Source organism: Nocardia sp. NPDC051756, from assembly GCF_040681495.1.
GTDB lineage: Bacteria > Actinomycetota > Actinomycetes > Mycobacteriales > Mycobacteriaceae > Nocardia.
The window spans coordinates 285,519-336,442 of record NZ_JBFAYV010000009.1 but is presented as its reverse complement, the minus strand read 5'-3'; the positions used below and the strand labels follow the sequence as shown (position 1 = coordinate 336,442).

Annotated in this window: 45 protein-coding genes (1 of these 45 only partly in view); 27 read left to right on the top strand and 18 right to left on the bottom strand. The window is 67.7% G+C overall.

Going from position 1 to position 50,924, the window contains the following annotated elements; genetic code table 11:
* Positions 1–100: 100 nt before the first annotated feature.
* Positions 101–745, bottom strand: coding sequence for an MBL fold metallo-hydrolase (locus AB0M22_RS36385; RefSeq protein WP_364736616.1), 645 nt, complete (start codon positions 743–745; stop codon positions 101–103).
* A gap of 95 nt (positions 746–840) precedes the next feature.
* Here AB0M22_RS36385 and purS point away from each other — a divergent pair, with 95 nt between their 5' ends.
* Entirely contained in the window at positions 841–1,077 is a 237-nt protein-coding gene (gene purS, locus AB0M22_RS36380; RefSeq protein WP_150403849.1) for a phosphoribosylformylglycinamidine synthase subunit PurS, read from the top strand.
* Positions 1,074–1,751, top strand: coding sequence for a phosphoribosylformylglycinamidine synthase subunit PurQ (purQ, locus tag AB0M22_RS36375; RefSeq protein WP_364736613.1), 678 nt, complete (start codon positions 1,074–1,076; stop codon positions 1,749–1,751). The genes purS and purQ overlap by 4 nt, the downstream gene beginning before the upstream one ends.
* Before the next feature lie 174 nt (positions 1,752–1,925).
* On the opposite strand, the gene AB0M22_RS36370 is transcribed toward purQ, so the two are convergent.
* Positions 1,926–3,002: a substrate-binding domain-containing protein gene (locus AB0M22_RS36370; protein ID WP_364736611.1), complete on the bottom strand. Its 1,077-nt coding sequence runs from the start codon at positions 3,000–3,002 to the stop codon at positions 1,926–1,928.
* Between the two features lie 51 nt (positions 3,003–3,053).
* Between AB0M22_RS36370 and AB0M22_RS36365 the strand changes: the two genes are divergently transcribed.
* Both AB0M22_RS36365 and AB0M22_RS36360 read left to right on the top strand, forming a co-directional pair.
* Positions 3,054–3,485: a MarR family transcriptional regulator gene (locus tag AB0M22_RS36365; protein ID WP_150403852.1), complete on the top strand. Its 432-nt coding sequence runs from the start codon at positions 3,054–3,056 to the stop codon at positions 3,483–3,485.
* A 964-nt stretch (positions 3,486–4,449) separates the two neighbouring features.
* Positions 4,450–4,590, top strand: coding sequence for a hypothetical protein (locus tag AB0M22_RS36360; protein ID WP_364736608.1), 141 nt, complete (start codon positions 4,450–4,452; stop codon positions 4,588–4,590).
* 788 nt (positions 4,591–5,378) lie between these two features.
* On the opposite strand, the gene AB0M22_RS36355 is transcribed toward AB0M22_RS36360, so the two are convergent.
* The gene (locus AB0M22_RS36355) at positions 5,379–6,374 is read right to left on the bottom strand and encodes an alpha/beta hydrolase family protein (RefSeq protein WP_364736606.1); all 996 of its coding nucleotides are present in this window, start codon (positions 6,372–6,374) and stop codon (positions 5,379–5,381) included.
* Between the two features lie 430 nt (positions 6,375–6,804).
* Between AB0M22_RS36355 and AB0M22_RS36350 the strand changes: the two genes are divergently transcribed.
* Together AB0M22_RS36350 and AB0M22_RS36345 are read left to right on the top strand one after the other, a co-directional pair.
* A complete protein-coding gene (locus tag AB0M22_RS36350; RefSeq protein WP_364736604.1) occupies positions 6,805–7,194 on the top strand; it encodes a hemophore-related protein in 390 nt (129 codons plus the stop codon).
* Positions 7,195–7,372: 178 nt separating this feature from the next.
* Positions 7,373–8,668: a M18 family aminopeptidase gene (locus tag AB0M22_RS36345; protein ID WP_364736602.1), complete on the top strand. Its 1,296-nt coding sequence runs from the start codon at positions 7,373–7,375 to the stop codon at positions 8,666–8,668.
* Here the strand turns inward: AB0M22_RS36345 and AB0M22_RS36340 are convergent.
* Complete coding sequence (locus AB0M22_RS36340) at positions 8,620–9,924, bottom strand: glycosyltransferase 87 family protein (protein ID WP_364736600.1); 1,305 nt, start codon at positions 9,922–9,924, stop codon at positions 8,620–8,622. The genes AB0M22_RS36345 and AB0M22_RS36340 overlap by 49 nt on opposite strands.
* Positions 9,925–10,198: 274 nt before the next feature.
* Here AB0M22_RS36340 and purL point away from each other — a divergent pair, with 274 nt between their 5' ends.
* Both purL and AB0M22_RS36330 read left to right on the top strand, forming a co-directional pair.
* Positions 10,199–12,493, top strand: a complete 2,295-nt coding sequence (purL, locus tag AB0M22_RS36335) for a phosphoribosylformylglycinamidine synthase subunit PurL (protein ID WP_364736598.1) — start codon at positions 10,199–10,201, stop codon at positions 12,491–12,493.
* Positions 12,493–14,247, top strand: coding sequence for an alpha/beta hydrolase (locus AB0M22_RS36330; protein ID WP_364736596.1), 1,755 nt, complete (start codon positions 12,493–12,495; stop codon positions 14,245–14,247). Before purL ends, AB0M22_RS36330 begins: the two co-directional genes overlap by 1 nt.
* A gap of 62 nt (positions 14,248–14,309) precedes the next feature.
* Here AB0M22_RS36330 and AB0M22_RS36325 read toward each other — a convergent pair whose 3' ends face one another.
* Positions 14,310–14,600 (bottom strand): YiaA/YiaB family inner membrane protein, encoded by a 291-nt coding sequence (locus AB0M22_RS36325; protein WP_364736594.1) that lies wholly within the window; start codon positions 14,598–14,600, stop codon positions 14,310–14,312.
* A 156-nt stretch (positions 14,601–14,756) separates the two neighbouring features.
* Here AB0M22_RS36325 and AB0M22_RS36320 point away from each other — a divergent pair, with 156 nt between their 5' ends.
* From AB0M22_RS36320 to AB0M22_RS36310, 3 genes are all read left to right on the top strand, one after another.
* Positions 14,757–16,493, top strand: coding sequence for an alpha/beta-hydrolase family protein (locus tag AB0M22_RS36320; RefSeq protein WP_364736592.1), 1,737 nt, complete (start codon positions 14,757–14,759; stop codon positions 16,491–16,493).
* The gene (locus tag AB0M22_RS36315; protein WP_364736590.1) at positions 16,490–17,128 is read left to right on the top strand and encodes a type II CAAX endopeptidase family protein; all 639 of its coding nucleotides are present in this window, start codon (positions 16,490–16,492) and stop codon (positions 17,126–17,128) included. Before AB0M22_RS36320 ends, AB0M22_RS36315 begins: the two co-directional genes overlap by 4 nt.
* Before the next feature lie 212 nt (positions 17,129–17,340).
* Positions 17,341–18,810 carry a serine hydrolase domain-containing protein gene (locus tag AB0M22_RS36310; RefSeq protein ID WP_364736588.1) on the top strand — a complete coding sequence of 490 codons (1,470 nt, stop codon included), beginning with the start codon at positions 17,341–17,343 and terminating at the stop codon, positions 18,808–18,810.
* Positions 18,811–18,865: 55 nt separating this feature from the next.
* Here AB0M22_RS36310 and AB0M22_RS36305 read toward each other — a convergent pair whose 3' ends face one another.
* Positions 18,866–20,023: an NAD(P)-binding protein gene (locus AB0M22_RS36305; RefSeq protein WP_364736586.1), complete on the bottom strand. Its 1,158-nt coding sequence runs from the start codon at positions 20,021–20,023 to the stop codon at positions 18,866–18,868.
* Positions 20,024–20,038: 15 nt separating this feature from the next.
* Positions 20,039–20,671 carry a helix-turn-helix domain-containing protein gene (locus AB0M22_RS36300; protein WP_364736584.1) on the bottom strand — a complete coding sequence of 211 codons (633 nt, stop codon included), beginning with the start codon at positions 20,669–20,671 and terminating at the stop codon, positions 20,039–20,041.
* Positions 20,672–20,795: 124 nt separating this feature from the next.
* Between AB0M22_RS36300 and AB0M22_RS36295 the strand changes: the two genes are divergently transcribed.
* Positions 20,796–21,185: a sterol carrier family protein gene (locus tag AB0M22_RS36295; protein ID WP_364736582.1), complete on the top strand. Its 390-nt coding sequence runs from the start codon at positions 20,796–20,798 to the stop codon at positions 21,183–21,185.
* A gap of 12 nt (positions 21,186–21,197) precedes the next feature.
* Here AB0M22_RS36295 and AB0M22_RS36290 read toward each other — a convergent pair whose 3' ends face one another.
* Positions 21,198–22,469 (bottom strand): ABC transporter permease, encoded by a 1,272-nt coding sequence (locus AB0M22_RS36290; RefSeq protein ID WP_364736647.1) that lies wholly within the window; start codon positions 22,467–22,469, stop codon positions 21,198–21,200.
* Positions 22,470–22,703: 234 nt separating this feature from the next.
* On the opposite strand from AB0M22_RS36290, the gene purF reads away from it, so the two are divergent.
* The 6 genes from purF to purM all read left to right on the top strand — a co-directional run bounded on the left by purF (position 22,704) and on the right by purM (position 31,478).
* The gene (gene purF, locus AB0M22_RS36285; RefSeq protein WP_364736580.1) at positions 22,704–24,284 is read left to right on the top strand and encodes an amidophosphoribosyltransferase; all 1,581 of its coding nucleotides are present in this window, start codon (positions 22,704–22,706) and stop codon (positions 24,282–24,284) included.
* A gap of 486 nt (positions 24,285–24,770) precedes the next feature.
* Complete coding sequence (locus tag AB0M22_RS36280) at positions 24,771–26,387, top strand: ABC transporter substrate-binding protein (RefSeq protein WP_364736578.1); 1,617 nt, start codon at positions 24,771–24,773, stop codon at positions 26,385–26,387.
* Positions 26,388–26,509: 122 nt separating this feature from the next.
* The gene (locus AB0M22_RS36275; RefSeq protein ID WP_364736645.1) at positions 26,510–27,520 is read left to right on the top strand and encodes an ABC transporter permease; all 1,011 of its coding nucleotides are present in this window, start codon (positions 26,510–26,512) and stop codon (positions 27,518–27,520) included.
* A 92-nt stretch (positions 27,521–27,612) separates the two neighbouring features.
* The gene (locus AB0M22_RS36270) at positions 27,613–28,581 is read left to right on the top strand and encodes an ABC transporter permease (protein ID WP_364736643.1); all 969 of its coding nucleotides are present in this window, start codon (positions 27,613–27,615) and stop codon (positions 28,579–28,581) included.
* Complete coding sequence (locus tag AB0M22_RS36265) at positions 28,578–30,272, top strand: ABC transporter ATP-binding protein (protein WP_364736576.1); 1,695 nt, start codon at positions 28,578–28,580, stop codon at positions 30,270–30,272. Before AB0M22_RS36270 ends, AB0M22_RS36265 begins: the two co-directional genes overlap by 4 nt.
* A 129-nt stretch (positions 30,273–30,401) precedes the next feature.
* The gene (purM, locus tag AB0M22_RS36260; protein WP_150403869.1) at positions 30,402–31,478 is read left to right on the top strand and encodes a phosphoribosylformylglycinamidine cyclo-ligase; all 1,077 of its coding nucleotides are present in this window, start codon (positions 30,402–30,404) and stop codon (positions 31,476–31,478) included.
* 148 nt (positions 31,479–31,626) lie between these two features.
* Here the strand turns inward: purM and AB0M22_RS36255 are convergent, their stop codons facing one another.
* The 4 genes from AB0M22_RS36255 to AB0M22_RS36240 all read right to left on the bottom strand — a co-directional run bounded on the left by AB0M22_RS36255 (position 31,627) and on the right by AB0M22_RS36240 (position 34,917).
* On the bottom strand, positions 31,627–31,833 hold the full coding sequence (locus AB0M22_RS36255) for a DUF3073 domain-containing protein (protein WP_150403870.1): 207 nt from the start codon (positions 31,831–31,833) through the stop codon (positions 31,627–31,629).
* A 176-nt stretch (positions 31,834–32,009) separates the two neighbouring features.
* Positions 32,010–32,963, bottom strand: a complete 954-nt coding sequence (locus AB0M22_RS36250) for an asparaginase (RefSeq protein WP_364736575.1) — start codon at positions 32,961–32,963, stop codon at positions 32,010–32,012.
* A complete protein-coding gene (locus AB0M22_RS36245) occupies positions 32,960–33,694 on the bottom strand; it encodes an MOSC domain-containing protein (protein WP_364736574.1) in 735 nt (244 codons plus the stop codon). The genes AB0M22_RS36250 and AB0M22_RS36245 overlap by 4 nt, the downstream gene beginning before the upstream one ends.
* A gap of 110 nt (positions 33,695–33,804) precedes the next feature.
* Entirely contained in the window at positions 33,805–34,917 is a 1,113-nt protein-coding gene (locus tag AB0M22_RS36240; protein WP_364736572.1) for a folate-binding protein, read from the bottom strand.
* A gap of 172 nt (positions 34,918–35,089) precedes the next feature.
* On the opposite strand from AB0M22_RS36240, the gene AB0M22_RS36235 reads away from it, so the two are divergent.
* From AB0M22_RS36235 to cydC, 5 genes are all read left to right on the top strand, one after another.
* Positions 35,090–36,010, top strand: a complete 921-nt coding sequence (locus tag AB0M22_RS36235; protein ID WP_150403874.1) for an aminodeoxychorismate lyase — start codon at positions 35,090–35,092, stop codon at positions 36,008–36,010.
* A 291-nt stretch (positions 36,011–36,301) separates the two neighbouring features.
* Complete coding sequence (locus AB0M22_RS36230; RefSeq protein ID WP_364736569.1) at positions 36,302–37,792, top strand: cytochrome ubiquinol oxidase subunit I; 1,491 nt, start codon at positions 36,302–36,304, stop codon at positions 37,790–37,792.
* 9 nt (positions 37,793–37,801) lie between these two features.
* Entirely contained in the window at positions 37,802–38,833 is a 1,032-nt protein-coding gene (gene cydB / locus AB0M22_RS36225) for a cytochrome d ubiquinol oxidase subunit II (protein ID WP_364736567.1), read from the top strand.
* A 3-nt stretch (positions 38,834–38,836) separates the two neighbouring features.
* Entirely contained in the window at positions 38,837–40,615 is a 1,779-nt protein-coding gene (locus tag AB0M22_RS36220; protein WP_364736565.1) for an ABC transporter ATP-binding protein/permease, read from the top strand.
* A 113-nt stretch (positions 40,616–40,728) separates the two neighbouring features.
* Positions 40,729–42,423, top strand: a complete 1,695-nt coding sequence (gene cydC / locus AB0M22_RS36215; protein WP_364736563.1) for a thiol reductant ABC exporter subunit CydC — start codon at positions 40,729–40,731, stop codon at positions 42,421–42,423.
* A 254-nt stretch (positions 42,424–42,677) separates the two neighbouring features.
* On the opposite strand, the gene AB0M22_RS36210 is transcribed toward cydC, so the two are convergent.
* From AB0M22_RS36210 to AB0M22_RS36185, 6 genes are all read right to left on the bottom strand, one after another.
* Positions 42,678–43,385 (bottom strand): FABP family protein, encoded by a 708-nt coding sequence (locus AB0M22_RS36210; protein ID WP_364736561.1) that lies wholly within the window; start codon positions 43,383–43,385, stop codon positions 42,678–42,680.
* 192 nt (positions 43,386–43,577) lie between these two features.
* Positions 43,578–43,883, bottom strand: a complete 306-nt coding sequence (locus AB0M22_RS36205) for a DUF1416 domain-containing protein (protein WP_040730884.1) — start codon at positions 43,881–43,883, stop codon at positions 43,578–43,580.
* Between the two features lie 5 nt (positions 43,884–43,888).
* The gene (locus AB0M22_RS36200) at positions 43,889–44,722 is read right to left on the bottom strand and encodes a sulfurtransferase (RefSeq protein ID WP_364736559.1); all 834 of its coding nucleotides are present in this window, start codon (positions 44,720–44,722) and stop codon (positions 43,889–43,891) included.
* 28 nt (positions 44,723–44,750) lie between these two features.
* Positions 44,751–45,248, bottom strand: a complete 498-nt coding sequence (locus tag AB0M22_RS36195; RefSeq protein ID WP_364736557.1) for a DUF4395 domain-containing protein — start codon at positions 45,246–45,248, stop codon at positions 44,751–44,753.
* 287 nt (positions 45,249–45,535) lie between these two features.
* Complete coding sequence (locus tag AB0M22_RS36190; protein WP_364736555.1) at positions 45,536–45,976, bottom strand: thioredoxin family protein; 441 nt, start codon at positions 45,974–45,976, stop codon at positions 45,536–45,538.
* Positions 45,973–46,782 carry a DUF2993 domain-containing protein gene (locus tag AB0M22_RS36185; RefSeq protein ID WP_364736553.1) on the bottom strand — a complete coding sequence of 270 codons (810 nt, stop codon included), beginning with the start codon at positions 46,780–46,782 and terminating at the stop codon, positions 45,973–45,975. The genes AB0M22_RS36190 and AB0M22_RS36185 overlap by 4 nt, the downstream gene beginning before the upstream one ends.
* 159 nt (positions 46,783–46,941) lie before the next feature.
* Between AB0M22_RS36185 and AB0M22_RS36180 the strand changes: the two genes are divergently transcribed.
* The 4 genes from AB0M22_RS36180 to pstC all read left to right on the top strand — a co-directional run.
* The gene (locus tag AB0M22_RS36180) at positions 46,942–47,706 is read left to right on the top strand and encodes a response regulator transcription factor (protein WP_364736641.1); all 765 of its coding nucleotides are present in this window, start codon (positions 46,942–46,944) and stop codon (positions 47,704–47,706) included.
* A 205-nt stretch (positions 47,707–47,911) separates the two neighbouring features.
* Positions 47,912–48,832 (top strand): mycothiol synthase, encoded by a 921-nt coding sequence (mshD, locus tag AB0M22_RS36175; RefSeq protein ID WP_364736551.1) that lies wholly within the window; start codon positions 47,912–47,914, stop codon positions 48,830–48,832.
* Between the two features lie 243 nt (positions 48,833–49,075).
* Positions 49,076–50,191, top strand: coding sequence for a phosphate ABC transporter substrate-binding protein PstS (pstS, locus tag AB0M22_RS36170; protein ID WP_364736549.1), 1,116 nt, complete (start codon positions 49,076–49,078; stop codon positions 50,189–50,191).
* A gap of 94 nt (positions 50,192–50,285) precedes the next feature.
* On the top strand, positions 50,286–50,924 hold the 5' portion of the coding sequence (gene pstC / locus AB0M22_RS36165; protein WP_364736639.1) for a phosphate ABC transporter permease subunit PstC. It continues 333 nt past the right edge of the window; only the first 639 of its 972 coding nucleotides appear in the window; it begins with the start codon at positions 50,286–50,288; the stop codon falls past the right edge of the window.

Below are 50,924 nucleotides of genomic sequence, written 5' to 3'. Positions count from 1 at the left end.
GAGCGTGGATCCGTCCGAGATCGAGCACATGGCCCTGGCCGAAGCGCTGTTCCTGCTGAACTACGCCGACCAAGCCGGCTAGCGGACCGAGCCGGGAGACCTAGAACTCGCGCTGGTCTTCCGGCTCCACCACGGTGAATTCCGTACCAGCCGGACCCATTTCGGCGAACCGGCCGAAGTAGATGCCCTGCGCCGCCTGCTCGATGATGCCGTAGTGGATGGGCAGCGCGGTGCGCGGTGCGACCGCGCGCAGGTAGTCCACCGCCTCGCTGAGCTTCATCCACGGCGCGGCGGCCGGCAGCGCGAGCACGCCGACCGGCACCGGCGGCACCCACAGCGAGTCGCCGGGATGCACCAGCTCCGCCGGGTCGTCGGCGGTGCCCAGCTGGAAAACTGTGTTGTCGATGACCGGAATCTCCGGGTGGATCACCGCGTGCCTGCCGCCGCCTCCGGTGATCTGGAGCTCGCCGAGGGCGAGCACGTTGCCCGCGTGCACCGCCTCCCACTTCTCCCCGCGCTGCTGCGCGGTCTGCGGGTCGGACAGCAGGCGGGCACCGGGATTCGCGTCGACCAGCGCCTCGATCCGGTTCGGATCGATGTGGTCCGGATGCTGGTGGGTGATCGCGATGGCGTCCAGATCGGTGAGCCCCTCGAAGCCGTGCGAGAAGGTGCCCGGATCGAAGAGCACCTTCTTGCCGTGTAGCTCGACGAGCAGACAGGAGTGGCCGAAGTGAGCTATGCGCATTCCGCCATGCTATTGCGCCACCCGGAGTCGGGCACGTCCGCCGAAACAACTACGCTGCTCAGGTAACCCCCCCACCACCACATGAGGAGCAACGCGTGGCACGAGTCGTGGTCGAGGTGATGCCGAAGGCCGAGATCCTGGACCCCCAGGGACAGGCCATCGTCGGTGCGCTCCCGCGCCTGGGATTCGAGGGCATCTCGGATGTACGGCAGGGCAAGCGATTCGAACTCGATGTCGACGACAGTGTCGGTGACGCCGAGCTCGAGCAGATCGCGGAGGCACTGCTGTGCAACACCGTGATCGAAGAGTGGAAAGTCACGCGGCTGTCATGAGCGCCCGCATCGGAGTCATTACTTTTCCGGGGACGCTCGATGATGTCGACGCGGCCCGCGCGGTGCGCCTGGCCGGCGCCGAGGCGGTCAGCCTGTGGCACGCGGACGCCGATCTGAAGAACGTCGACGCGGTGATCGTGCCGGGCGGCTTCTCCTACGGCGACTACCTGCGCGCGGGCGCCATCGCCCGGTTCGCGCCGGTGATGGGCGAGGTCGTGCGCGCCGCCAAGACCGGCCTGCCGGTGCTCGGCATCTGCAACGGTTTCCAGGTGCTATGCGAAGCGGGGCTGCTGCCCGGCGCACTGACCCGCAACGAGGGCCTGCACTTCATCTGCCGGGACGAATGGCTGCGGGTGGAATCGGCGTCGACGCTGTGGACCTCGCGCTACGAGGCCGGTGCGCAGATCCTGGTCCCGCTGAAGTCCGGTGAGGGCCGCTTCCAGGCCTCGACCGCCGTGCTGGACGAGCTGGAGGGCGAGGGCCGGGTGGTCTTCCGCTACGCCGGCGACAACCCGAACGGTTCGCAGCGCGGCATCGCGGGCATCGCGTCCGCCGACGGCCGCATCGTCGGCCTGATGCCGCACCCCGAACACGCCACCGAAGCACTGACCGGCCCGAGCGACGACGGCCTCGGCCTGTTCCTCTCGGTGCTGGACACTTTGGTCTCCGCGTAACCACCACGGGCCGCACACTTTTCGATCCACCGCGCCATTACCTGCGCGGGAGGTCGGAAAGGGTGCGGCCTCGCGCATTCGCGCTCGCAAGCGCTCCTTGCGGCCTCGCGCATTCGCGCTCGCAAGCGCTCCTTGCGGCCTCGCGCATTCGCGCTCGCAAGCGCTCCTTGCGACTCAGGTAATTCTGGCGACGATGTCGAACCGGACGCCGTTCGCGCGTGCGATGTAGCCGTGCTGAATCGCCTGGTTGCCCTGGAACGCGCGCTGCCCGCCGGGGGTCTCCAGCAGCACGCCGTGGTCGATCGCGCCCAGCACATCGGGCACCCGCAGCGAACCCACCGCGTGCGCCAGTCCGGCCAGCGTGTGGATCGCCTCGTAGGTCATATTGCTGAAACTGGTCAGCGCGGGCGCGAATTCGCCGTGCAGCTTGCGATAGCGGTCGACCCGGTCCCGGCCGTCCGAGGTGTGCTCGTCGATGAAGAAACTCGACGCGACATAGAAGTTGTGATTGGCGCTCGCGCCGCCGGCCAGTAACACGTTCTCGTCGGCCGCGGGGCTGATCCGCAGCTGACTGGCCGCCCGTCCGGTCGCCGCGAACTGCCGGTTGAACCGGGACACGTCCGCGCCGACCATCAGGATCACCACGCCGTCGGCCTTGTCCAGCGCCGGGTGGGACAGGAAGTCGCCGAAATCGGGGGCGCCGAGCGGCACGAACCGCTCCAGCACCACGTCAGCGGCGTCGGCCAGGCTGTTGCGGATCGCCTTGGCGGACTCGCGCGGCCAGATGTAGTCGTTGCCGATGACGGCCCAGCGGCGGATGCCGTGCTCGCGGGCCAGCCAGTGCAGCGCGGGCAGGGTCTGCCCCGCCGGGTGCTCGCCGAGCATCAGGACGCCGGGTAGTTCGTCCGGCAGACCCTCGTGTCCGGTGGCGAATAAATAGGGCACCCGGCTGGCCGTCGCCTTGGCCACCACTCGGCGCACCGCGGAGGTGTGCCAACCGGTGATCGCGTCCACCATGCCGGTGGCAAGCAGCGCGGAAACCTCGCTCGCCACCTCGTGCGGCGGGCGGCCGCCATCAATATTCGTAGTACGAATTTCGCGACCGAGAATTCCTGTGCCCCGGTTGATTTCGTCGACGGCAAGCGAAATCGCCGCGTCGCAGGAGGGGGCCACGATACCGCCAGGTCCCTGCATCGGGACTATGTTCAGGATCTCGATAGTGCCCTCTGGGCTCTCGCCGAACGCCGGCATTCGGTACTCTTCTTCTCGTTAGAGCGAAATTCATGGCAGGCAGGAATAACAATGACGACCATTGTAAGCGGATATTCGACGCTGCATGGTGCGCTGCGTGCCGCGGAACGCGGTTGGCTGCGTCACTTGGACGCCGCACTGTGTGCCAGGCAGCTAACACCCGACCAGTGGTCGATGTTGTCGAATCTCTCCAGTGAGACCGGCATCACCATGAGCGAGCTGGCGGCCAGGTCGCAGCTAGCCCCGTCCTCGGCCACCAGGCACGCGGACTACCTGGCCGAGCGCGGTTTGATCTTCCGATTGGCGGCGCAGGACGACCGCAGGCGGATTCTGATCGGGCTGAGCCGGCTCGGCGCCGAACTGGTTGCTTCGGTGCGCGCCGAGGAGGCGCGGGCGGAGCAGGAACTGCGGTCCCGGATCGGCGCGCGCCGGTACGCGGAACTGATGCGTTTACTGGAACTTGTTTCCACGAACCCGGAGTAGTACGGATTCACCGGACGAATGTCCCGAAAGTCCGATCTGTCGGTGATCGACGGATCGGACTGTTCGTTCTTTAATTCTGCGCGGAATTGATTGATCATGAACTGCGCGACGTATCAGAAGCGTAAACCTTTCTGATTGTGCGCGATGATCGCCGAAGTTGCCCGCGCGGCGCGGTCCGCGCCGCCGATCCGGCCGGCTGTTCCGGCGTCCCGTAGTGCGTTCTGGCGCTCATTGTCGGCCGCCGGACAAATCCGTTCACTCCTGCGCTTTTGCGTAATGCGCGGGATGGATGGTATGGGGGTTGTCCGGTGGGGCCGCGTTCGATGGATTTGCTTGCGCCGGTTGAGCATTCGGCTGGTCGGTCGATCGTCCAATTCGATTATCGAGGATTGGCGTCCAATTAAATTCGCCGCCCACAACGGGGGTGTCCCGGTGAATTTCCCGACACGCCGGGTCGGATTGCCCTTTGTTCCTTGACAGTTGGCATGATCACCAACGCTAAGTCATCCATGGATCGACCTACTATCAGGAGGAACAATGCTGCTGCCCGTGGTTGGAAGTATGGCCGGTGCCGCTGTTGCCGCGCTGACCGTGATTCTCGGCATCATCATCGCGGTCATCTAAGTTTCCAGCTGACCGAGTTCGTCAAAAGCCTCCGATGTGAGGCAACGTCGGCTACTTTCTGATATGTCGAGGAAGTCGACAGTCTGAAATCGACAGTGGCAAGCCGTCACTGGTCGATCAAATGGTTCGACCTACTATCAGGAGGAACAATGCTGCTCCCCGTTGTTGGAAGTATGGCCGGTGCCGCTGTTGCCGCTCTGACCGTGATTCTCGGCATCATCATCGCGGTCATCTAGCTCCCCGAGCTGATCGATCGAGATCACGAAGCCGCCTCCGCAGTGAGGCGGCCTCGGCCGATTTTCTTATCGGCCGCGAATGTTCTACAGTCTCCACTCGGCAGTTGGCGTCCTCGCTACTGCACGATCAATTGATCCACCGACAAACAGGAGAAAAAATGCTGCTCCCCGGTGTTGGTAGTTTCCTCGGTGCTGCTGTTGCGGCCCTCGGCGTGATTCTGGCGATCATCATCGCCGTCGTCTAAATCGGTCGGCTTCGGCCAACTGAGTTCTGCATGCCTCCACGGTGAGGCGAAACCTCGGCCGAGTTACCGAGGTCGAGGCAGTTAGACAGTCTGATCACCAAGCTCGACCGACAAACAGGAGGAACTGTGCTTCTGCCCGGTGTTGGTAGTTTTCTGGGTGCTGCCGTTGCGGCCCTCGGCGTGATTCTCGCAATCATCATCGCCGTCGTCTAGCTAGAAACCCTCTCCGGCCTGCTGCGATCGAGATCGTGTCGGATGCTCCGCAGAATCGAGCGTCCAACTGGCAGTCTCCGAGCCGGCCATTCACAAGCCACACATTGGCAATGATCGCCACTGCTCGTTGCAGTGGATCAATCCATAAACAGGAGGAAGAATGCTGCTCCCCGGTGTTGGTAGTTTTCTCGGTGCTGCTGTCGCGGCCCTCGGTGTGATTCTGGCGATCATCATCGCGGTCGTCTAGTTTGCACCCGCCCGGCTGGGCCCCTGCCTAGCTGGACAGATCGAGATCGTGCCGGACGCACTGCAGGCGTCCGGCACGATCTCGTTTTTGTGTGTATGCCCCCTGAGGAACGGTCGCGAATCTGGCTAGCGCGCCTCTCGCCCATTTCGAAAAAGCTTGCCGCCCTGTCGGACAACTCCGTCCACCCCCTGCCGCGCATCCCCGCCGTCCGCGTACCTGCCTGCCCCGCACAGCAACTCGCACCCCGCAACGCAAAGGAGGACCGGGCGGCCGCGGTGCGGGCCTTACCCGGTCCTCCAGGACCGTTCAGCAGCTGGTGGGTAGCGGTTTAGGCAGGCAAGCCCATGCCGCGCGCGAGCACCGGCCAGGACGCCTTCAGCTCGTCCTGCCAGTAGCCCCACGAGTGCGTGCCGGAATCGCGCAGCGCGTAGGTCGCCGGGATGCCGAGTTCGTTCAGCCGCGTCCGCAGGTTCTGCGCGCAGTTGTTGGTGGCCGCCTCGATCATGCCGCCGATGATGATCTGATTCGCCAGCCCGCTCACGCCCGGCTGGGTATGCGGGCCGTCCAGGGTGTCGTAACGACCCGGCAGGCCATTGCCCGAGGAGATGTAGAGATCCGTGCCGCGCAGACCCTCGGCGTTGATATAGGGATCATTGGCGAGCCATTCCGGTGATCCGGTCGGCCCCCACATGTTCTCGTGGTTCGCATTGCCGTATCCGTCGACCACGAATTTCACGAACCGGGAACCGAGCGGATCGCTGGTCTGGGCGCAACCGCTGTAGGCGGCGGCGGCTTTGTAGAGACCCGGCTTGGCGATCGGCAGGGCGAGCACGGTGGTGGCCGAGGTGGAGATGCCTGCGATGGAATTCACGCCATTGGTGCCGAGGGCCGCGTCGATCAGCGGGGGCAGTTCCTCGGTCAGGTAGGTCTTCCACTTGTTGCGCCCGAGTACCGGGTCATCCTTGATCCAGTCGGTGTAATAACTGAACATGCCGCCGATCGGCAACACCAGGTTCACGTTTTTGTCCGCCATGAACTCGCGGGCGTCGCTTTGCGCCTGCCAGGAGGCGATGTCGATCCCGCCGCCCGCGCCGCTCAGCAGATACAGCGCGGGGCGCGGCACCGAAGTATCGGCGGGCAGTTGGACCTCGACCGGAAATGTCTTGTCCATTGCCGCGGAGTAAACCTGAAGTCGGATATTGCGATCGTCCATGGACTCTGTGCCGGTTATCCGGGAACCGTCCGGAGAACTGACCGTGGTGTTCACGAGTTTCGCATCGGCGCTCGGATCGGCCGCGGCCGTCGATACACCCAGTGTGGTCATAGCGCAGGCGATCAGTCCGGACGCCGCGATGGTGGCTACGGAACGTGATCTGCGGGAGTTGTGCGCTTCTGCGTTTACGCTCCAATTCATAGGACAAGCTTTTAGCACGTCGCAAGTACGGTTCGTGCGGCGACACGATGTAATGTCCGAATTACGTAGAATTGCTTACGAACTGGTCAGTTGGCATGCGCCGGTATCGGTTGCCGCCATGCGGCACAACGATGTTCGACGCGCCAACGAACCCGGACCCGTCCGTACGGAAACAATTCGAGCGATTCGCCCATGTCCGGCAGGCAAATGGACCTCGGCGAATCCGGTATGAACGTGCGCTTACCGGACGTGGCCGGAGGTCCGGGTAATTGCTTGGGTACCATCACCGCCGGGGTATTCAGCCCCGAACATCCGATCGAGCTCTCCGAAGGGTGAATTCATGAAGATGCTCAACCCGCGTTACGCCTTCGCCTCCCTCGCCATCAGCGGGATGGCCGCAGGTGCTTCGTTGTTCGGAACGGGAATTGCGTCCGCGGATATGATCGGCGATCTCGCGCCGCTGCTCACCTCGCAGTGCTCCTTCACGCAAATCGACGGTGCGATCCACGCGGAACTGCCGGACATGGCCGCGCGCCTGGATGCCTCGCCGATGCAGAAGGGCATGCTGAAGATGGCCTACGAGGTCGCGCCGGAGATGCGCGCGAACACGCTGCAGCAGCTGGTCGGCCAGAAGATGACCAACGGTCTGGACCAGGCGCTGGGCGAGAGCCCGGACCTCGGCGCCAAGATGGGCCGGGTCGGCGCGACCTGCGACACGTACGCCAAGTAGTACGGCTCCACCAGTAGTACCGAGCAGCAGCCGGATGACTTAGCAACCGGATGACTTAGCGGATGACTTAGCAGGTAGTAGGTGGGCAGGTCGGCGTTCGCGCCTGGCGGGAACGCCACCGGCCCTGCCCTGATCAGCACCTTCCGTGCACAAGATCACCGGACCCTAGGATCGCAGCATGCCCGTTTCCACCACTGCTGCCACGGCCACCGGGTTGTGCGCGTTCATCGATGAGTCGCCCTCGCCCTTCCACGTCTGCCGCACGCTGGCCGCCGAACTGGATGCCAACGGCTTCACCCGGCTCGACGAGTCGGCGCCGTGGCCTGCGGACGGCCCGAGCAAGCACTACGTGGTGCGCGGCGCCTCGCTGATCGCGTGGGCGACGGCGGACGCCGCGGGGGTGACCCCGTTCCGGGTGGTCGGCGCGCACACCGACAGCCCGAACCTGCGGGTCAAGCAGCATCCGGATCTGACCTCGGCCGGCTGGCAACTGGTCGGCCTGGAGCCCTACGGCGGCGCGTGGCTCAATTCCTGGCTCGATCGCGAGCTCGGCCTCTCCGGGCGGCTCAGCGTGCGGGACGGAAACACGGTGCGGGAGCAGCTGGTTCGCATCGACGAGCCGATCCTGCGGGTGCCGCAGCTGGCCATTCACCTGTCCGACGACCGCAAGGGCGTCACGCTGGATCCGCAGCGGCACGTCAACGCGGTGTGGGGCGTGGGCCGCGAGCCGCGCTCGTTCCTCGCCTTCGTCGCCGAGCACGCGGAGGTCGACCCGGCCACCCTGCTCGGCTGGGAACTGATGACGCACGACCTGGCGCCGAGCCGGATCATCGGCCGCGACCAGGACCTGGTCAGCGCGCCCCGGCTGGACAACCAGGGCACCTGCTACGCGGGCCTGCACGCCTTCCTCGCCGCGAGCGCGGAACCGGGCGCGGCCATTCCGGTGTTCGCCACGTTCGACCACGAAGAGGTCGGCAGCCAGTCCGATCGCGGCGCCCAGTCCGATCTGCTGCCGACCGTGCTGGAGCGGATCGTGCTCGCCCGCGGCGGCGACCGCTCCGAATATTTTGCGGCGCTTGCCGGTTCGGTCTGCGCGTCCGGCGACATGGCGCACGCGACGCACCCCAACTACGCCGAGCGGCACGAGCCCGCGCACCGGATCCAGGTGAACGGCGGTCCGGTGCTCAAGGTGAACCAGAACCTGCGTTACGCCACCGACGCGGTCGGTGCGGGCGCGTTCGCGCTGGCCTGCGCGCAGGCGGGAGTTCCGTTGCAGCGCTACGTGCATCGCGCCGATCTGCCGTGCGGGTCGACCATCGGGCCGATGACGGCCGCCGGCACCGGCATGACCACGGTCGACGTGGGCGCGGCCCAGCTGGCCATGCATTCGGCGCGCGAGATGATGGGCGCCGCAGACGTTGCCGCCTATGCCGCGGCGCTGGCCGCTTTCCTCACGCCCGCCGTCACCGGGTGATAGGTCGCCACCGCGATGACGAACACCGCGAGCGTGGCGATCACATAGCTGCTGCCGATGAGCTGCTGCCACCAGGCCCAGCCGAGTTCCTTGTCCTCGGAGTGCGGCAGCAGCCATTGCGGCCCGACGATGAACATGACGGTCAGCAGGCCGACCGAGCCGAGGAACAGTGGGCTGCGCCGGCCGCGCACGATCGCGTCCGCGGTCACCACCAGCGCGGGCGCGATCCACACCCAGTGGTGCGACCAGGACACCGGCGAAACCAGCAGCACCGCCGCGGCATTCACCATCAGCGCGGCCACGTTCGCGCCCGCCTCGATCAGCCTGCGCATCCAGATCGCGGCCAGCCCGATCGCCACCAGCGACAGCGCGATCCACAGCACGGTGGCCACCGAGTCGGCGACGCCGAGCCGGAAGGTCAGGCCCTTGATCGACTGGTTGCCGGCGAAGTACGGCGGGCCGATCCGGCCGGTGTCGGCCAGGGTGTGGAACCAGTATTCGGCCGAATCACTCGGGAACAGCAGGAAACCCAGACCCACCGCGCCGATCGCGGAGACGACCAGCGTGCCCGCCGCCTTCCAGTCCTTGCGCAGCAGGAAGTACAGCAGGTACCCGCCGGGGATCAGCTTCACCGACACGGCGATGCCGATCAGCATGCCGCGCGGCCAGAACGGCTTGCGCACCAGGCAATCCAGCGTGATGGCGGCCATCAGCACCAGGTTGATCTGGCCGAAACCGAAGGTCTGGCGCAGCGGTTCGAACGTCTGCAACAGCGCGACCGCACCGATCACGATGGTCACGGCGGTGACCCGGGGCAGCTCGGGCCGGATCCGCGCGAGCACCACCCACAGCGTCGCGCCGAGGCTGGCCAGCGAGGTCACCAGGACCAGCACCTCGGCCACCGGCAGCGGGATCAGCGCGAGCGGCGCGAAGAACAGCGCGGCCAGTGGGGGATAGGTGAACGGCAGTCCGATGCCCGCGACCGGCGGCATCGGACCGTACAGCTCGCCGTCGTCCAGCCAGACCCGGGCGCCGTTGCGGTACACCTGTAGATCGATGTAGCCGGACCACCAGTGGACCAGGAGCGAGAGCACCGCCGACGCGGCGAACAGGCCGATCGCGGCCAGCAGCCAGCGCAACTGCGCGCGCGAGAGCGGAACGCGTCCGGACGCGGTCGCTTCGGCGGACACACCGCCGGTCAGGTTCTTCGAGGCAACCGGCTCAGCGGAATCCGCAACCCCCGATCGTTCGTTCACGGGCCCAGAGTATCTGTGACCGGTGGTGTGACCGGCGTCGGCGCGCGCGTCCCGCGGTGCGGCCTGTGACCTGGCGCACAGGAATCCGGCGAACCGGGCGGGATGCCGATGCGCCACGGTGCCCACCAAAGGTCACAGCTAAACTTCCAGGCGAATCCCCAGCTTCGCGCTCCCGGCCCGAAAGGACCTCTGACGTGATCGGGTCAAGCGCGGAGGAGGCAGCGCAGCGTAACCACGTAGCGCGCCCGATCATGTCGAAAGGACGCTGTATCCCGTGACTTCGCAGGTCGACACCGTCAGCGCAGCCGCAGCAACTCCCGACGTGCCGCAACCCTATAAAGAGCTGGGTCTGAAGGACGACGAGTACGCCCGCATCAAGGAAATTCTCGGCCGCAGGCCGACCGACGCCGAACTGGCGATGTACTCGGTGATGTGGAGCGAGCACTGCTCCTACAAGTCGTCGAAGGTGCACCTGCGTTACTTCGGCCAGACCACCACCGAGGAGATGCGCTCCTCGATGCTCGCCGGCATCGGCGAGAACGCGGGCGTCGTCGACATCGGCGACGGCTGGGCGGTCACCTTCAAGGTGGAAAGCCACAACCACCCGTCCTATGTCGAGCCGTATCAGGGCGCGGCCACCGGTGTCGGCGGCATCGTGCGCGACATCATGGCGATGGGTGCCCGGCCGATCGCGGTGATGGATCAGCTGCGCTTCGGCGCGGCGGACGCGGCCGACACCCGGCGCGTGGTCGACGGCGTGGTGCGCGGCGTGGGCGGTTACGGCAACTCGCTCGGCCTGCCGAACATCGGCGGCGAGACCGTGTTCGACCCGTCCTACCAAGGCAATCCGCTGGTGAACGCGCTGTGCGCGGGCGTGATGCGGGTCGAGGACCTGCACCTGGCCTTCGCCTCCGGCACCGGCAACAAGATCATTCTGTTCGGCGCGCGGACCGGCCTGGACGGCATCGGCGGCGTCTCCGTGCTGGCCTCGGACACCTTCTCCGGTGACGAGTCCGGCACCGGCCGCAAGAAGCTGCCCAGTGTGCAGGTCGGCGACCCGTTCACCGAGAAGGTGCTCATCGAGTGCTGTCTCGAGCTGTACGCGGCCAAGCTGGTGGTCGGCATCCAGGACCTCGGCGGCGCCGGGTTGTCCTGTGCCACTTCCGAACTCGCGGCGGCCGGCGACGGCGGCATGCACATCGACCTGGAAAAGGTGCCGATGCGCGCCACCGGGATGAACCCGGCCGAGGTGCTCTCCAGCGAATCGCAGGAGCGCATGTGCGCGGTGGTCACCCCGGAGAACGTGGACGCGTTCATGGCGGTGTGCCGCAAGTGGGACACCCTGGCCACGGTGATCGGCGAGGTCACCGACGGTGACCGCCTGGTCATCACCTGGCACGGCGAGACCGTGGTCGACGTGCCGCCGCGCACCGTCGCGCACGAGGGCCCGGTGTACGAGCGCCCGGTGCAGCGTCCGGACGAGCAGGACGCGCTGATCGCGGACAGCACCGACAAGCTGACCCGCCCGAAGACCGGCGACGAACTGCGCGCGACGCTGTTGCGGATGCTGGCCAGCCCGCAGCTGTGCAGCCGCAAGTGGATCACCGAGCAGTACGACCGCTACGTGCGCGGCAACACCGTGCTCGCCGAGCACGCGGACGCGGGCGTCATCCGGATCGACGAGGAGACCGGGCTCGGCATCGCGCTGGCCACCGACGCGTCCGGCCGCTACACCAAGCTGGACCCGTACACCGGCGCGCAGCTCGCGCTGGCCGAGGCCTTCCGCAATGTCGCCACCACCGGCGCCACCCCGAAGGCGGTCACCAACTGCCTGAACTTCGGTTCGCCGGAGGATCCGGGCGTGATGTGGCAGTTCCAGCAGGCCGTGCGCGGTCTCGCGGACGGCTGCGTGGCGCTGGGCATTCCGGTCACCGGCGGCAACGTCAGCTTCTACAACCAGACCGGACAGACCGCCATCCTGCCGACCCCGGTGGTCGGCGTGCTCGGCGTGATCGACGACGTGCACCGGCGCATCCCGACCGGGCTCGGCCTGGAGCCGGGCGAGACGCTGATCCTGCTCGGCGACACCCGCGACGAATTCGGCGGATCCATCTGGTCGCAGGTCGTGCACGATCACCTCGGCGGCGTGCCGCCGGTGGTCGACTTCGCCCGCGAGCAGTTGCTGGCCGAGGTGCTCACCGCGGGTTCGCGCGACGGCATGATCAGTGCCGCGCACGACCTTTCGGAGGGCGGACTGATCCAGACCGTCGTCGAGGCCGCGCTGGCCGGCGAAACCGGCTGCCGGGTCCTGCTGCCCGAGGATGCCGATCCGTTCGTCACGCTGTTCTCCGAGTCGGCGGGGCGCGTGCTGGTCGCGGTGCCGCGGTCGGAGGAGACCCGGTTCACCAAGATGTGCACCGCCCGCGGCCTGCCGTGGACGCGCATCGGCGTGGTGGACCAGGGCACGGACTCGATCGAGGTGCAAGGACAGTTCTCCGTCCCCATGGACGAGCTGCGGGCCGCGCACGAGGGCACGCTGCCGAAGTTGTTCGGGGCAAGCGCAGTCTGATGACGCCTGAGGCTGAAGCGGTCTCACTGCGTCTGGCCGGTGGTGCCGGCGAAATCGTCGGCACCGTCGAGCGTTTCTTCCGCCCGAACTATGTCGGGCTGGTCGTTGCCACGCTGTTCTTCTCGTTGTCGCTGACGCCGTCGCTGCTGCCCCGGGATTGGCTGTTCGAGGGGCTCATCGGCGGGGTCAACGCGGCCATCGGATACGGCGTGGGCTGCCTGCTGGAGTGGGCCTTCCGCAGCTGGGTCCGGCCGCGCGTACCCGCCTCCGTGACAAAGGTTTTCGCCGATCTGCCCACCTGGGTGCCCGGTGTGTTCAAAGCGGTCGTGGTGGTCGCCTGCGTGGTGGTCGCGATCGTGATGCTGATCCAGTCGGCGCGCTGGCAGCGCGAGATCACCGAGCTGATGGGCATGGACGACACCACGACCACCGGCTTCCTGCGCACCGGTGCGCTGAGCGCCGCGGTGATCGCGCTGGTGATCGGGGTGTTCCGCGCCGTGCGGTGGCTGGTGCGCTGGGTGGCCGGCGAGCTGACCGAGTGGGTGCACATCCCGCGAAAGTTCGCGCTGCCCATCGGGTTTCTGATCGTCACCATCCTCGCGGTCACGGTGTTCAACGGCGTGCTCGCCAAAGGCTTTTTCGCGGTGGCGAATTCGGCGTTCAGCGTGCGCAACAGCCACACCTCGCCCAATGCGGTCCAACCGCAGCTGCCGGAACGCTCCGGCAGCCCGAACTCGCCGGCCAAGTGGGAGACGCTCGGCTCGGAGGGCCGCTGGTTCGTCTCCTACGTGCCGACCGCGGACGACATCGCCAGGGTCACCGGCAAACCCGCGCGCGAACCGATCCGGGTCTACACCGGACTGGAATCGGCGAACGGCCCGGAGGCGCAGGCCGAACTGGCCGTCGCCGAACTCGAGCGCACCGGCGCGTTCGACCGGAAGGCGTTGGTGGTGGTTACCACGACCGGCACCGGCTGGGTCGACTCGACCAGCGCCGAATCCGTCGAGATGATGTACGGCGGCGACACCGCGATCGTCGCCACCCAGTACTCGTATCTGCCCAGCGTGCTGTCGTTCCTCTCGGACAAGGCCAAGGCGACGCGCATGGGAAAGCTGGTGTTCGACAAGGTCTATGAGCACTGGTCGGCGCGCCCGGCCCAGTCCAGGCCGAAGCTGCTGGTCTACGGGGAGAGCCTCGGCTCGCAGGGCTCGGAGGGCGCGTTCAACGGCCTGGCGGACCTGCGCACCAAGGCCGACGGGGTGCTGTGGGTCGGGCCGCCCAACTCGAACCGGCTGTGGGGCGAGTTCGTCGCCCGCCGCGATCCCGGCTCACCCGAGGTATTGCCGACTTACGCGGACGGCTTGGTGGTGCGCTTCGCCGACGGCCGCGGCGACCTGTGGCAGCCGTCGAGCACCTGGCTCACGCCGCGCATCGCCTATCTGCAACACGCGTCCGATCCGGTGGTCTGGTGGTCGCCGGATCTGCTGTTCAACGAGCCGGATTGGCTGCGCGAGCCGCGCGGCTCGGACGTGTCGCCGACCATGGCGTGGTATCCGATCGTCACGTTCTGGCAGGTCGCCGCGGACCTGCCGAACGCGCAGGGCGTCACCGACGGGCACGGCCATCGCTACGGCACGCTGGTGCTCGACGCCTGGGCCGCGCTGGCCGAACCGCCGGACTGGTCCGCGGACCTGTCCGACCGGATCCGAAACTACTTGGAGCAGTCCGCGGTTCGGGAACGCTCGCTCAAATGAGTTGGTAGGACGCGGTCCTGGGCGGACCTGGACCCCTCGTGCACCGGGCCCGCCCAGGCGCGTCAGGCCACGGTGTTGAACGGATCGTGCTCTGCGAGCAGCTTTTCCAGCCGTGCCTGATCGATGCGACCGTGCACGGTCGCGGCCTCGTGCTGGTCACGCACCACCTTCGCCAGGCTGAAGGTGCTGGTCACCAGGAACAGCAGCGACATCGCGAGAAACCCGCGCTGCCACATGTCCAGTGGGAGATAGCAGATGCCGACGCCGACCCCGAAGAAGCTGACGCCGAACGCGATCGCGGCTTGCGCGATGAAGGCCGAAGTGGTTTTCGACTGGGCGTTGGGAGTGCTCATGGAAAGAAAGTCTGCCGACCCGGGCCGGTCGGCAACCGTGTACAACTACTCGAGCGGCCTGGGTAGTTGCCGGTCGGAGAGTGATCTGCGTCGGCGCCACCGCGTGGCGGCCTGGGCATCGCCGCGCCGACGGTACGGCAACGCCATACTGTTCGGGTGCTCGAGTCCGCCTCCACCCTGACGAAGCTGCGTGCGCGCGGCGTCGTCATCGTGCGTCGCGCGGAGGACATCATCGATCTGAACTACGTCGGGCTGGTCTTCGCGACGGTGTTCTTCGTCCTGTCGGTGACGCCGTCGCTGCTGCCGCGCGACTGGCTGTTCCAGGGGTTGATCAGCGGGATCAATGCCGCGCTCGGCTACGGCGTCGGCTGCGTGCTGGAGTGGTTGTTCCGGCTGTGGGTGCGCCCGCGGCTGACCAAGATCCCGCCGCCGCCGACCTGGGTGCGCTACGCGGTGAAGTCCGCGATCCTGATCACCGCCGCGCTCAGTGCGGCGCTGATGCTGGTCCAGTCGGCGCGCTGGCAGCGCGAGATCACCGCGCTGATGGGCATGGAGGGCACCACCACGCCGGCCTATCTGCGCACCGGACTGCTGAGCCTGTCCGTCGGCATGGCGGTCGTCGCGGTGTATCGGACGGTGCGCGAGATCATCCGGTTCCTGGCCCGCCTGCTCAACCAGTGGGTGCGGGTGCCGCGCGAATTGGCCCCGGCCGCCGGGTTCCTGGTGCTGGTCGTGCTGGCCGTGACCATCTTCAACGGTGTCGCCTCGCGGGCCTTCTTCGCGGTGGCGAACTCGGCGTTCAGCGTGCGCAACGACCACACCTCGGCGAACGCGATCCAGCCGGTGCAGCCCGAACGTTCCGGCAGCCCGGCCTCGCTGGCGAAGTGGGAGACCCTCGGTTACGAAGGGCGCTGGTTCGTTTCGCACGGGCCGACCGCGAGCAAGATCAGCGAGGTGACCGGCAAGCCGGCCCGCGAACCGATCCGCGCCTACGTCGGGCTGGAATCCGCCGAGGCCGACCAGGAACCGGCGGAACTGGCCGCCGCCGAACTCGAGCGCACCGGCGCGTTCGACCGGAAGGTGCTGGTCGTGGTCACTACCACCGGCACCGGCTGGGTGAACGGCATGGCGGCCGCCGCGGTCGAGTACATGTACGGCGGCGACAGCGCGATCGTCGCCTCGCAGTATTCGTATCTGCCCAGCGTGCTGTCGTTCCTCGCGGACCGCAGCAAGGCCGCGACCGCGGGCCGGGCGATGTTCGACGCGATTTATGCGCACTGGAGCGCGCGGCCGCCGCAGCAGCGGCCGAAGCTGCTGGTGTACGGGGAAAGCCTGGGCTCGCAGGGTTCCGAGGCCGCCTTCGACGGGCTCGCCGACCTACGGACCAAGGTGGACGGCGCGCTGTGGGTGGGGCCGCCGAACTCGAATCGACTATGGGAGCAGTTCGTTTCGCGGCGCGACCCCGGCTCGCGCGAGGTCGAGCCGGTGTACGCGGACGGTCTGGTGGTGCGATTCGCCTCGGACAGTGCCGATCTCGCGCGACCGTCCACCGAGTGGCGGCCGCCGCGGATCGCCTATCTCCAGCACGCGTCCGACCCGATCGTCTGGTGGTCGACGGATCTCATTTTCTCCCAACCGGATTGGCTGTCCGAGCCGCGCGGCGCGGATGTGTCCTCGCAGATGCGCTGGTGGCCGTTCGTCACCTTCTGGCAGGTCGCCGCCGATCTCACCAATGCCCAGGGCGTCACCGACGGACACGGGCACCGCTATGGCAGCCTGGTGCTCGACGGGTGGGCCGCGATCGCCGCGCCGCCGGATTGGACCGCGGCGATGTCCGACCGGATCCGGGCGGAGATCGAGGCGGCCGAGGACTTCGAGCGGAAGACCAAATGAGCAGAGTTCCGGAAACTGTTGCGGCCGTGGTTATTCCGTTGACCTGGAGCAACTGGGTGTTGCCGCGGCTCGGGCTCGGTGTTCGCGGCCGGACGGCGGCCAATGCCGCGTTCGCCACCGGTTATGGCGCGGCTTTTCATGGATCGCCGAATTGGTTCTCGGCGAAGGGATTTCGGTACGGCGCGGTTGCTGCCTCGCTGGTCGCCGCCGGTTACGGTGTGGCACTGGCGATTCCGTCGGTGCGGAGCAAGTTGCACGAGTTCGAGGATCGTGGGCCGGAGGTGTCGCCGGTCGAATGGATCGCGGTGCACATCCCGATCGGCACGGTCTACAGCGAAGAGCTGGTTTTCCGGGCCACCCTGGATCCGTTGTTGGACAGCACATTCGGGACCCGTGCCGGATCGGTTCTCGGCGCGTTGACCTTCGGTCTCTGGCATGTGTACCCGGCGCGGGCCGCGGGCGACAGCGTCCCGGTCACGGTCGCCGCGACGGCCGCGGGTGGGGTCGCGCTGGGCTGGCTGCGCCGGTGCACCGAAAGCGCCACCGCTCCGGCTTTGCTCCATCTGGCCGTCAACGCCGGTGGTGCCGTAGCGCCTCGCATCGCCCGGCTCTTGGGCACGTCCGCGAAGTCGTAATCCCCGCAGGGATCGTGCTGACGTCTGTCGGCACGATTTTTCGCGCCTGAATTTGTCGACCCGCCGCTCTGAAGCACGGTCGATATCCCAGTTGATCAGCCAAAACATAGAAATACGCCATACGCACTTGCGCACAACGTTCCGTCATGCGTACAGTGTTCGCAACGGGAGAACAACGTACCCGCCGATCAGATCCAGAGCAGGAGAAGAACATGTCGAGCAACGTGAACTGGAGCGCCGAGGGCGACTGGAACGTGCAGGGCGAGTGGGGCGGCGCCGACTCGGCCGGGCGTGAGTTCGCCGTCGCGCGGTGGCAGCAGCGCCTCGACGAACTCCGGATCGCCAACCACGTGCCCGGCGCGGCGCTGGCCATCCTGGTCGACGGCAAGGTCTACGAGATCGCCAGCGGAGTCCTGCACCGGGGCACCGAAGTTCCGGTCAGCACCGACTCGGTGTTCCTGTGCGGCTCGGTCGCCAAGGTCTACACCGCCACGATGATCATGCGCCTGGTCGACCAGGGCAAGCTCGATCTGGACGCGCCCGTGGTCGACGTGCTGCCCGAGTTCGGCACGCCGGACGAGGAGGCCACCGGGGTGATCACCATCCGGCAGTTGCTCAACCACACCGGCGGGGTGACCAACGACTTCGCCTTCGACGGCGGCCGCGGCGACGACTGCCTGGCCGAATACGTCCGGGCCGCACGGGAAGTCGCGCTGGACTGCAAGCCGGGCACGGCGATGTCCTACGGCAGCCTCGGTTACGTGGTGCTCGGCCGGGTCATCGAGGTGGTGACCGGCACGACCTTCGACCAGGCCGTGCAGGACCTGCTCGCCGCGCCGCTCGGCCTCGGCCACCTGGTGACGCTGCCGGAGCAGGCGCTGAAGTTCCGCACCGCGATGAGCCACCTCGGCGAACCGGGGCAGTACCCCGATCCGGCGCCGGAGTGGGACATCATGCCGCGCTCGTTCGCGCCGGCCGGCCGGGTGATCAGCTCGGCGGGGGACATGGTGCGGTTCGCGCGCCTGCACCTCGACGGCGGTCGCGCCGCCGACGGAACGGCGTTGCTGACCCCGGAAAGCGTTGCGGCGATGCAGAACCTGGAGATCGAGGTGCCGGACAAGTGGACCGTCAGCGCGGACGGCTGGGGTCTGGGCTGGACCCTCTACGACTGGAACGGCATCAAGGGCTTCGGCCACGACGGGGCCGCGATCGGCCAGTACGCCTACCTGCGGGCCGTCCCCGCGGCCGGGGTCGCCGTCGCGCTGCTCACCAATGGCGGCGGCGCGCGCCAGCTCTACGCGGCGCTGTTCCGCGAACTGCTGGCCGAGCTGGCCGGGGTCCAGATGCCCGAGCCGTTCGCCCCGGCCGACCCGCCGGTCCCGGTGTCCATCGACCCGTTCGTCGGCACCTATCTGCGTGCGGGCGTGGTCATCACGGTCAGCAAGCAGGACGACGGCACCGCGCACATGCTCTACGAATTCGTCGACGGCATGAAGGACATGTCGCTGCCGCTGAGCATGGACCTCACGCCGGTCTCGGCGACGGTCTTCGCGGCCTCGGGCGCGGGGCCCTCCTTCAGCGAGGACTACATGCCGGTGGTCTTCGAGACCCTCGCCGATGGCACCGAAGCCTGCTTCGTCGGCATGCGGGTCACCCCGAAGCAGCCGGCGAGCGTCCACTGATCATTCGCGAAAACCGAAGGGCCGGGCGATGACCCGGCTCTTCGGCATGGGCGGGTCAGGCGCCGGTCTTCGCGGTCGAGGTCGCGGCGCGGGCGGCGAGCAGGGCGCTGTTGATGGCGATCTCGCCGCGCATTCCGGGCGCGGCGACCTGGTCACCGATCAGGTAGACGTCGTTGCCGCGATCGATGGCGGGCCGGTCGCGCCAGGTCTGGCCGGGCAGGTCGAGCGCGCCGGTGCGGCCCTTCGCCGTCGCGGAGCGCTGGAAGGTGGTGCGGTCGCGCCAGCCGGGCACGACGGTGTCGGCGAACAGTTCCAGCCGGGTTAGCGTCAGAGTGGTGGATTCGCCGGTGCGCGTGGGCATTTGGAGCTGGAACAGTGATTCGCCCGGCGGCGCGATGGTGTCGTCCTGCATGGTGTAGCTCTCGTGGAAGCCGCCTTCGTCGAGATCGAACACCAGGGTGCGGTCGCCGCGTGACCTGGTGACCGCGATATCGAGGAGGACGCAGTGACCGCTGGCCCAGTGCAGGCTGTCGTCGCCGAGCAGCGTTCTGGCCGCGTTGAGATCGGTGGCGACGATCGCCGGTCCGTCGGTGGGCAACTGGTTCATCCGTGCGCCGGTTTCGATGGCGACACCGAGTTCGGTTGCGCGAGCGGCCATCCGATCGATGACCCGCTGCCAGCCACCGCGTACCCAGCGCACGGCTGGAACGTTCGGACCGAAGACCCGCTGGAACAGTTCCCACACGAAGGCGGCGGAGAGCCGGCCGGTGTCGGCGTCATAGGTCACCACGCTGATCGCGTTGGCCAGCTGCGCGGCGGTGGCCTCGCCCCAGCGGCCCGAGGCCCAGCTGTGGAAATCCCGATCGACCGGCGCGGTCAGCCGGCCGCGTGCCTGCGCCCGCAGCATCCGAACCGGCGGCACCGAGCGCACGCGCCCCCCGACCCGGAAACCCGCTCGCGCCCAGTCGCCGATCCGCGGCCAGCCCAGATCATCGACGAACCCGCGCTGCTTCAACCAGGCGTAATGCGGTCCGTCCGCATAGAACACGTGCGCACCGTCGTGCGCGACATACGGTGGGGCAGTGGCGCGTCCGCGTCCGCCCAAGGTTTGATGCGCCTCGTACAGTCGGACCGGGGCGCCGGTCTCGGCGACCGCGATGGCCGCCGTCAAACCGGCCAGACCCCCGCCGATCACCGTGACATGTGTGTTCATGGTGTTCCCTCTCCCTTATTGATCCGTCCAATGCAGCCGGGCGACAACCATTTCGGCGATGGAGCGCAGATAGCGATCCGGATCCACCGCGGTCGGGTGGTCGCCGCCGAAGGTGTCGCTGATCAGCCAGTAGTGCGCGACCGCGCCGACGATCACCGCGGCCGCCGCTTCCCAGTCCTGTTCTCGCGATTCGGGATCGGCGAGTTCGACCAGCCCGCGCAGCACCGCCGAGACGAAGACCAGGTACTCCTCGCGCCGGAACACCTCGAGCACGTCGGTGCCGATCGAGTTGTCGCGCATCAGGATTCGGTTGACGTCGCGGTCGTGCTCGAGCCGGGCCAGGCCGATCCGGAACAGCAGGGTCAGCTTGTCCGCGGTCGAGCCGCGCGGTTCCAGTGATTCGAGCCAGGCCGGCACGGAGAAGTCCGGCGCGAGGAAGGCCGCCCATTCGCCCCGCTCGGTCAGCCGCGACCGGACGGCCTCGACGAGCAACTCGTCCTTGGACTTGAAGTGCCGGTACATCGCCCCCGACCCACCCGAGAGCCCGGCGGCGCGCTCGATCTGGGTCACCGTGGTCCGCGCGAATCCCTGTTCCCCGAACAGTCGCAACGCGGCCGCGATGACCCGTTCCCGCGTGGAGTCGGCCATGACACACCCCGATAAGTAATTGCTTACTTACTGTAGGAGCGAGCGACCCAGGTGCACAACCCTTTCCACGATCCGCCCCGGCCGGACGGCCGCGGACCTGCCCGGAGCCGGTAATCTCGGCCGGGTGGCACGACAATCGGTGAGTCCGGCAGAGCTGCGCTCAGCAGTGGACGCAGTCAGCGAATGGCTCCGCGACGACTCGGTCGCCGCGCCCGCCCGCACCGAACTCGCGGCCGCGGTGCGCACCACCGCCCGCACCCTGGCCGCCTCCGCGCCCGGCCATTCGGTGGAGGTCCGCGTGCCTCCGTTCGTCGCCGTCCAATGCATCGAAGGCCCGCGCCACACCCGGGGCACTCCGCCGAACGTGGTCGAAACCGACCCGCGCACTTGGCTTCTCCTGGCCACCGGTCTGCTGGAGTTCGCCACCGCGCTCGACTCCGGCGCGCTCACCGCCTCGGGCAGCCGCGCGGCCGAAGTCGCGCACTGGCTCCCGATCGCCCGCGCCGAGGACTGACCTACGCGTTGATCAGGCGGCGACGCGGTTGCTGCTGCGGTGCAGGCCCTTGCGGTCGTAGAAGCGGGAGATGACGGCGCCGAAGATCAGGCCGATGGCGAGGCCGAGCACGGCCATCCAGACGCCACGGCTGAGGCCGGCCTCGAAGCTGGCGTCGAAGTAGAGGATGGCGCGGATGCCGAGGAAGACCTGGTGCATCGGTTCGAACGAGGCCAGCCAGCCGAAGTACTGCGGGGTCGCCTCGATCGGGACGGTGCCGCCGGAGGAGGGCAGGCCGAGAATGATGAACAGGATCAGGTTCACCAGCAGGCCGGCCGAGCCGATGGCGGCCAGCGTGGACAGTCCGGTGACGCCGACGGCGATGATGGCCAGCGCGCTGTAGAGGAACAGGGCCAGCGGGTGATCGATCGGCATGTCCAGGATCTTGCCGACGATCAGGAAGACGGCCGAGACGATGTTCGCGGTCACCACCATCACGCCCCACTTGATCAGCAGGGTGCGGAAGCGGGAGATCGGCGTCGGCGGATAGTGCACGAACCACGGCCCGTATTCGGTGGGGATGAACCCGAGCTGGGCGTCGATCATGGTGTGGATGACCATCGCGCCGACCACGCCGGCGAGCAGCAACAGCAGGGCGTAGAAGAACGCGCTGAGCCCTTGGCCGGTGCCGTCGGGCAGCGGGTGATATTGCTGGACAACGACTTTCACCGGATCGGCGAGCGCGACCCTGGCCGCGCCGGACAGCTCGGGCGCGGGCGGCCCGCCCGGCTGCGGCTTCAACTGCTCGGTCACCTGGTCGGTGAGCTGCTTGCCGACCTGCTTGTTCACCTCGGTCAGCGCCTGATTGCCGACCCGCAGCACGATCTGGGTGCCGAACGCACCGGTGCGCGGATTGGTCTGCATGGTGATGATCGGGCGTTCCATCTCACCCGGAATCACGCTGCCGACCCCGAGGATGCCGAGGCGCTTGCTGAAGTCGCCCGGAATGATCAGCGCGCCGTAGACCTCGCCGGACTGCATCTGCCGCTCGGACTCGCTGATGCTGAGCACCCGCAGGTCGACCTTGTCCGCGGGCACCCCCTTCGCCAGCGCGTCGGTGATCTGGTTACCGAAATTCACCTGCTGCTGACGATCGGCGGTTTTGATGACATCGCCCACATCTTGGTTCACCAGCGCGATCGGAAAATCGTGCAGATTCTTCTCCGGATCGACGACGTAATCCAGATACATGATGCCGAGCAACGCGGTCAGCAGCGTGAGCACGGCCATCGGAAACAGCACCATGCGGGCCCATGGCCTGCGTGGCGGCGGGGTTGTCCCGGTGGTCGATCCCGTCCCGCTGCCTGAATCCGCGCTGTCGGTAGTCGTCACGGCTCGCACCGTAACAGCTGCCGCGGCCGAATTTCCCGGCCCGCACGCCACGCCGATTGCTGCTCGTATGCGGTGGGGGTGATCGTGATCGAACTTTCACCCGTAGACTGGGTGCTGCCCCCAGCCCGCCCGAACAGGGAGCAAACGGTGACCAAGGCCGAACTGCCGGTTGACGCTATTTCCGCCACCTCCGATCAGGTCGAGAACGAGCCACGTGAAGAGTGTGGTGTGTTCGGCGTCTGGGCGCCGAGCGAGGACGTGGCGAAGCTCACGTACTACGGCTTGTACGCGCTGCAACACCGCGGGCAGGAGGCGGCGGGCATCGCGGTATCCGACGGTTCACAGATCTTGGTCTTCAAGGATCTCGGGCTGGTCAGTCAGGTATTCGACGAGCAGACCCTGGCCGCCATGCCGGGCCACATCGCCGTCGGCCACTGCCGCTACTCCACCACCGGCGGCGTGACCTGGGAAAACGCCCAGCCCATCTTCCGCACCACCTCGGTCGGTTCCGGACTTGCCTTGGGCCACAACGGCAATCTGGTCAACACCGCCGAATTGGCGGGCCGGGCAAGGGAATACGGACTCATCGGCGCGACGGTGGCCAACGGCCGCCCGCAGCCGATCGCCGCGACCTCCGACTCCGACGTGATCACCGCGCTGCTCGCGCACGCGTCCGCCGACTCCAGCATCGAGCAGGCCGCGATGGAGTTGCTGCCGACGTTGAAGGGCGCGTTCTGCCTGACCTTCATGGACGAGCACACCCTCTACGCCGCGCGCGACCCGCACGGCGTGCGCCCGCTGTGCCTGGGCAGGCTCGACCGTGGCTGGGTCGTAGCCAGCGAAACCGCCGCGCTGGACATCGTCGGCGCCGCGTTCGTCCGGGAGATCGAACCCGGCGAACTGCTGGCGATCGATGCCGACGGCGTGCGGTCGATGCGCTTCGCCAACCCCGAGCCCAAGGGTTGCGTCTTCGAATTCGTCTATCTGGCCAGGCCGGACAGCACCATCTCCGGCCGCTCGGTGCACGCCACCCGGGTCGAGATCGGCCGGCTGCTGGCCAAGGAGCATCCGGTCGACGCAGACCTGGTGATCCCGGTGCCCGAATCCGGCACCCCGGCCGCCGTCGGTTACGCGCAGGGTTCGGGCGTGCCCTACGGCCAGGGCCTGATGAAGAACGCCTACGTCGGGCGCACCTTCATCCAGCCGAGCCAGACCATTCGTCAGCTCGGCATCCGGCTCAAGCTCAATCCGCTGCGCGAGGTCATCCGCGGCAAGCGGCTCATCGTGGTGGACGACTCGATCGTGCGCGGCAACACCCAGCGCGCGCTGATCCGCATGCTGCGCGAGGCGGGTGCGCTGGAGATCCACGTCCGGATCGCGTCGCCGCCGGTGAAGTGGCCGTGCTTCTACGGCATCGACTTCGCCTCGCCGGCCGAGCTGATCGCCAACGGCTCCGGCGCCGAGGGCAGCTTCGACGAGATGGTGGAGGGCGTGCGCCGCTCGATCGGCGCGGACACCCTCGGCTACATCTCCACCGAGGGCATGATCGCCGCCACCGAACAGCCGCGCTCGCGGCTGTGCTGCGCCTGCTTCGACGGCACCTACCCGATCGCGCTGCCCAGCGAGGCGGCGATCGGCAAGAACGTGCTCGAAGGCATGCTCACCGGGCAGCCGGAGGCCTTGCTGCTCGGCGAGAACGCGAACGCGAGCGCACTGAGCCGTCCGTGATCCATCGGGCGGCCGGGTTACCCGGCCGTCCGTCGAGTGCCGGTATTTCCGACACATAGCTGTCCGGATTCCAAGCACATAGCCGTCCCGTTTTCGAGCACATCGCTGTCTCGATTTCGGGCGGATCCGCCGTCATTGATGACACCCGCCCGGCGCGCTCGGTCGTACCCAAAACATGGTGTGCGCACGGCGGGTCGAGCAAGCGCGTCGCGGAAGCTCGCGCCGTTTGTCTACAGGCGTGCCGTGGCGTATTTGTGACACGTCAATCGCCGGGAGGGCACGTTCCTGGACATTCGTCCGGTGATCTGGCCCCTGCGATGCGCAATTTGCAACGCGACCTAATCTCCCGATCATTTTTCTGTGAAAACGCAACGTGCCGGAAATGGTTCGTGGGTACGGTGCCCGTCAGATCGGAAGTTCATATGTGTCCGCACCTGTCCTGCGATCCAGGACAACGCGGTGCGGCGCTCGAGAAGTGGGGCCCTGATGTTGGTTTCTAGAACACCTGGGGGCCGGACCCGGACGCGAACCATCGCGGCCGTCGGCCTGGCGACGCTGGTTGCGTCCGCCTTGGCCGGCTGCGGTTCGGGCCGGACCGGTGATAGTGGTGGTGGTGACGGCTTGGTGGCCGGCACCACGGATAAGATCTTCTCCCTCGACCCGGCGGCCGCCTATGACAACGGCTCACTGGTCGCGGAAACGCAGTTCTACCAGTACGTGTTGAACTTTGCGCCCGGCGATGCGACGCCGAAGCCGGACGCCGCGGAGAAGTGTGATTTCACCTCCCCCACGGTGTACTCCTGCACCATGAAGGCGGGCCTGAAGTTCGCCAACGGCAATCCGCTGACGGCCAAGAGCGTCAAGTTCTCCTTCGACCGGATGCTCAAGATCAACGATCCGAACGGTCCGGCCTCGCTGCTCGGCAACCTCGAGAAGACCGAGGCCCCGGACGACCGCACGGTCAACTTCACCCTCAAGGTCGCCAACGACCAGACCTTCCCGGCGATCCTGCCGACCCAGGCCGGTCCGATCGTCGACGAGAAGGTCTACTCGGCCGACAAGGTGATGGCCGACGAAGACGTGGTGAAGAACAAGGGCTACTCCGGCCCGTACACGATCGCCAGCTACGACAAGAACAAGCTGGTCGAGTACACGGCGTTCCCGGATTACAACGGCATTCTCGGTACCCCGAAGACCAAGACGGTCTCGACCAAGTACTACGCCACCACCGACAACATGAAGCTCGACCTGCAGAACGGGTCGCTCGACGTCGGCTACCGCTCGTTCACGCCGACCGACGTCGGTTCGCTGCGCGGCGACAGCAAGGTCGCGGTGCACGAGGGCCCCGGCGGTGAACTGCGTTACATCGTGTTCAACATGAACACCATGCCGGGCGGTACGCCGGAGCAGAAGCTGGCCGTGCGCAAGGCGCTCGCCTCCACCGTCGACCGCGCCGCGCTGGCCGAGGGCGTCTACAAGGGCACCTACCTGCCCGCGTATTCCTCGATCCCGCAGGGCGTTCCGGGTGCGACCGAGCCGTACAAGGACATCTACGGCGCGGGCCCGAGCAAGGACAAGGCGGCGAAGTTCCTCGCCGACGCCGGTGTCGCGACGCCGGTCGAGCTGAACCTGCAGTACAACCCGGACCACTACGGTTCGAGCAGCTCCGAGGAATACGCGGCGCTCAAGTCGCAGCTCGAGGCCAGCGGCCTGTTCCGGGTGAACCTGCAGTCCACCGAATGGGTGAGCTACCAGCGTGAGCGTGCCCGCGACTCCTACCCGCTGTACCAATTCGGCTGGTTCCCGGACTTTCCGGACCCGGACAACTACCTGACCCCGTTCTTCGCGCCGAACAACTTCCTGCAGTCGCACTTCGAGAACCCGGGCATCACCGCCCAGCTGCTCGCGGAGACCACGACGACGGACAAGGCCAAGCGGCTCGAGATCCTCAAGGGTGTGCAGACGGACCTGGCGCAGAACTTCGTGCCGATCCTTCCGCTGTTGTCCGGCAAGCAGATCGCCGTCTCCGGCAAGAACGTGCAGGGCGTTGAACAGACTCTCGACGCGTCCTTCAAGTTCCGTTACACGGTGCTGAGCAAGTGACATCCGGCGAAGCCGGGCCCGGGACGATAGCTGCTCCAGAAACGAAGCCAGCGCCGGCCCGGGCCCGGCGCTTCGGCGTGCCCAAACTACGGAAGGGCGGCAGCGATTCTCGCCAGCTCGCCCTGCTGCGTTACCTCGGCGTGCGACTGCTGCTGATCCCGGTGACCGCGTGGATCCTGGCCACCGTCGTGTTCTTCCTGATGCGCGTGGCCGGCGATCCGATCAGCGCGGCCATGGGTGGGCGAATGACCCAGGAGCAGATCGAGATTCGCAAAGAGGCGGCCGGGCTCAACCGGCCGATCATGTCGCAGTACTGGGACTACATCTCCGGGCTGCTGCGCGGAGACTTCGGTAAGTCGCAGGACAATCGGCAGATCAGCGACGTGATCACCACCTACGGTGCGGCGTCGGCCGAGCTGATGTTCTGGGCGCTCATCGTGGCCTTCGCCATCGGCATCCCGCTGGGCAGATACGCGGCGACGCACCGGGATTCGATCTCCGACACCGGTCTGCGGTTGTTCGCGATCCTGGCCTACGCGGCGCCGGTGTTCTTCGTCGGCCTGCTGCTGAAGCTGGTCTTCGCGGTGAAGCTGGGCTGGCTCCCGGTCGCGGGCCGGGCCAGCACGAATGTCGAACTGCAACTGCAGCATGTCTCGCCGAAGACCAACGTCATGTTGATCGACGGATTCCTTTACGGCGACACCGGTTACATCGTCGACGTGCTGAAACACGCTGTCCTACCGGCGATCGCGCTCGGCCTGCTCACCGCGGGCATCTTCCTGCGGCTGGTGCGGATCAACCTGATCCAGACGCTGCGTTCGGATTACGTGGATGCCGCGCGAGCGCGTGGCCTCTCCCAGCGGGTGGTCACCGGGCGACACGCGTTCCGCAACGCGATGATTCCGATCGTCACCGTGATGGGTATGCAGATCGCCATGATGCTCGGCGGCGCGGTGCTGACCGAGACCACCTTCGAGTGGAAGGGCCTCGGTTATCAGCTCGCGCAGTACCTCTCGGCCCGTGACTTCGTCGCGGTGCAGGGCATCGTCGCGTTCATCGCGATCTTCGTCGCGCTGATGAGCTTCCTGGTGGATGCCCTTGTGGCACTGATCGATCCGAGGGTGAGGTTCTGATGACCGCACCGGAATTGCTGAACGAGCCCGTCACCGCGCCGGTGGTTCCGCCGTCGGCCAAGCGCGGCATCCCCGGCCTCCGGCTGTTCACCATGACCGCGGGCCTGCAACGCGCGACCCTGATCCTCGGTTTGGGTCTGGTCGCCGTGTTCGTGCTCGCGGCCATCTTCGCGCCGCTGATCGCGCCCTACGGTTTCGCCCAAAGCGCTGCCGACGGAGTCGATTTCGTCCGTCAGCAGGCGCCGTCGGCCGACCACTGGTTCGGCACCTCGGTGCGCGGTGAGGACGTGTTCTCCCGGGTGATCTGGGGCGCACGCACCGCGCTGTTCGTGATCGTGATCTCGCTGGTGCTCTCGCTGTTCGTCGGCGTGCCGCTCGGCCTGCTGTCGGGTTACCTCGGCCGCTGGTTCGACCGGGTGCTGGTGCTGTTCATGGACGCGATGTACGCCTTCCCGACGCTGCTGCTGGCGATCGTGGTGTCCATCGTGGTCGCGGGCGGCCGATCGACCAGCCTGGGCGGCGTGCTGTCCGCGGCGGTGGCGATCACGGCGGTCTTCGTGCCGCAATACTTCCGCGTGGTGCGCAACGCGACCGTCTCGGTGAAGAACGAGCCGTACGTGGACGCCGCCCGGGTCACCGGCGCGTCCACCGCGCGAATTCTGTTCCGGCACATCTTCGCCAACGTCACCCAGTCGCTGCCGGTCATCGTCACGCTGAACGGGTCAGAGGCCATCCTGACCCTCGCGGGCCTGGGCTTCCTCGGGTTCGGCATCGAGCCGACCCAGGCCGCCGAGTGGGGCTACGACCTGAACAAGGCGCTGTCGGATGTCTCCAACGGCATCTGGTGGACCGGTATCTTCCCCGGTTTCGCCATCGTGCTGGTGGTGCTCGGCATGACCCTGGTCGGCGAGAGCCTCAACGAGGTGCTCAACCCGGTGCTGCGCACCCGGCGTGCGGTCTCCGCCGCGCCGGGCGACGCGATCACCGTCGCGGGCGTCGAAACCGCTGGGCCCGAGGTCGATCCGGCCAAGGACAGCACTGCCGGGAAGGAGACATCATGACCGAGCCAGCCGTGGTCACCGACCGCAGCAAACCGGCCCTGTCCATCGAATCGCTGTCGGTCACCTTCGCCACCGACGCCGGACCCGTCTACGCGGTCACCGACGTCTCCTACGAGGTGTATCCCGGCGAGGTGCTCGCCATCGTCGGCGAGTCCGGTTCGGGCAAGTCGGTGAGTTCGCGCACCGCGATGGGACTGTTGCCGCTGACCGCGCGGGTGCGCGGTCTGGTCACGCTCGGCACCGAGGCCATCACCTCGATGAACGAGCGCCAGCTCACCGCGCTGCGCGGCGGCGCCATCTCGATGGTGTTCCAGGAGCCGGGCCTCGCGCTCGACCCGCTGTTCACCGTCGGCTTCCAGATCGGCGAGGCGCTGCGCGCGCACTCGCAGATGAGCAAGAAGGACGCCAAGGCCCGCGCGATCGAACTGCTGCGCATGGTCGGCCTGCCCGACCCCGACCATCGGGTCGACTACTACCCGCACCAGCTCTCCGGCGGCCAGAAGCAGCGCGTGGTGATCGCCATCGCCATCGCCTGCGAGCCGAAGGTGATCATCGCCGACGAGCCGACCACGGCCCTCGACGTGACGGTGCAGGCGGAGATCCTGGAGCTGCTGCGGGATCTGCGCGACCGGATCGGCAGCGCCATCGTGCTGATCACGCACAACATGGGCGTGGTGGCCGACCTGGCCGACCGCGTCGTAGTGATGCGCAACGGCAAGGTGGTCGAGCAGGCGCCGGTGGACGAGCTGTTCGCCAGCCCGAAGGAGGACTACACCCGGGCGCTGCTCGCGGCCGTGCCGCACCTCGGCACCGAGCAGTTGGCGCACGGTCCGGCCGAAGAGGTGGCCGAGTCCGCCGAGCCGGTGCTCGAGGTGTGCGATCTGGTGGTCGAGTTCCCCGGCTCGTTCGGGCGGCCCGCGTTCCGCGCGGTCGACGATGTGAATCTGCGCATCGGGCCCGGCGAAACCCTCGGCCTGGTCGGCGAATCCGGCTCGGGCAAGTCGACCATCGGCCGCTGTGTCGCCGCGCTGCAACGCCCGACCTCGGGCGTGGTGAAGATCCGCGGGCAGGACATCGCCGGCATGTCCGGGCGCAAGATGAAGCCGATCCGGCGGCGGTTCGGGTTCGTGTTCCAGGACCCGGCCAGCTCGCTGAATCCGCGGCTCACCGTCGGCGAGTGCGTGGCCGAGCCGCTGCTCGTGCACAAGATGGGCAGCGCGGCCGAGATCAAGGCGCGGGTGCGCAAACTGCTCGACGACGTGCAGCTGCCCGCGGGCACCGAACGCCGGTATCCGCACGAGCTGTCCGGCGGTCAGCGGCAGCGCGCCAGCCTGGCCAGGGCCCTGGTCCTGGACCCGGACCTGCTGGTCGCCGACGAGCCGACCAGCGCGCTGGACGTCTCGGTGCAGGCCGCGGTGCTGGAGTTGTTCGGACAGCTCCAGCGCGAATGCGGCTGGGCCTGCCTGTTCATCAGCCACGACCTCGCGGTGGTGGACCAGCTGGCCGACCGGATCGTGGTGCTGCGCAACGGCGCGGTGGTCGAGCAGGGTGATCGAGATCGCATCCTGCGGGCGCCGACCGAGGAGTACACCCAGCGTCTGGTGGCCGCGGTACCGGTGCCCGATCCGGTAGAGCAGCGCAGACGCCGGGCGGAGAGCGCGGCATTGTTCGCGACCAACGCCGCAGGCTGATTGTCGCAATACGGTTTGGCTCGCCCGATTGTCAATAGGGCGAGCCAATACCGGTGCAACGTCGTTATCGGGCTCCGGTAGCGTGAGCAGGCATCTATCCGCCGATTCGGTTTGGAGCTTTCCCCGAAAATGACTGAACAGACCCCCAGTGGTGGTGCCTCTTACGCCGCGGCAGGCGTGGACATCGAGGCAGGTGACCGCGCAGTCGAGTTGTTCGGGCCATTGGCGAAGAAGGCGAGCCGTCCCGAGGTCCAGGGCGGCCTCGGCGGGTTCGCCGGACTGTTCGCGCTGAAGGGCGGATACCGCGAACCCCTACTCGCCGCGTCCACCGACGGGGTCGGCACCAAGATCGCGGTGGCGCAGGCGATGGACAAGCACGACACCGTCGGCCTCGACCTGGTCGCGATGGTCGTCGACGACCTCGTCGTGTGCGGCGCCGAGCCGCTGTTCCTGCAGGACTACATCGCCATCGGCAAGGTCGTCCCGGAGAAGGTCGCCGAGCTGGTCTCCGGCATCGCCGAGGGCTGCGTCCGGGCCGGCTGCGCGCTGCTGGGCGGCGAAACCGCCGAGCACCCGGGCCTGATGGACCCGGACGACTACGACCTGTCCGCGACCGGTGTCGGCGTGGTCGAGGCCGACGCGGTGCTCGGCCCGGACCGGGTGCGTCCCGGTGACGTGGTCATCGCGATGGGCTCGTCCGGCCTGCACTCCAACGGCTACAGCCTGGCCCGCAAGGTGCTGCTCGACATCGACCGGATGTCGCTCACCGGGCACATCGAGGAGTTCGGCCGCACGCTCGGCGAGGAACTCCTGGAGCCGACCCGGATCTACGCCAAGGACTGCCTCGCGCTGATCGCCGAGACCGACGTGCGCACCTTCGCCCACGTCACCGGCGGCGGACTGGCCGCCAACCTGGGCCGGGTGCTGCCCGCGGGCATGGTGGCCGAGCTGGATCGCGGCACCTGGAACCCGGCGCCGGTGTTCAAGATGATCGCGCAGCGCGGCCGGGTCGAGCGGGTCGAGATGGAGAAGACGTTCAACATGGGCGTCGGCATGGTCGCCATCGTCGCCCCCGAGGACGTCGACCGGGCGCTCGCCGTGCTGACCGCGCGGCACATCGAGTGCTGGACCCTGGGCACCGTGAAGAAGGCCAAGGATTCCGACGCCCTGCGTGCCGTTCTGGTGGGCGAACACCCGCGGTTCTGAGACCCATATACGAACACAAACCAGCGTCCCGCATCGCTCAGATGCGGGACGCTGGTGTGTTCTAAGCCTTTTCGGCGTTATCCGTCAACGCGCGGCAACGGCAGAAAGAGGAGGCACGCTGACCTCCCCTTTCGAACGTTGCTCCGAGTCAGCGGCGCCAGTCGTCGTAGTCGTCCTCTTCGAATTGAGATGAGGACTTGTCCGCGTCGTGCTCATCGGACAGCACACCACTCCGTTGGGAGTGGGGGCTTCCCGAAAGCTCGCGCTGAAGGCTCGCGAAATCGCTCGGCGGGCTGCTGTACTTCAGCTCGCGTGCGACTTTGGTCTGCTTTGCCTTAGCCCGGCCACGGCCCATGGCTGACCCCCTCGCGTCACTGCGGGGCGGCCTGGGGTTTGGTTGGCGGCCCCGTTCGAATTAATACTCTTCCTGACAGACACTTTAGCGTGTGTCCGGCCGTCCCGCTTCCAGGAGTGGCTGAAGAACCTCCGAAGTGGTTCCGTTTGCCCGGTTGTCGCCCTCGGCCGGTCCGGCTAGAGCACCCCCGGGATCGCCCGGATCACGCCGACCCTGGCGCCGCCGCCGAGCACCGCGGGGGCCGCCAGCTCGGTGTGCGCGTCGGTCCAGTCGACGCCGATCCGCTGCAAAATTGCCAGCGTCAGGGGGATTCGGGCCCGGTCGCTGCCGTCCTCGATCTTGTACGCGAAGGCTGTTCCGTCGGGCAGCGCACCGGCGTGCACGCCGTCCGCGCCGATCTTGCAGACCAGTCCGGGGGTGGCCTGCATGGTCAGCAGATCGGGTGCGTTGGTGCCCGAAATCACTCGCGGATGGGCGCGGATGGCGTCCGCGACGCGCCGCTCCGGCGCGTCGGAATCGGCGGTCGCCATGGTGGCGAACACCCGGGCCAGGTTGACCAGCGACACCGGAATGATCGGCAGGCCACAGCCATCGATGCCGAGATCGGTCTCGGGTTCGCCGGTGAGATCGGCGATGGTGGCGATGACCGCCTGCTGCAACGGATGCGCCTCGTCGAGGTAACCCTCGGTGGGCCAGTCGTTGATCTTGCAGGTCGCCAGCATCGCGGCGTGCTTGCCGGAGCAGTTCATGTAGATCCGGCGCGGTTCGTGCGAACCCGAGAGCACGGCCGCGCGCGCCTTCTCGTCGACCGGCAGGTCCGGCGGGCATTCCAGCGACTTCTCGTCGAAGCCGAAGCGGTCGAGCAGCCGGCGCACCAGCGCGACATGATCGGGTTCGCCGTAGTGCGACGCGGTCGCGATGGCCAGCTCGGCGTCGTCGACCGGCTCGAACCCGTGGCGCAGCAGGGTGATCGCCTGCATGGGCTTGTTGGTCGAGCGGGGGAAGATCGGCAGGTGCACCTCGCCGAGGGTGAGCGTCGGCTCGCCGGACGGATCGAGGATGACGGCCGAGCCGCGGTGCACGCACTCGCGGAAGCCGGAGCGGACTACTTCGACCAGTTCCACACTCACAGTTGCGCTCCCGTATCGAGTTCGGCGCCACGTCGCGTGGCCGGTCGGTCGGATTCGTCGGCGCGTCGTTGCGCCGCGCGGTCGGCGTTGGCGTGCCTGCGGGCGTGCCGTTCGATCTGCCTGCGCACGTCGTCGGAGATGGTCGGCTCGGCGGCGAGCAGGATGGCCAGCAGGTCGGGGTCGTCGCCGGTGAACAGATCGCGCACGGTGATGCCGTGCTCGGGGACGTGCACCACCGACACCCGGTCGCCCGCGCCGATCGTGCCCTCGGTCAGCACCCGCAGGTAGGCGCCGGTGTCGGCCTGCATGGTGAATCGCTTGACCCACTGGGCTTCTCCGCTCCAGTGCTGGAAGGTGGCGCACGGCACCCGCGGCGCGCTCACCTCGAGCAGCGTGTCGCCGATGACCCAGCGGGCGCCGAGCACCGCGTCGCTGACCGCGAGGCCGGCGATGCGCAGGTTCTCGCCGAACCAGCCGATGGGCAGTTCCCGATCGAGGGCGTTGCCCCAGCGCCGGGCGTCCTCGTCGGCGTAAGCGTAGACGGCCTGGTGCGCGCCGCCGTGGTTCTTGGTGTCGCACACGTGATCCCCGTCGAGACCGAGTGCGCGCACCGCTACCCGGCCCGGCATCGGGCGCTTGTCGATCGCGGACTTGCCCACCCGGCCCGGCACGTCGAGTTCGGCGTACACCACGCAGACGGCCAAGACTTCACCGGAATCATCGGTTCGCATCGGCGGCACTCCTCTCGTCGGGTCGTCGGGCCGGGAAGTCGGGGGCCGGGCATGGTTCAGCGCGAAACGCGGAGCCTGCGCCCCTTCGGTATTCGGCGGTCATGGTCGGGTCAGCGTCCGCGGAGCCGATCGACGGCGAGCCTGCCCGCCTGTGGTGAGTCGTCCGTCGGCACCGAGTCCGGGTCGATGGCCGCGGCGGCCGGTCCGGCGGTGAGCGCGGTGTCGGCCGGGACGGTGCGTTTGATCAGCGCGAGCGCGATCGGGCCGAGTTCGTAGTGGTCGATGACGGTGCCGAGGCGGCCGATCGCGCGGCCGCCCGCGGTGATGTCGGCGCCGGTCTCGGGGCGCTCGTCGGCCGAGCCGTCCAGGTGCAGCAGCACCAGGTGCCGCGGCGGCTTGCCGAGGTTGTGCACCCTGGCCACGGTCTCCTGGCCGCGATAGCAGCCCTTGTCCAGGTGCACGGCGCCGAATTCGGCAGGGCCGCCGATCCAGCGGGCCTCGTGCGGGATGGTGCGCTCGTCGGTGTCGAGTCCGATCCGCGGGCGCACGGCGGCAACCCGCAGCGCCTCGAAGGTCCACATGCCCGCGGGTTCGGCGCCGGCCTCGGTCAGCCGGGTCCAGAACTCGGCGAGCCGATCGCGGGGGATGAGCAGATCGAACGAGTCGGCGGTCGGCCACGGCATCCGGCGCAGGAATCCGCCGTCCGGCAGCGCAACCGCCGCGTAGGCGTCGGGCAGCGTCGCCACGCCGAGGGCGGCGAGCACGTCGGCGGCCTTGGGTCCGAGCAGGCTCAGTACCGCGTAGTCCGCCTCGGCCGGTTGGGCGTCGGCCCAGAAGACCATCTTCTTCAGGAAGTCCAGCAGCGCCTGGCCGCGCTCGCCCTCGGTGTCGATCCAGACCGTGCCGTCCAGCTCGGTCAGCACGAAGTGGTTGAGCACCCGGCCGTTGAGATCGAGGTCGAGGTTCTCCGCGGACTGCCCGTCGCCGAGGGCGGCGATGTGCTGACTGGAGATGGTGTGCAGCCAGGTCAGGCGCTCGGCGCCGGTGATCCGGAGGACGAAACGATGCGACCGATCGATGACCGCCGCGCGCTCGATTGCCGCCCGTTGTTCACCGAGCGGATCACCGTAGTGCCAGGCGACGGCGGCATCGGGCGAACCCGGCGCTCCCGCGACGGCTCCCGAAACAGCGAGGATAGGGCTGGGCGCAACGACCACGGACACGTTTCCACTGTAGGCGGGGTCGCGCTCGGGTGCCCGAACCGGGGCAGCGGGGAGACGATCCGGCCGTCGTCCGCGCGGCCTGCGAGTGAACCTCGGGCAGCGGCCGGTAAAAGATGCCGCGAAGTCTTCCGTGACCTAGGCGAGACATTGCCGAACCGCCTAGTCTCGACGCATGGTAGATCGGGTTCTTGTCTCACTCGACGGCGCGGTCCGGGACGCGGACGCGCCGTTGTTGTATGCGGACGATATCGGCGTATTGCGTGGCGACGGTATTTTCGAAACGGTGCTGGTGCGCGCGGGCAACGCGTGCGCGATCGAATTTCATCTAGGCCGGCTGCGTCGCTCGGCGCAGGCGCTGGATCTGCCCGAGCCGGAGATCGGCCGGTGGCGGGAGGCGGTCGAGCGGGCCGCCAAGGAGTGGGGAACCGACCGCGAGGGCGTGATGCGGCTGGTGCTCACTCGCGGCCGCGACAGCGAGCTATCCGGGGTGGCCGAGAAGGTGACCTCCGGCGATCTCGCCGCCGCCGTGCCGGTGCCCACCGCGTACGTGCTCGTGCTGCCGGTGCCGGACCGGGTGCAGAAGGCGCGCACCGAGGGCGTCTCGGTGGTGACCCTGTCCCGGGGCATCTCGATCGACCTGGCGCAGGCCGCGCCGTGGCAGCTGCTGGGCGCGAAGACCCTGTCCTACGCGTCGAACATGGCGGCGCTGCGGTTCGCCGCGCGGATGGGCGCCGACGACGCGATCTTCACCAGCACGGAGAACCGGGTGCTGGAAGGCCCGCGCTCGTCCGTGGTGATCGCCAGGGACAAGCAGCTGATCACCCCGCCCGCGAAGAACGGGGTGCTGCCGGGCGTCACCCAGCGCGCGCTGTTCGCCGAGGCGGAGAAGGCCGGCTGGGAGTGCGTCTACAAGTCGCTGTTCACCGCGGATCTGCTCACCTGTGACAGCGTGTGGATGATGTCCAGCATCTCGCTCGCGGCGCGGGTGAATTCGCTGGACGGGCTGCGGATGTCGGCCCCGGACAACGCGCAGGAGATCATCGATCTGGTCGATCGCGGCATCGAGCGGGCGGGCGCTATCGGCGATTGGTGAGAGTTCCGCCGGCGACCGGTGACTGCCCGCACCGGCGCTGACGGGGTGTCCGATCGGCGTGACGTGCGTCCTACTTGCGCGCCTCCGGCCCGCAAAACCGCTGATTGGGGCCGAAAGTCCCGGTGTGTCGTGGCCTAGGACTCATTGTTCTGGACCTCCTTCGACGTAGTATTACTACGTCATGTCGTAGACGACGAGGAGGTCGTGGCCGATGAGCGAGCGCAGCGAGCGAATCAACAATGCAGCCGCACCGGCGGTCATGACGGAGCCGAGCGCCAGCGAGGCGCAGTCATGAACGCCCTGGACATCTCTCGATGGCAGTTCGGCATAACCACGGTCTACCACTTTCTCTTGGTGCCGCTGACTATTGGACTTGCTCCGCTCGTCGCCGCCATGCAGACGGCTTGGGTGATCACCGGCAAGGATCACTGGCTGCGGCTGACCAAGTTCTTCGGCAAGTTGTTCCTGATCAACTTCGCGCTCGGCGTCGCCACCGGCATCGTGCAGGAATTCCAGTTCGGGATGAACTGGAGCGAGTACTCCCGCTTCGTCGGTGACGTGTTCGGCGCGCCGCTCGCGCTGGAGGGGCTGGTCGCCTTCTTCATGGAGTCGACGTTCCTCGGGCTGTGGATCTTCGGCTGGTCCCGATTGCCGAAACTCGCGCACCTGGCCGCGATTTGGATGGTCGCGATCGGCGTGAACGCGTCGGCCTACTTCATCGTCGCGGCGAACTCGTTCATGCAGCATCCGGTCGGGGCGCGGTTCAACCCGGAGACCGGGCGGGCCGAACTCGACAGCATCGTCGCGGTGCTCACGAACAACACACTGCTGGCCGCCTTTCCGCACGTCGTCGCCGGATCCTTCGTCACGGCAGGCACTTTCGTGGCGGGCATCGCCGGCTGGTGGATGGTGCGCAAGGCGCGCAGCGGCGACGCCGCGCAGCTGACCGAGGCGCGCACCATGTGGCGGCCCGCGGCGCTGGTCGGCATCTGGGTGATGCTGATTTCGCTGGCCGGACTGTTCTTCACCGGTGACACCCAGGGCAAGCTGATGTTCGAGCAGCAGCCGATGAAGATGGCCTCGGCGGAATCGTTGTGCCACACCGAAACCGACCCCGACTTCTCCATCCTGACCGTCGGCACGCACAACAACTGCGACAGCGTCACGCACGTGCTCGAGGTGCCGGTGGTGCTGCCGTACCTGGCCAAGGGCGAGTTCAGCGGAGTCACCCTGCCCGGCGTGGTCGACCTGCAAAAGGAATACAACGAGAAGTACGGCGTCGGCGACTACCGGCCGAACCTGTTCGTCACCTACTGGTCGTTCCGCGCGATGATCGGCCTGGCCGCGGGTTCGGCGCTGCTCGCGCTGGCCGGGCTGTGGCTGACCCGCCGCGGCCGGGTGCCGAACCAGCGCTGGTTCTCCTGGCTCAGCCTGCTGATGATCCCGACGCCGTTCCTGGCCAACAGCGCGGGCTGGGTGTTCACCGAAATGGGCCGCCAGCCTTGGGTTGTCGCGCCGAATCCGACGGGTGACCTGAACCTGCGGCTGATGGTGCAGCAGGGCGTGTCGAACCATTCGGCCGGCGTGGTGCTGTTCTCGCTGATCGTCTTCACGCTGCTGTACGGCGGATTGGCGGTCGTCTGGTTCTACCTGATGCGGCGCTACGTGATTCATGGGCCGGATCCGGCCCCGGCGGTCACCGACGGGCCCGGCGATACCGGTGGTCCGGGTCGGCATGGCGTCGAAGAGCCTGCCGTCGAACAACTTTCGTTCGCCTACTAGGAGCCGACGATGAGTCTGCAAGAGTTCTGGTTCGTGCTGATCGGGGTGCTGTTCACCGGTTACTTCGTGCTGGAGGGCTTCGACTTCGGGGTCGGCATGCTGATGCCGATTCTCGGCAGGGGCTCGGACACGCGAAGGCGGGTGGTGCTCAACACCATCGGCCCGGTGTGGGACGGCAACGAGGTCTGGGTGATCACCGCGGGCGGCGCGATGTTCGCGGCCTTCCCGGAGTGGTACGCCAGCATGTTCTCCGGGTTCTACCTGGCCCTGCTGTTGCTGCTGGTCGCGCTGATCCTGCGGATCTGCGCGATCGAGTACCGGGGCAAGATCAACGACCCGCGCTGGCGGGCGCGCTGCGACCTCGGCATCGGAATCGGTTCCTGGATACCGGCACTCGCGTGGGGCTGGGTGTTCGCCAATATCGTGCGCGGGGTGCCGCTGAACGAGAAGAAGCAGTTCGCCGGTTCGGTGTGGGACCTGCTCGGGCCGTACGCATTGCTCGGCGGGCTGACCACGGGGCTGCTTTTCGCCCTGCACGGCGCGGTGTTCCTCGGGCTGAAGACCGGCGGCGAGGTGCGCGACGACGCGCAGCGCACGGCCAAGCTGCTGCTGGTCCCGACGGCCGTGGTGGTCGGCGGGTTCGGCCTCTGGACGCAGCTGGCCTACGGCACCGGGTGGACCTGGATTCCGTTGGCGCTCGCGGTGATCGGGCTCGTGGCCGCCGCGGCCGCGGTGTTCGCCGATCGTGACGGGTGGGCGTTCCTCGGCACCACCGTCGTGGTGGCGGCGGCGACCACGCTGCTGTTCGGGTCGCTGTTCCCGAATGTGCTGCCCTCCACCATCGATTCGGCGTTCGACCTGACCATCCACAACGCCTCGTCCACCCCGTACACGCTGAAGGTGATGAGCTGGGCGGCCGTACTGGTCACGCCGGTCGTGCTGCTCTACCAGGGCTGGACGTACTGGGTGTTCCGCAAGCGGATCACCGTCGACCAGATTCCCGCGCCGGTCGGCTTGCCGCTCGGCCCCGCGAAGGATTGAGTCATGGCTCGCCCGCCCGTCGATCCGCGCCTGTGGCGGTACGCCCGCTCGGCCCGCCGCTACCTGGCGCTGAGTGTCGCACTGTCCGTGGTGATCACGGGATCGATCGTGGTCACGGCGGTCATGCTGGCTCGGGTGCTGGCCGGGGTCGTCACCGATCCCGGCCGGCGCACGCTGGGCGCGTGGACGGCGGAACTGCTGGTGCTCGCGCTCGCCATCGGCTGCCGGGTGCTCGCCACCTGGGTGCAATCGCGGTTGGCGCATCGCGCGGGAGCGGGCGTGGTGGCGGAGCTGGAGACCGCCGTGCTCACCGCGGGGGCGCGGTTGTCGCCGCGCGAACTCGAAAGCCGCAGAACTGAACTCGCGGTCGTGGTGGGCACCGGACTGTCCGGGTTGCGCGGGTATCTGATCGGATACGTTCCCGCACTGGTGCTTGCGGTGCTCGTCCCGCCGATCGTGCTGGCGGTCATCGCGATTCACGATCCGGTCTCGGGGCTGATCGTGGTGGTCACGCTGCCGTTGATTCCGGTGTTCATGATCCTCATCGGACTGCTGACGCAAGGGCGGGCCGAGGCGACTCTCGCGGCCACGACCCGGCTCTCGGATCAACTGCTCGATTTGTTCGCCGGCATGCCTACGCTGCGGGCGCTCGGACGCGAGCGCGGCGAATCCGGGGGTTCTGCTGCGGGCCCGGGTGATTCGCCGCAGGCGCGGCCCGGCACGATGGCCGGCCGGGTGCGTGCGCTCGGCGACGGGTTGCGGCAGCGGACGATGCGGGCGCTGCGCATCGCGTTCCTGTCCTCGATGGTGCTGGAGCTGCTCGCGACGCTGAGCGTGGCGCTGGTCGCGGTGTCCATCGGCCTGCGGCTGGTGTTCGGTGAGATGAGCCTGTACGCGGGCCTGGTTGCCCTCGTGCTGGCTCCCGAGGTGTATCTGCCACTGCGGATGGTGGGGGAGCGGTTCCATGCCGCACAGGACGGAATGGCGGCCGCGGACAAGGCCTTCGCGGTACTCGAATCCGAGTCGGGTGCAGCCGATTCCGCCGACCGGACCTCCGGTGTCGCCGAGTCGTGGCAGCGCGCCGGAGTCGTTCGGCTGCACGAAGTGTCGGTCGCGGCGCGCAACGGGTTCGCACCCCAGGGATTGTCGGCAGAGCTGCGGCCCGGCGCGGTGACCGTGCTCGCCGGACCGAACGGCAGCGGGAAATCGACGGCGGTACAAGCCATTCTCGGCCTGCTCGCACCGGACCACGGGTCGGTGACGGTCGACGGCGTCGACGTGCGCGACCTGGATCAGGACGAATGGTGGGCACACGTCGCGTGGCTCCCGCAGCGACCGGTCCTGGTGCCAGGCACCTTGCGCGAAAACCTCGAACTGTTCGGCGCGCGGGCCGAGTCGCCCGCCGCCCACGGACCGGCTCGCGTTGTCGACGACCTCGAAGCCGCCTGCGTCGCCACCGGATTCGACACAGTCCTGGACGAACTGCCCGACCGCTGGAACACCGTGGTCGGTCCCGGCGGCGTCGGCCTCTCTCTGGGGCAACGCCAACGCCTCGCACTCACCAGGGTCCTCGCCGCCGACCGCCCGATCCTGCTCCTCGACGAGCCCACCGCCCACCTCGACGCCGACAGCGAAGCCGCAGTCCTCGCGGCCCTACGCCGGCGCGCACGGGACGGCGCGACCGTCATCGTGATCGGCCACCGCCCAACAGTTCTCGCCGCGGGCGACCATGTTGTCCAGGTGCGCGCCGCAGCCGCCGAGCTCGCCGAAGTGACGATCTGATGAGCCTGGCGATTCGACTGCGCGGCGGCCACCGCCGGCCCGGCATCCGCCGGCGGTCTCACCCGGCTGCTGTGGGTGCCTCAGCAGGCTCTGGTCACAGGCGAATTCGGGGGATGAGCGTGGTGGCCGGTGACCTGCGGCGGATGTGGGCGTTGCTCGAACTGTCTCGGTGGCGGGTGGTGGTGGCGATCGCGTGGGGCGTGCTGGCGCTCGGGAGCGGGCTCGGGTTGGCGGCGCTCGCGGCGTGGTTGATCGCTCGGGCGTGGCAGATGCCGCCGGTGCTGGATTTGAGCATTGCGGTGGTGACCGTGCGGGCGCTGGGGATCTCGCGGGGGCTGGCTCGGTACCTGGAACGGCTTGCGACACATGATGTTGCGTTGCGGGCGATGGCGACGGCGCGGACGACGGTTTATCGGACGTTGGCCGGGTCGGACTTCTGGTTGCGCAGACCGGCTGGTTCGCGCTCGGGGGACGAGGGTGCGGGTCGCTCCGGCGATGCCGGGCCGCTGCGGCGTGGTGATCTGCTGGTCCGAATCGGTAGCGATATAGACGATCTCGGCGCGGTCGTGGTTCGAGTTTTCGTTCCGGTGGCGGTCGCCGCCGTGTTGTCCGCCGCTGCGATCGGCCTGCTCGCCACGATTTCGGTGGCCGCGGCCGCGATTCTGGCCGGGGCACTGGGGCTTTCGGGCATTCTCGCGCCGTGGCTGTCGGCGAAGGCGGCGCGCGAGGCGGAACGGGCCGTGCGCACGGACCGGGCCGAGTTCACCGCGCAGGCACTGACGGTGCTGGATCACGCGGCGGAACTGCGGGTCGCCGGTCGGCTCGACGCGGCACTAGACGCCGCTGCCAAGGCTGCCCGGCGCGCGGTCGCGGCGGAGGACAAGGCGGCCGCACACAGTGCGTGGTCGGCCGCGGCCACCCCGCTCTCGATCGGTGTGAGCGTGCTGGGGGCCTTGCTGATCGGCATCACGCTCTACGGACCGTCCGGCGGTGCACCGGGCGCGATGACACCGATGGCGCTCACCGTGCTCGTCCTGCTTCCGCTGTCCGCCTTCGAAGCGGTCGGTCCGCTCCCCGCCGCCGCGCAGTCGCTGACGACGGCCCGTGCGGCCCTGCATCGGCTGATCCGGCTCGACACCCGCGCGAACGAGGCCGGCGGGCACAGCGCGCCAACGCTCGAAAATCGGCTGTCCCAACAACTTCCGGAGATCCCCGCAGGCCGCCGAATCGCCGTCGTCGGCCCGAGTGGCGCCGGAAAGAGCACGCTGCTGATGATGTGGGCCGGCCTGTTCGACACACCCCGAACGGGCGTCACCTACTTCGCCGAAGACGCCCACCTCTTCGGCACTTCGGTGCTGGAGAACCTGCGCGTCGCCCGCGGCGACGTCACCGAGGACGAGGCCGAAACCGCCTTGCGCACAGTAGGTCTCGGCGACTGGCTGGATTCGCTGCCGGAGGGCGTGCACACCGATCTGATCGGCGGCGCCGCGACAGTCTCCGGTGGTCAACGCCGCCGCATCCTGCTCGCCCGAGCACTCGTATCCCCCGCCCGGGTGTTGCTGCTCGACGAACCCACCGAACACCTCGAGGCCGAGGCGGGCGCAGACCTGTTGTGCGCCTTGCTCGATGCCGACAGCGGACTGGTCGACCCGGATCGAACTGTGGTCGTCGTCACACATCAACTGCCGCCGGGCAACCGTGCCGATGTGATCGTCCGACTCGACGCATCAGCCCAGGTCACGGCCGATTTAATCGACCGGGAAGTCCCCACTTCAGCTCACCGAGAAATTCCGTTGCCGACCCGCTGACTCGTCGCTACATTCGTTTGTACACAGGAAGGAGGTGGTTCAGAGAATGTATGTTCAAAGGACTCGTGAGGTGGCTGCGCGCTAGCGCCACCGCTGCAGGTGATTCGCCGCGCGAGCGCTAGCGAATTCCACGCAGTCACCCGGCCCCCGAGCCCCCGTTTGAGTCCGAACGGGACCCGTATGGTTAACCACCACACCGGTACGGCTCGGGGGTCGTTCCTTTTCCGTCTACGACCGATAAAGGATCGGGCGAACTAGCCGATGTAGCGCTGCAAGCGGGCCGAGAGACGCGGTTCGAGGGGGCCATCGGCCACCACGCGCTCTTCGACGTAAGCCAAGTCGCCACCCTCGACGATGCCGTAGAGGCGCTTGGCGCCGCCGACGACGATCCCTGATTGGCTGCGGATGACCACGTCGGTGGCGAGCTCCCAGGACGACTGAGTCAGCGCCTGACCGTAGAACAGTTCGACGATGCCGGTGCTGTGCGTGAGCAGCAGCTCGATCACCTCGTCGTTGCCGTCGATGCCGACCCGCCAGAAACCGCTCTCGCGCAGATCCGGGCCCGAGTAGTTGCCCTCGGTGTCGAGCACCCAGGAACGGGACTCCCAGGACAGGTAGTCGCCGCCGTCGTGCGCCACGATGATCTGCTGACCGAAGCGGTAGTCGCCGCGCTCGGGGCTGTTGCCCTCGCCCTCGCCGCGCCAGACGCCGACCATGGGCAGCAGCGCGAGCATGGAGGAACTCAGGTCCGGCCCGAGCCGCAGGTTCGCGGTGTCCTCGGGCAGCGGCAGATCCGGCAGCGCCGGAATGTTGCGGGCACCGGTCGACTTCGCCCGCTCGACGGCCTCGGACACGGCCTGATCGCCGCTTCGGCGACCAGCCGAATCGGTGGAGCCGTTCCCGTTCAGTTGTTCACTCGCTTGCTCGGCCGGATTAGAACCCTCGCTCGCGAGATCGCTCATGACTCGGTGAACAGCCGGTAGAAGACGTACAGGCCGAACCAGCCGATGAGGATGGCGACGGCCACCAGCAGAATCTCGAAGAAGAGGACCACATTTGGAGTCTAACGACAACCGCCGCTGGATACGCAGACGACCCCGGTGCTTCCCGTCATAGTTGGGGAAGCCCGGGGCCGTCAGCTGCGTCAGGTCTGCTTACTTGGCGACCGCGACGTCCACGGGATGGATGCCCGCGCCTTCCGGGCGAACCTCCGCCGAGCCGTTGCCGGCCGAGGAGAGCGCCCGCAACGTCCACGCACCCGGCGCGGCGAAGAAGCGGAAGTCGCCGGTGCCGGAGGCGACGACCTCGGCGGTGAAGTCACCGTTGCCGTCGAGCAGGCGCACGAACGCGCCGCCGACCGGCTGACCGTCGGTGCTCAGGACGCGGCCGGTGATGACCGTCTCCTTCTCCACATCGACGCCTGCGGGGATGGCCTGACCCTGGGTAGGTGCTGCGCACATGTTGTTTACGCTCCCAACTCGATCGGTGCACCGACGAGGGAGCCGTATTCGGTCCAGCTCCCGTCGTAGTTCTTGACATTGCTGTGGCCGAGCAGTTCCTGCAGCACGAACCAGGTGTGCGAGGAGCGCTCGCCGATGCGGCAGTAGGCGATGGTCTCCTTCTCGCCGTCCAGGCCCGCTTCCTGGTAGATCTCGGCGAGCTCGGAGTCGGACTTGAAGGTGCCGTCCTCGTTCGCGGCCTTGCTCCACGGCACGTTGATCGCGGTGGGGATGTGGCCGGGACGCTGGCTCTGCTCCTGCGGCAGGTGCGCGGGCGCCAGGATCTTGCCGGAGAACTCGTCGGGCGAACGGACGTCGACCAGGTTCTTCGTGCCGATGGCGGCGATGACCTCGTCGCGGAACGCGCGGATGGTCACGTCGGGGGCGGCGGCCTTGTACTGGGTGGCCGGGCGGCTGACGCCGTCGGTGGACAGCGGGCGGCCGTCGAGCTCCCACTTCTTGCGGCCACCGTCGAGCAGCTTGACGTTGTTGTGGCCGTACAGCTTGAAGTACCAGTAGGCGTACGCGGCGAACCAGTTGTTGTTGCCGCCGTACAGGACTACCTCGTCGTCGTTCGAGATGCCGCGCGCCGAGAGCAGATCGGAGAACTGCTCCTGGTTGACGAAGTCACGACGAACTTGATCCTGCAGGTCCTTCTTCCAGTCGAGCCGGACGGCACCTTCGATGTGGCCACCGTCATAGGCGGAGGTGTCCTCGTCGACCTCGACGAAGACAATGCCGGGGGCGTTGAGGTTCTCTTCGGCCCAGTCCACGGAGACCAGGACATCGGAGCGAGCCATGTTGTTCCTTTCAGAGATGACTTGCGGATCAGTTCGGTGCCGGGGACGGGGTAATCCGGCGGAAACGGGCGACCAGGGGATAGATCTGGCAACCCAGGCAGATCCCGAACGCCGCGTTCAAGAACGCGGCGAACAGGGCAAAGCCGGCGAAGACCGCGCCGACAACTGTGGAGCCGAGCGCGAAGCCCAGCAGGCTGACCGTCGCGAAGACCAGGCCGAGCAGCTGCGCGAACTTCAGCGGCGGCACGGGTTCGGTCTCGGTGGTCGGGGCCACCCGCGGCGCGACGAACTTCGCGTAGAGCCGGCCGTACGGATGCTTGCGCGGTCCGTAGGCGGCGCCGATCGCGAAGACGACGGCTTGGATGGCGATGAGCACCGCGGCGGCGATGGGGGAGAAGATAGCGGCGATCAGCACCAGAACGAGGACGGCGGTGGTGACCCACGCGGCGAAGCGGGGGCCGCGAACATCTACCTGGCCGTGGGCAATTGGCTGATTCTGCGAAGTTTTACCGATATCGGTGGACATTGTGCGTACTCCTGCGCTGGATGCGACTGATGGCTGGAAAATTGCCAGTTCGCCGGGGGATCAACGAGATCACTCGCACGGCGGACAGAGGTCGGCGTCAGGAAATCTGGGAAAGCCGACCGCTCAGCGGCACAGGCAGCAACAACCACCGAGGCGGCACAGATCAACTGTGCGGCGTCGGGTGAGCATCAGCTCGTGGTTGTAAAGCACGAATGCAGTTTACCTAATCGGGCGGGAGAAAAGGACCCCGGGTTGATCACAGCTGCCCGGGAATCCTGTCAAGGCGGCTAAGCGGCGATGGTCAGCGGCTCCAGCGCGGAACGCAGATCGGTCACCTTCGGCACGCCGGAGATCCGAAAGCGTTCGCGGCCTTCACTATCGAAGACGAACGTGGTCGGCAGCGAGAGCACGTTCAGTTCTTTCGCCAGCACCGGCTCGGCGTCGATGTCGACCTCGATGTCCAGCGGCGGCTGCGCCGACTCGGCCAGCTGGCCGGTGACGTCGGCGACGACGCGGCGCACCGCGGCACAGGGCCCGCACCAGTCGGCGGAGAAGTGCAGCACGGCGGGCACGGATCCGGTCACGCCGACGGAGGCGAGCAGATCGGCCTTGGCCGAGCGAGTTTCGATGACGGTGGCCGCGCGGACTTTGCCGTCGCGGCGGCGCACGATGACGCCCACCGCCAGCGCGGCGAGCAACATCACCGCCAGAATTGTGATTTCGATCATGGTCGCTGCAATCGGTCGAGGTCGATCGTCACGTTCACGCCCTTGCCCTCCACTACGATCCATCCGCCTTGCGCGCTCACCTTGGTGGGATGGACACCGAACGGCAATTCCTTGATGTCGATAGTACGGGTGAAGCGCGCGAGCACCGCCGAGCGAGTGGCCGCGGGGATGGCCTCCTCCGGGATGGTCTTGTCGTTGCCCGCCTGCGGGCAGAAGCCGGTCGCGACGACTTTCACCTGGTCACCGTCGAGGGACAGGTCGGCCTGGACGAAGACCTTGTCGGTGCCGTACTGGGCGCTCGGCAATTCCGGCAGGCTGCCGAACAGGCACAGCGGTTCGTCGTCGGTCGAGGTCATGCCGGACCCGCCGGAGCCGCCCGTGCCGTCGGACTTGTCCCGCTGCGGCGGGCCCTTCACCTGCAGGTCCGGGATGGTGAACAGGCGGCCGAGCTCGGTCGGCCCGATCCGCAGCGAGCTGTCGACCTGCTCGGCGGGCACGTCTTTCAGGCTGCCGTCGACCAGATCGTGCAGCGGGATCCGCACGCCGGTCAGCGTCGTCTCGAATTCGTATTCCCCCGGCGTATGCGGAAGATTGCCGCTCGCCTTGATCCATACGTCGTCATAGCGACCGCCCGCCGCCTGCGTGAGGAAGGAAACACCGCGGATCGCGACCGCGGGATCTGCGGGCAGATCGGCGCCCTGGCGTAATGCGCGCGAGACCCGGTATTCCGAATAGGCCGCGACGCTGAAATCGATGACCACTGCCAGTCCCGCGAGAATCAGCAGCCCGATGATGAGCTTGCGCATTGCTGAACCTTATAGAGGCTCGGCGTGACTCGGCGACCCGGATGGCGAGGTCATCGGGGTTGACGCGCTAATCTTGCATCCGAATTACCTGTGATCAGCGACGTGGCCCCCGGCAGTGCGGCTGTTGTCCAACGGAGCTACGAGATGGGAGGAGAGCTTGTGGAGCTACTCCTGCTGACCTCCGACCCCAACCCCGACGCGGTATTGCCCTCGCTGTCGTTGCTGGCGCACCACGTGCGCCCGGCGCCGACCGAGGTCAGTTCGCTGCTGGAGGCGGGCACCGCGGACGTCGCATTGGTCGACGCCCGTACCGACCTGGCCGCCGCGCGCGGCCTGTGCCGCCTGCTCGGCAGCACCGGGTCGTCGGTGCCGGTGGTCGCCGTGCTCACCGAGGGTGGCCTGGTCGCGGTGAACGCCGACTGGGGACTCGACGACATCCTGCTGCCCGGCACCGGGCCGGCCGAGCTGGACGCCAGGCTGCGCCTGCTGGTCGGCCGCAACGGCGGCGTGGCCAGCCCGGAGAACTCCGGCAAGATCACCCTGGGCGAGCTGGTGATCGACGAGGGCACCTACACCGCCCGGCTGCGCGGTCGTCCGCTCGACCTGACCTACAAGGAATTCGAGCTGCTCAAGTACCTCGCGCAGCACGCGGGCCGGGTGTTCACCAGGGCCCAGCTGCTGCAAGAGGTGTGGGGCTACGACTTCTTCGGCGGCACCCGCACGGTCGACGTGCATGTCCGGCGGCTGCGCGCCAAGCTCGGCAGCGAGTACGAATCGCTCATCGGCACCGTGCGCAACGTCGGCTACAAGGCGGTGCGGCCGTCGCGGACGGCGACCAAGGGCGAGTCGGCGCCCGTTCCGGAGGACGAGCCGGAGGGCACCGACGACGCGCCGCTCGCTCCGGTCAACGGCTCCGTGCAGTGAGTTCGGCGGCCCCGCCGAACAATCCGAAACACCGTCGCGTCATTATGTGTTCGCATCGCGTTCAGCGCGCCGGGCGCGGTATTCGACGCGCCGCGACCGGGACGCGGATCGGCCCCGGCCGGTCCCGAAATGTTGGGCTACGCAATGACGTTGTCCGGGTAGGGATCCCACTCGGGATGCCGCGGAGCGCGAGGAATGGAGCCCGATGAACGGCGTGGCAACAGAGTGGACCGAGCGGCTGGACGCGGCCGCCGCCGCGGACGTCCGGCAACTGCTCGAACGCGCGGTCGCCGCCGACGGTGTAGCCCCCGTTTCCGAACAGGCCGTCCTGTCGCTGAGCGCGGGCGATGACCCCGCGGTGCGGCATCTGATCGCCGTGCGCGATGACGCGATCGCCGGGTACGCGAATCTCGTTCCGGCCCATGGCGAACACCCGGCGATGGCCGAGGTCGCGGTCGATCCGCCGGCTCGCGGGCAGGGCATCGGCACCAGCCTGGTCGCCGCGGCACTGGCCGAGGGCGGGCCGGGCACCCGGGTCTGGGCGCATGGCGATCTGCCGGCCGCCAAAGCCGTCTCGGCCCGGCTCGGGTTGATCACCGCGCGCGAGCTGTGGCAGATGCGCCGACCCCTGGCAACGCCTGAGCTACCCGAAATCACCGCCCGCGGCCGAGTGACCATCCGCACCTACGCGGGACCCGCCGACGACGCCGAGATCCTCCGCGTGAACAACGCCGCGTTCGCCTGGCATCCGGAGCAGGGCGGCTGGACCGAACGCGATATCGAGGTGCGCCGCGCCGAGTCCTGGTTCGAGCCCGAGGGACTGTTCCTCGCGACGGACACCGCCGACCCCGGCCGCGTCCTCGGATTCCATTGGACCAAGGTGCATTACGACGAGAACCCGGCGGTCGGCGAGGTCTACGTGGTCGGCATCGACCCGGCCGCGCAGGGCCGCGGACTCGGCCGCCTGCTGACCCTGGTCGGCCTGCATCATCTGCGCGAGCGCGGCCTCGCCGAGGTGCTGCTCTACACCGAGGCCGACAACACCGCCGCGGTCCATACCTACACCCGGCTCGGGTTCACGCCCGCGCACATCGATGTCGCCTATTCGGCGGCCTCAGCTGAATAGCAGGGGCCTCGTCGGGGGCGTCTGAGTAAAACTGCGGCAAATGTCACACATAACGGGCGCAATCGCGCTTGCCTGTTCACTCGCCGTTCACTCAGGTCGGTCCAACTGTCAACCACGTGACTTTACGTTGATTGGTGGGCAGCCCACGGCTGCCTGGTGCGCAAGTTCCCCGCGAACAGCACCACATCACCCGTCCGGGCCAGGTGAGGGACCGGACGAGTAGGACGCCTTTCCGGAGGAATAGTGAATCTCAAGCGCAGCAGCGCCCTCGTTGGTGTGCTGGCCGTTGGTGCCATGACGCTCGCCGCCTGTGGCAGCGACGACAACACCAGCGCCGGCAACGACGGCACCACTGCCAAGTCGGACATCGCCTGCGGTGGCAAGAAGGCGCTCAAGTCGAGCGGCTCCTCGGCGCAGAAGAACGCGATGGACCGCTTCGTCGCGGCCTACGAGGCCAACTGCGACGGCAACACCCTGAACTACACCTCGAGCGGCTCCGGCGCCGGCGTCAACGAGTTCATCGGAGCCCAGACCGATTTCGGCGGCTCCGACTCGCCGCTCAACGCGAAGAAGGACGAGACCACCAAGGCGCAGGACCGCTGCGGCGCGCCCGCCTGGAACCTGCCGACCGTCTTCGGCCCGATCGCCATCACCTACAACATCGACGGCGTCACCGACCTCGTGCTGGACGGCCCGACCGCCGCCAAGGTGTTCAACGGCGCCGTCGCCACCTGGGACGCCCCGGAGATCAAGGCGCTCAACCCGAACGCCAAGCTGCCCTCGGAGAAGATCTCGGTGATCTTCCGCAGCGACGAGTCGGGCACCACCGACAACTTCCAGCTCTACCTGGACGCGGCCGCCGACGGCGCGTGGGGCAAGGGCGCGGGCAAGGCGTTCGCCGGCGGTATCGGCGAGGGCGCGAAGGGCAACGAGGGCACCTCGGCCGCGATCAAGAGCACCAAGAACTCGATCACCTACAACGAGTGGGCGTTCGCGAAGTCGCAGAACCTGTCCATCGCGCAGATCATCACCTCGGCGAGCAAGGACCCGGTCAAGCTGACCGCGGCCTCGGCGGGCAAGTCCATCGACGGCGTGAAGGTCAAGGGCGAGGGCAACGACCTGGTGCTCGACACCAGCTCGTTCTACAAGCCGACCGAGGCCGGCGCCTACCCGATCATGCTCGCCACCTATGAGATCGTCTGCTCGAAGTACAAGGACGCGGACACCGCCAAGGCGGTCAAGGCGTTCCTGACCTCGGCGACCACCAACGGCCAGAAGGGTCTCGACGAGGCCGGGTACGTCCCGATCCCGGACAAGTTCAAGACCCGCCTGACCACCGCGATCAACGCCATCTCCTGATCGCACAGTTGTAGCCATGACCGTGCACCCTGAGGTGACCGCCGCGGGCTCGTCGGATTCGACGGGCCCGCGGGCGGCCGGAGACATTCCCCCTATGTCGAGTGAACCTGGCACCGAGCCGGCCAAAAAGGCTCGTCCCGCCCACAGCAACCGGGCCGAGATCGTCTTCCGGTCTCTGGCCACCGCTTCGGGCGCGACCATCGTCGCCGCTATCGCGCTGATCGCGTTGTTCCTATTGATCCGCGCGGTGCCCTCGGTCATGGCGAACGAAGCCAACTTCTTCACCAGCTCCGAGTTCAAGACCGGCGATGCCGACCATCTGCGGTTCGGCATCCGCGACCTGTTCATGGTCACGGTGTTGAGCTCGGCGCTCGCGCTGGTCATCGCGGTCCCGATCGGCGTGGGTATCGCGTTGTTCCTGACCCACTACGCGCCGAAGACCCTGGCGCGGCTGTTCGCGACCATGACCGATCTGCTGGCCGCGGTGCCGTCGATCGTGTTCGGCCTGTGGGGTTTCCTGGTCCTCGCGCCGCACCTCAAGCCGCTGCAGCAGTTCCTGAACGACAACCTCGGCTGGTTCTTCCTGTTCGCCGACGGCGACGTGACCATCTCCGGCGGCGGCACGATCTTCACCGCGGGCGTGGTGCTGGCGGTCATGATCCTGCCGATCATCACCTCGGTGTCGCGTGAGGTCTTCGCGCTGACCCCGCCGGCGCACATCGAGGCGGCGCAC

Excerpts from the sequence above, each read along its gene's own strand:
- AB0M22_RS36385 (WP_364736616.1), bottom strand. The coding sequence starts at position 745 with ATGCGCATAGCTCACTTCGGCCACTCCTGTCTGCTCGTCGAGCTACAC.
- purQ (WP_364736613.1), top strand. The coding sequence starts at position 1,074 with ATGAGCGCCCGCATCGGAGTCATTACTTTTCCGGGGACGCTCGATGAT.
- AB0M22_RS36370 (WP_364736611.1), bottom strand. The coding sequence starts at position 3,002 with ATGCCGGCGTTCGGCGAGAGCCCAGAGGGCACTATCGAGATCCTGAAC.
- AB0M22_RS36365 (WP_150403852.1), top strand. The coding sequence starts at position 3,054 with ATGACGACCATTGTAAGCGGATATTCGACGCTGCATGGTGCGCTGCGT.
- AB0M22_RS36355 (WP_364736606.1), bottom strand. The coding sequence starts at position 6,374 with ATGACCACACTGGGTGTATCGACGGCCGCGGCCGATCCGAGCGCCGAT.
- AB0M22_RS36350 (WP_364736604.1), top strand. The coding sequence starts at position 6,805 with ATGAAGATGCTCAACCCGCGTTACGCCTTCGCCTCCCTCGCCATCAGC.
- AB0M22_RS36345 (WP_364736602.1), top strand. The coding sequence starts at position 7,373 with ATGCCCGTTTCCACCACTGCTGCCACGGCCACCGGGTTGTGCGCGTTC.
- AB0M22_RS36330 (WP_364736596.1), top strand. The coding sequence starts at position 12,493 with ATGACGCCTGAGGCTGAAGCGGTCTCACTGCGTCTGGCCGGTGGTGCC.
- AB0M22_RS36325 (WP_364736594.1), bottom strand. The coding sequence starts at position 14,600 with ATGAGCACTCCCAACGCCCAGTCGAAAACCACTTCGGCCTTCATCGCG.
- AB0M22_RS36315 (WP_364736590.1), top strand. The coding sequence starts at position 16,490 with ATGAGCAGAGTTCCGGAAACTGTTGCGGCCGTGGTTATTCCGTTGACC.
- AB0M22_RS36310 (WP_364736588.1), top strand. The coding sequence starts at position 17,341 with ATGTCGAGCAACGTGAACTGGAGCGCCGAGGGCGACTGGAACGTGCAG.
- AB0M22_RS36305 (WP_364736586.1), bottom strand. The coding sequence starts at position 20,023 with ATGAACACACATGTCACGGTGATCGGCGGGGGTCTGGCCGGTTTGACG.
- AB0M22_RS36300 (WP_364736584.1), bottom strand. The coding sequence starts at position 20,671 with ATGGCCGACTCCACGCGGGAACGGGTCATCGCGGCCGCGTTGCGACTG.
- AB0M22_RS36290 (WP_364736647.1), bottom strand. The coding sequence starts at position 22,469 with ATGGTGCTGTTTCCGATGGCCGTGCTCACGCTGCTGACCGCGTTGCTC.
- AB0M22_RS36280 (WP_364736578.1), top strand. The coding sequence starts at position 24,771 with ATGTTGGTTTCTAGAACACCTGGGGGCCGGACCCGGACGCGAACCATC.
- AB0M22_RS36270 (WP_364736643.1), top strand. The coding sequence starts at position 27,613 with ATGACCGCGGGCCTGCAACGCGCGACCCTGATCCTCGGTTTGGGTCTG.
- AB0M22_RS36265 (WP_364736576.1), top strand. The coding sequence starts at position 28,578 with ATGACCGAGCCAGCCGTGGTCACCGACCGCAGCAAACCGGCCCTGTCC.
- purM (WP_150403869.1), top strand. The coding sequence starts at position 30,402 with ATGACTGAACAGACCCCCAGTGGTGGTGCCTCTTACGCCGCGGCAGGC.
- AB0M22_RS36255 (WP_150403870.1), bottom strand. The coding sequence starts at position 31,833 with ATGGGCCGTGGCCGGGCTAAGGCAAAGCAGACCAAAGTCGCACGCGAG.
- AB0M22_RS36245 (WP_364736574.1), bottom strand. The coding sequence starts at position 33,694 with ATGCGAACCGATGATTCCGGTGAAGTCTTGGCCGTCTGCGTGGTGTAC.
- AB0M22_RS36235 (WP_150403874.1), top strand. The coding sequence starts at position 35,090 with ATGGTAGATCGGGTTCTTGTCTCACTCGACGGCGCGGTCCGGGACGCG.
- AB0M22_RS36230 (WP_364736569.1), top strand. The coding sequence starts at position 36,302 with ATGAACGCCCTGGACATCTCTCGATGGCAGTTCGGCATAACCACGGTC.
- cydB (WP_364736567.1), top strand. The coding sequence starts at position 37,802 with ATGAGTCTGCAAGAGTTCTGGTTCGTGCTGATCGGGGTGCTGTTCACC.
- AB0M22_RS36220 (WP_364736565.1), top strand. The coding sequence starts at position 38,837 with ATGGCTCGCCCGCCCGTCGATCCGCGCCTGTGGCGGTACGCCCGCTCG.
- cydC (WP_364736563.1), top strand. The coding sequence starts at position 40,729 with ATGAGCGTGGTGGCCGGTGACCTGCGGCGGATGTGGGCGTTGCTCGAA.
- AB0M22_RS36210 (WP_364736561.1), bottom strand. The coding sequence starts at position 43,385 with ATGAGCGATCTCGCGAGCGAGGGTTCTAATCCGGCCGAGCAAGCGAGT.
- AB0M22_RS36205 (WP_040730884.1), bottom strand. The coding sequence starts at position 43,883 with ATGTGCGCAGCACCTACCCAGGGTCAGGCCATCCCCGCAGGCGTCGAT.
- AB0M22_RS36200 (WP_364736559.1), bottom strand. The coding sequence starts at position 44,722 with ATGGCTCGCTCCGATGTCCTGGTCTCCGTGGACTGGGCCGAAGAGAAC.
- AB0M22_RS36195 (WP_364736557.1), bottom strand. The coding sequence starts at position 45,248 with ATGTCCACCGATATCGGTAAAACTTCGCAGAATCAGCCAATTGCCCAC.
- AB0M22_RS36190 (WP_364736555.1), bottom strand. The coding sequence starts at position 45,976 with ATGATCGAAATCACAATTCTGGCGGTGATGTTGCTCGCCGCGCTGGCG.
- AB0M22_RS36185 (WP_364736553.1), bottom strand. The coding sequence starts at position 46,782 with ATGCGCAAGCTCATCATCGGGCTGCTGATTCTCGCGGGACTGGCAGTG.
- mshD (WP_364736551.1), top strand. The coding sequence starts at position 47,912 with ATGAACGGCGTGGCAACAGAGTGGACCGAGCGGCTGGACGCGGCCGCC.